The sequence below is a fragment of the Aurantiacibacter hainanensis genome, from assembly GCF_036321025.1.
Taxonomy (GTDB): Bacteria; Pseudomonadota; Alphaproteobacteria; order Sphingomonadales; family Sphingomonadaceae; genus Alteraurantiacibacter; species Alteraurantiacibacter hainanensis.
This window is the reverse complement of the sequence record NZ_JAZAPB010000002.1, coordinates 1172318-1229988: the sequence shown is the minus strand read 5'-3', so window position 1 is coordinate 1229988 and position 57671 is coordinate 1172318. Positions and strand designations below refer to the sequence as shown.

At 62.7% G+C, this 57671-nt stretch carries 49 protein-coding genes and 1 tRNA gene (2 of these 50 running past the window's edge); 26 read left to right on the top strand and 24 right to left on the bottom strand.

Translation table 11 applies throughout. The features are described 5' to 3' along the window. The 4 genes from trpB to AAA989_RS13285 form a co-directional block, all read left to right on the top strand. On the top strand, positions 1 to 318 hold the 3' portion of the coding sequence (gene trpB / locus AAA989_RS13300) for a tryptophan synthase subunit beta (protein WP_338244341.1). Its footprint begins 900 nt before the window's first position; only the last 318 of its 1218 coding nucleotides appear in the window; its start codon lies beyond the left edge, outside the window; it ends in the stop codon at positions 316 to 318. Positions 319 to 499: 181 nt separating this feature from the next. Beyond that, on the top strand, positions 500 to 1279 hold the full coding sequence (gene trpA, locus AAA989_RS13295; RefSeq protein WP_338244339.1) for a tryptophan synthase subunit alpha: 780 nt from the start codon (positions 500 to 502) through the stop codon (positions 1277 to 1279). Between the two features lie 9 nt (positions 1280 to 1288). Beyond that, on the top strand, positions 1289 to 2140 hold the full coding sequence (gene accD, locus AAA989_RS13290; RefSeq protein WP_338244337.1) for an acetyl-CoA carboxylase, carboxyltransferase subunit beta: 852 nt from the start codon (positions 1289 to 1291) through the stop codon (positions 2138 to 2140). A 19-nt stretch (positions 2141 to 2159) separates the two neighbouring features. Next, complete coding sequence (locus AAA989_RS13285; protein ID WP_338244335.1) at positions 2160 to 3497, top strand: bifunctional folylpolyglutamate synthase/dihydrofolate synthase; 1338 nt, start codon at positions 2160 to 2162, stop codon at positions 3495 to 3497. Positions 3498 to 3507: 10 nt separating this feature from the next. Here the strand turns inward: AAA989_RS13285 and AAA989_RS13280 are convergent, their stop codons facing one another. Further along, positions 3508 to 5253, bottom strand: a complete 1746-nt coding sequence (locus AAA989_RS13280) for an AmpG family muropeptide MFS transporter (RefSeq protein WP_338244333.1) — start codon at positions 5251 to 5253, stop codon at positions 3508 to 3510. 99 nt (positions 5254 to 5352) lie between these two features. Between AAA989_RS13280 and AAA989_RS13275 the strand changes: the two genes are divergently transcribed. Together AAA989_RS13275 and rsmD are read left to right on the top strand one after the other, a co-directional pair. Continuing rightward, positions 5353 to 6102 carry a pseudouridine synthase gene (locus AAA989_RS13275; RefSeq protein WP_338244331.1) on the top strand — a complete coding sequence of 250 codons (750 nt, stop codon included), beginning with the start codon at positions 5353 to 5355 and terminating at the stop codon, positions 6100 to 6102. Further along, a complete protein-coding gene (rsmD, locus tag AAA989_RS13270) occupies positions 6099 to 6650 on the top strand; it encodes a 16S rRNA (guanine(966)-N(2))-methyltransferase RsmD (RefSeq protein WP_338244329.1) in 552 nt (183 codons plus the stop codon). Before AAA989_RS13275 ends, rsmD begins: the two co-directional genes overlap by 4 nt. 27 nt (positions 6651 to 6677) lie before the next feature. On the opposite strand, the gene AAA989_RS13265 is transcribed toward rsmD, so the two are convergent. Beyond that, the gene (locus AAA989_RS13265; protein ID WP_338244327.1) at positions 6678 to 6950 is read right to left on the bottom strand and encodes a hypothetical protein; all 273 of its coding nucleotides are present in this window, start codon (positions 6948 to 6950) and stop codon (positions 6678 to 6680) included. Positions 6951 to 7084: 134 nt separating this feature from the next. Continuing rightward, a complete protein-coding gene (locus AAA989_RS13260; protein WP_338244324.1) occupies positions 7085 to 7678 on the bottom strand; it encodes a hypothetical protein in 594 nt (197 codons plus the stop codon). A 197-nt stretch (positions 7679 to 7875) separates the two neighbouring features. Here AAA989_RS13260 and AAA989_RS13255 point away from each other — a divergent pair, with 197 nt between their 5' ends. Together AAA989_RS13255 and AAA989_RS13250 are read left to right on the top strand one after the other, a co-directional pair. After that, complete coding sequence (locus AAA989_RS13255; protein ID WP_338245539.1) at positions 7876 to 10125, top strand: ATP-dependent helicase; 2250 nt, start codon at positions 7876 to 7878, stop codon at positions 10123 to 10125. A gap of 122 nt (positions 10126 to 10247) precedes the next feature. Further along, the gene (locus AAA989_RS13250) at positions 10248 to 11000 is read left to right on the top strand and encodes a Crp/Fnr family transcriptional regulator (protein WP_338244322.1); all 753 of its coding nucleotides are present in this window, start codon (positions 10248 to 10250) and stop codon (positions 10998 to 11000) included. 24 nt (positions 11001 to 11024) lie between these two features. On the opposite strand, the gene AAA989_RS13245 is transcribed toward AAA989_RS13250, so the two are convergent. The 3 genes from AAA989_RS13245 to AAA989_RS13235 all read right to left on the bottom strand — a co-directional run bounded on the left by AAA989_RS13245 (position 11025) and on the right by AAA989_RS13235 (position 13541). Beyond that, positions 11025 to 11336 (bottom strand): hypothetical protein, encoded by a 312-nt coding sequence (locus AAA989_RS13245; RefSeq protein WP_338244320.1) that lies wholly within the window; start codon positions 11334 to 11336, stop codon positions 11025 to 11027. A gap of 82 nt (positions 11337 to 11418) precedes the next feature. Further along, entirely contained in the window at positions 11419 to 12858 is a 1440-nt protein-coding gene (locus tag AAA989_RS13240; protein WP_338244318.1) for a DEAD/DEAH box helicase, read from the bottom strand. 104 nt (positions 12859 to 12962) lie between these two features. Continuing rightward, complete coding sequence (locus tag AAA989_RS13235) at positions 12963 to 13541, bottom strand: hypothetical protein (protein WP_338244316.1); 579 nt, start codon at positions 13539 to 13541, stop codon at positions 12963 to 12965. A gap of 133 nt (positions 13542 to 13674) precedes the next feature. On the opposite strand from AAA989_RS13235, the gene AAA989_RS13230 reads away from it, so the two are divergent. Beyond that, entirely contained in the window at positions 13675 to 15123 is a 1449-nt protein-coding gene (locus tag AAA989_RS13230) for an FAD-binding oxidoreductase (RefSeq protein WP_338244314.1), read from the top strand. Between the two features lie 86 nt (positions 15124 to 15209). Next, entirely contained in the window at positions 15210 to 16025 is an 816-nt protein-coding gene (locus AAA989_RS13225) for a SapC family protein (protein ID WP_338244313.1), read from the top strand. Between the two features lie 236 nt (positions 16026 to 16261). Here the strand turns inward: AAA989_RS13225 and AAA989_RS13220 are convergent, their stop codons facing one another. Beyond that, positions 16262 to 17218 carry an N-formylglutamate amidohydrolase gene (locus AAA989_RS13220; RefSeq protein WP_338244311.1) on the bottom strand — a complete coding sequence of 319 codons (957 nt, stop codon included), beginning with the start codon at positions 17216 to 17218 and terminating at the stop codon, positions 16262 to 16264. Between the two features lie 132 nt (positions 17219 to 17350). Between AAA989_RS13220 and cpdR the strand changes: the two genes are divergently transcribed. Beyond that, on the top strand, positions 17351 to 17725 hold the full coding sequence (cpdR, locus tag AAA989_RS13215; protein WP_338244309.1) for a cell cycle two-component system response regulator CpdR: 375 nt from the start codon (positions 17351 to 17353) through the stop codon (positions 17723 to 17725). A 103-nt stretch (positions 17726 to 17828) separates the two neighbouring features. Then, positions 17829 to 17903: transfer RNA gene (locus tag AAA989_RS13210), tRNA-Val, on the top strand. 35 nt (positions 17904 to 17938) lie between these two features. Here AAA989_RS13210 and AAA989_RS13205 read toward each other — a convergent pair. Both AAA989_RS13205 and AAA989_RS13200 read right to left on the bottom strand, forming a co-directional pair. After that, on the bottom strand, positions 17939 to 18343 hold the full coding sequence (locus AAA989_RS13205; protein ID WP_434781456.1) for a MerR family transcriptional regulator: 405 nt from the start codon (positions 18341 to 18343) through the stop codon (positions 17939 to 17941). 29 nt (positions 18344 to 18372) lie between these two features. Continuing rightward, positions 18373 to 20097: a long-chain-fatty-acid--CoA ligase gene (locus tag AAA989_RS13200; RefSeq protein ID WP_338244307.1), complete on the bottom strand. Its 1725-nt coding sequence runs from the start codon at positions 20095 to 20097 to the stop codon at positions 18373 to 18375. Between the two features lie 154 nt (positions 20098 to 20251). Between AAA989_RS13200 and AAA989_RS13195 the strand changes: the two genes are divergently transcribed. The 10 genes from AAA989_RS13195 (at position 20252) to AAA989_RS13150 (ending at position 33618) form a co-directional block, all read left to right on the top strand. Continuing rightward, positions 20252 to 21388: a thiolase family protein gene (locus AAA989_RS13195; RefSeq protein WP_338244305.1), complete on the top strand. Its 1137-nt coding sequence runs from the start codon at positions 20252 to 20254 to the stop codon at positions 21386 to 21388. Then, the gene (locus AAA989_RS13190) at positions 21388 to 23715 is read left to right on the top strand and encodes a 3-hydroxyacyl-CoA dehydrogenase/enoyl-CoA hydratase family protein (protein WP_338244303.1); all 2328 of its coding nucleotides are present in this window, start codon (positions 21388 to 21390) and stop codon (positions 23713 to 23715) included. Before AAA989_RS13195 ends, AAA989_RS13190 begins: the two co-directional genes overlap by 1 nt. A gap of 20 nt (positions 23716 to 23735) precedes the next feature. Beyond that, a complete protein-coding gene (locus AAA989_RS13185; protein ID WP_338244301.1) occupies positions 23736 to 25526 on the top strand; it encodes an acyl-CoA dehydrogenase C-terminal domain-containing protein in 1791 nt (596 codons plus the stop codon). Further along, the gene (locus tag AAA989_RS13180; RefSeq protein ID WP_434781446.1) at positions 25523 to 26434 is read left to right on the top strand and encodes an NAD(P)H-dependent flavin oxidoreductase; all 912 of its coding nucleotides are present in this window, start codon (positions 25523 to 25525) and stop codon (positions 26432 to 26434) included. Before AAA989_RS13185 ends, AAA989_RS13180 begins: the two co-directional genes overlap by 4 nt. A gap of 37 nt (positions 26435 to 26471) precedes the next feature. Next, positions 26472 to 27542 carry a type III polyketide synthase gene (locus AAA989_RS13175; RefSeq protein WP_338244299.1) on the top strand — a complete coding sequence of 357 codons (1071 nt, stop codon included), beginning with the start codon at positions 26472 to 26474 and terminating at the stop codon, positions 27540 to 27542. After that, on the top strand, positions 27532 to 28218 hold the full coding sequence (locus tag AAA989_RS13170; RefSeq protein ID WP_338244297.1) for a methyltransferase domain-containing protein: 687 nt from the start codon (positions 27532 to 27534) through the stop codon (positions 28216 to 28218). Before AAA989_RS13175 ends, AAA989_RS13170 begins: the two co-directional genes overlap by 11 nt. Then, the gene (locus AAA989_RS13165; protein ID WP_338244295.1) at positions 28206 to 29336 is read left to right on the top strand and encodes an NAD(P)/FAD-dependent oxidoreductase; all 1131 of its coding nucleotides are present in this window, start codon (positions 28206 to 28208) and stop codon (positions 29334 to 29336) included. The genes AAA989_RS13170 and AAA989_RS13165 overlap by 13 nt, the downstream gene beginning before the upstream one ends. A 48-nt stretch (positions 29337 to 29384) precedes the next feature. Continuing rightward, positions 29385 to 30614 carry an NADP-dependent isocitrate dehydrogenase gene (locus AAA989_RS13160; RefSeq protein ID WP_338244294.1) on the top strand — a complete coding sequence of 410 codons (1230 nt, stop codon included), beginning with the start codon at positions 29385 to 29387 and terminating at the stop codon, positions 30612 to 30614. A gap of 18 nt (positions 30615 to 30632) precedes the next feature. Continuing rightward, positions 30633 to 32237 (top strand): GNAT family N-acetyltransferase, encoded by a 1605-nt coding sequence (locus AAA989_RS13155; protein WP_338244291.1) that lies wholly within the window; start codon positions 30633 to 30635, stop codon positions 32235 to 32237. 454 nt (positions 32238 to 32691) lie between these two features. Further along, positions 32692 to 33618 carry a DUF8021 domain-containing protein gene (locus AAA989_RS13150; protein ID WP_338244289.1) on the top strand — a complete coding sequence of 309 codons (927 nt, stop codon included), beginning with the start codon at positions 32692 to 32694 and terminating at the stop codon, positions 33616 to 33618. Between the two features lie 272 nt (positions 33619 to 33890). Here AAA989_RS13150 and AAA989_RS13145 read toward each other — a convergent pair whose 3' ends face one another. The 5 genes from AAA989_RS13145 to AAA989_RS13125 all read right to left on the bottom strand — a co-directional run bounded on the left by AAA989_RS13145 (position 33891) and on the right by AAA989_RS13125 (position 39880). After that, complete coding sequence (locus AAA989_RS13145) at positions 33891 to 34748, bottom strand: cupin domain-containing protein (RefSeq protein ID WP_338244287.1); 858 nt, start codon at positions 34746 to 34748, stop codon at positions 33891 to 33893. Position 34749: 1 nt separating this feature from the next. After that, positions 34750 to 36141, bottom strand: a complete 1392-nt coding sequence (locus AAA989_RS13140; protein WP_338244286.1) for an FAD-dependent oxidoreductase — start codon at positions 36139 to 36141, stop codon at positions 34750 to 34752. Beyond that, entirely contained in the window at positions 36141 to 37652 is a 1512-nt protein-coding gene (locus AAA989_RS13135) for an aldehyde dehydrogenase family protein (RefSeq protein WP_338244284.1), read from the bottom strand. The genes AAA989_RS13140 and AAA989_RS13135 overlap by 1 nt, the downstream gene beginning before the upstream one ends. Positions 37653 to 37835: 183 nt before the next feature. After that, positions 37836 to 38852 (bottom strand): methyltransferase, encoded by a 1017-nt coding sequence (locus AAA989_RS13130; protein ID WP_338244283.1) that lies wholly within the window; start codon positions 38850 to 38852, stop codon positions 37836 to 37838. Positions 38853 to 38890: 38 nt separating this feature from the next. After that, positions 38891 to 39880, bottom strand: a complete 990-nt coding sequence (locus AAA989_RS13125; RefSeq protein WP_338244281.1) for an MBL fold metallo-hydrolase — start codon at positions 39878 to 39880, stop codon at positions 38891 to 38893. Positions 39881 to 40205: 325 nt separating this feature from the next. Here AAA989_RS13125 and AAA989_RS13120 point away from each other — a divergent pair, with 325 nt between their 5' ends. Beyond that, complete coding sequence (locus AAA989_RS13120) at positions 40206 to 41240, top strand: methyltransferase (protein WP_338244279.1); 1035 nt, start codon at positions 40206 to 40208, stop codon at positions 41238 to 41240. A 114-nt stretch (positions 41241 to 41354) separates the two neighbouring features. Here the strand turns inward: AAA989_RS13120 and AAA989_RS13115 are convergent, their stop codons facing one another. From AAA989_RS13115 to AAA989_RS13095, 5 genes are all read right to left on the bottom strand, one after another. Beyond that, on the bottom strand, positions 41355 to 41564 hold the full coding sequence (locus tag AAA989_RS13115) for a Flp family type IVb pilin (protein WP_338244277.1): 210 nt from the start codon (positions 41562 to 41564) through the stop codon (positions 41355 to 41357). 214 nt (positions 41565 to 41778) lie between these two features. After that, a complete protein-coding gene (locus AAA989_RS13110; RefSeq protein WP_338244275.1) occupies positions 41779 to 42138 on the bottom strand; it encodes a UrcA family protein in 360 nt (119 codons plus the stop codon). 75 nt (positions 42139 to 42213) lie between these two features. Further along, the gene (locus AAA989_RS13105; protein WP_338244273.1) at positions 42214 to 43932 is read right to left on the bottom strand and encodes a winged helix-turn-helix domain-containing protein; all 1719 of its coding nucleotides are present in this window, start codon (positions 43930 to 43932) and stop codon (positions 42214 to 42216) included. Positions 43933 to 44169: 237 nt separating this feature from the next. Continuing rightward, positions 44170 to 46482 carry a TonB-dependent receptor gene (locus tag AAA989_RS13100; RefSeq protein ID WP_338244271.1) on the bottom strand — a complete coding sequence of 771 codons (2313 nt, stop codon included), beginning with the start codon at positions 46480 to 46482 and terminating at the stop codon, positions 44170 to 44172. A gap of 653 nt (positions 46483 to 47135) precedes the next feature. Further along, positions 47136 to 47819 carry a carbonic anhydrase gene (locus AAA989_RS13095; protein ID WP_338244269.1) on the bottom strand — a complete coding sequence of 228 codons (684 nt, stop codon included), beginning with the start codon at positions 47817 to 47819 and terminating at the stop codon, positions 47136 to 47138. A gap of 368 nt (positions 47820 to 48187) precedes the next feature. On the opposite strand from AAA989_RS13095, the gene AAA989_RS13090 reads away from it, so the two are divergent. After that, positions 48188 to 48925 (top strand): SpoIIAA family protein, encoded by a 738-nt coding sequence (locus AAA989_RS13090; RefSeq protein WP_338244267.1) that lies wholly within the window; start codon positions 48188 to 48190, stop codon positions 48923 to 48925. A 60-nt stretch (positions 48926 to 48985) separates the two neighbouring features. Here the strand turns inward: AAA989_RS13090 and putP are convergent, their stop codons facing one another. Further along, positions 48986 to 50461 (bottom strand): sodium/proline symporter PutP, encoded by a 1476-nt coding sequence (putP, locus tag AAA989_RS13085; protein ID WP_338244265.1) that lies wholly within the window; start codon positions 50459 to 50461, stop codon positions 48986 to 48988. Between the two features lie 133 nt (positions 50462 to 50594). Here putP and AAA989_RS13080 point away from each other — a divergent pair, with 133 nt between their 5' ends. Beyond that, positions 50595 to 52361, top strand: coding sequence for a cation:proton antiporter domain-containing protein (locus tag AAA989_RS13080; protein WP_338244262.1), 1767 nt, complete (start codon positions 50595 to 50597; stop codon positions 52359 to 52361). 56 nt (positions 52362 to 52417) lie between these two features. Next, positions 52418 to 52585: a hypothetical protein gene (locus AAA989_RS13075; protein ID WP_338244261.1), complete on the top strand. Its 168-nt coding sequence runs from the start codon at positions 52418 to 52420 to the stop codon at positions 52583 to 52585. 3 nt (positions 52586 to 52588) lie between these two features. Here AAA989_RS13075 and alaS read toward each other — a convergent pair whose 3' ends face one another. From alaS to AAA989_RS13055, 4 genes are all read right to left on the bottom strand, one after another. Continuing rightward, positions 52589 to 55255: an alanine--tRNA ligase gene (gene alaS / locus AAA989_RS13070; protein WP_338244259.1), complete on the bottom strand. Its 2667-nt coding sequence runs from the start codon at positions 55253 to 55255 to the stop codon at positions 52589 to 52591. 50 nt (positions 55256 to 55305) lie between these two features. Continuing rightward, a complete protein-coding gene (locus tag AAA989_RS13065) occupies positions 55306 to 56133 on the bottom strand; it encodes a class I SAM-dependent methyltransferase (RefSeq protein ID WP_338244257.1) in 828 nt (275 codons plus the stop codon). A gap of 208 nt (positions 56134 to 56341) precedes the next feature. Then, entirely contained in the window at positions 56342 to 57409 is a 1068-nt protein-coding gene (gene recA / locus AAA989_RS13060; RefSeq protein ID WP_338244255.1) for a recombinase RecA, read from the bottom strand. Between the two features lie 155 nt (positions 57410 to 57564). Further along, a protein-coding gene (locus AAA989_RS13055) for a DUF4139 domain-containing protein (protein ID WP_338244253.1) crosses the window boundary here: on the bottom strand, positions 57565 to 57671 show its 3' portion. 1558 nt of this gene lie beyond the right edge of the window; the window shows 107 of its 1665 coding nt (coding positions 1559-1665); its start codon lies off the right edge, out of view — the gene reads right to left on this strand; the stop codon is at positions 57565 to 57567.

The window sequence follows — 57671 nt, the reverse complement described above, 5'->3', positions numbered from 1 at the left end:
GAGGACGGCCAGATCACCGAGGGCCACTCGATCAGTGCGGGGCTCGACTACCCCGGCATCGGCCCCGAGCATGCATGGCTCAAGGAATCGGGCCGCGTCGAATACACCTACGCCACCGATGACGAGGCGCTGGACGCCTTCCAGCTGCTCTGCCGCACCGAAGGCATTATCCCCGCGCTGGAGCCTTCGCACGCCATTGCCGCCATCGTGAAACGCGCGCGTGAAATGCCGAAGGATGCCATCGTGCTCGCCAATCTGTGCGGCCGCGGCGACAAGGACATCTTCACCGTCGCCGAGGCGCTGGGAGTGGAGATGTGACAAAGGCGTACTTTCTGAAATGCTTCGCAGTGTTACTCTTAATTCCCTTTGTCGCCGCAACGCTTCCCAGCGTAATTCTCAGCAATGAACTTGCATTCGAATGGAAGGCTTTTGGGGCAATTCTCGCGGTCATGGCGATCGGATGGACGATAATCCTACTGTCCTATTACAGAGAAATAGAATGACCCGCCTCGCCACCACGTTCGCCAAGCCCCACCCCGCTCTCGTCTGCTTTATCACCGCAGGCGACGGCGACACGGCGGCCAATCTCGACGCGCTGGTAGAAGGCGGCGCGGACGTGATCGAACTGGGCATGCCCTTTACCGATCCGATGGCCGATGGCCCTGCGATCCAGGCGGCCAACATCCGCTCGCTCAGCAAGGGAACGAAGACTGCCGATGTTCTCAAGATCGCGACCGACTTCCGCGCCCGTCATCCCGAGGTGCCGCTCGTATTGATGGGCTATGCCAATCCGATGGTGCGACGCGGACCGGAATGGTTCGCGGACGCCGCAGAGAAGGCGGGCGTCGACGGGGTGATCTGCGTCGACCTCGCGCCGGAAGAGGACGAGGACCTTGGCCCTGCCCTGCGCCAAAAGGGCATCGCGCCCATCCGTCTTGCCACCCCCACCACCGACGCGAAGCGCCTGCCGACGGTGCTCGATAAGTCGGCAGGGTTTCTCTACTACGTCTCGGTCGCCGGGATTACCGGCAAGCAGCAGGCTGCCATCGATTCGATCGAGGCCAACGTCTCTCGCATTAAGCAGCATACCGACTTGCCGGTGGCGGTCGGCTTCGGGGTGCGCGCTCCCGAACAGGCGCAGGCCATCGCCCGGGTTGCGGACGGGGTCGTCGTCGGCTCCGCCCTCGTCGAACTCGTTGCCGAGCACGGCAATGCCGCCCCGGAACACTTGCGCAACCTGACGCGAAGCCTTGCCGAAGCCGTGCATAATGCGCGATAGGGGCCCGCTATGAGTTGGCTAACCCGTGTCCGCGAGCGCCTGCCCTTCGGCAACAAGCGCGAATCGCCCGATAACCTGTGGATCAAGTGTCCCCGGTGTCAGGAAATGGTGTTCCGCACCGAATACGAGCAGAACCTGAGCGTCTGCCCGCAGTGCGATCATCATGGCCGCATCGGTGCCCAGACCCGGCTTGAACAGCTGATGGACGAAGGCAGTTTCGAACTTCTGCCTCCGCCCAAGGTCGTCGAGGATCCGCTGCGCTTCAAGGACAGCAAGCGCTATACCGACAGGCTGAAGGCCGCCCGCGGGGGCAATCCCCAGGCCGATGCCTTCACCGCCGCTTTCGGCATGATCGATGGTCAGCGCGCCGTGGTTGGCGTGCAGGATTTCACCTTCATGGGTGGTTCGATGGGCATGGCGGTGGGCGATGCCTTCTGCAACGCGGCCCAGCGCGCGCTGGACGAGCGCTGCGGCTTCGTCTGCGTGACGGCCGCTGGCGGCGCGCGCATGCAGGAAGGCATTCTCAGCCTGATGCAGATGCCGCGCGCCACGGTGATGACGCGTCGCCTGAAGGAAGCGGGCCTGCCCTACATCGTGGTTCTGGCGGACCCCACCACGGGCGGCGTAACGGCCAGCTACGCCATGCTGGGCGACGTGCACATCGCCGAACCTGGCGCCCTGATCGGGTTCGCCGGGCAGCGCGTGATCCAGGAAACCATTCGCGAGCAGTTGCCAGAGGGCTTCCAGCGCGCTGAATACCTGCACAAGCACGGCATGGTGGACATGGTGGTGCACCGCAAGGAATTGCGCGCCACGGTTGCGCAGCTGCTGGACTATCTCAGCCCGGCCAAGGCTGCCTGACCGGCCACTCGCCTTCCCCATGAAAGATTTCGCGATCTCGGAAGACCCGGCGGTCCAGAAGCAGCTCGATCGCCTGGGCGCCCTGTCCTTGCCGCAGGGACGCATCGGGCTGGATGTGATCCTTGAACTGCTGGCGCGCCTCGGCAATCCCGAAAAGCGCCTGCCGCCCGTCTTCCATGTCGCCGGGACCAACGGCAAGGGTTCGACCTGCGCCTTCCTGCGCGCCATGCTGGAGGCGGAAGGGCTCAGCGTCCATGTCGCCACCAAGCCGCACCTCGTGCGCTATAATGAACGCATCCGCGTTGGCGGAGAGCTGATTTCCGACAGGATGCTGGCAAGTCTGCTGGAAGAGGTTCTCGATACCGCTGAAGACCTCTCCCCCAGCTTCTTCGAGGTAACGACGGCCGCGACATTCCTCGCCTTCGCGCGTGAACCTGCTGACGCCTGCGTGATCGAGGTGGGCCTTGGCGGGCGATTCGATGCCACCAACGTCATGGAACGGCCTGCCGCCTGCGGTATTGCCAGCCTCGGTATCGATCACGATCAGTTCCTGCTGAACGAGGACCCCGAGGCTCCCTCCCCCACGGACAACCCGATGGTGCGGATCGCTTTCGAGAAGTCTGGCATCGCCCGCCCCGGCTCTCCGCTGGTGACACAGGGCTACTCGCCGGATGTCGAGGCCGAAGTGGAGCGCCGCGCCGGGCTGGCTGGCGCGCCCCTGCACATGCGTGGCCACGACTGGTGGGCCGAGGCGGGGAGCGACGCCATCGCCTATCGCGACCGGCACGGGCAGCTCGACCTGCCCTTGCCGACAATGCCAGGCGCGCATCAGGCCGATAACGCCGCGCTAGCCGTGGCCATGCTGCGTCACCAGGATGTTGTGACGGTGTCGGACGCGGCAATGGCCAAGGGTATCCGCGAGACACGCTGGCCCGCGCGCCTGCAACGGCTCAGCGCCGGGCCGCTGACCGAACTGTTGCCGGAGCGGGCGTTCCTGCTGGATGGCGGACACAATCCCGACGCCGCGCAGGCGCTGGCGCGCTACCTGGAGACCTGGGCAGAGAAGCCGGTGGACGCGGTGATCGGCATGATGGCGGCGAAGGATGCACGCCGATTTCTAGCCATCGTCGCACCGCACCTGAACTCGATCACGGCAGTGCCCATTCCGGGTAATGATTGCCTTGCTCCGGAAACGCTCGCCGAACTCGCGCGCGAGGCCGGCGCGCACCATGTCGCAACCGCAGAAGACGTGCCATCGGCCGTCACGGCGCTTGGCCCTGCCGGGACGGTGCTGATCTGCGGCTCGCTTTACCTTGCGGGCAAGGTTCTAAGCGCGAACCGGGAATTCCCGGTCTAGCTTTTCGGCCCTATTCCGCCGGCTCCGGCGCGACATCGTGGGTGTCCGGCGTCACCACGCCCGATTTCGCCCCCGAACGGCTGACGCGGATCCATTCGAAGATACACAGCACCACGGCGATGAACCCGATCAGCGTGGTGAGGATGAAGACGTCGTAGTAGCCCCGATCCTCGATCATCTCGCCCAGCGCCCCGCGTCCCAGCGTGCCCACCAGCAGCGTAAGAGAAGACAGCAGCGCATACTGCACGGCCGAGTACTTCTTCGAGACGATGGAGCTGAGCCAAGCCACGTATGCCGCGCCCGCGATACCGATCGCCAGGTTCTCCCAAAGGATGGTGAAGGTGAGCCGCGGCAGGGCGTCCGAGCCGAACGGTGCCATGAAATTGATGAGGGCCGAAAAGCCGATCGCATCGCTCGCCGCCTGCATGTAGGCGCCGCCTGCCGCCATGTCGGCGTAGAGCAGGTTTGTCAGCGCGGCGATCAGCGCGCCCAGCGTGAGCGTTGCCATGCGGCCGATCACGGTGAGCAGGTATCCGCCGAAAGCGAGCCCGGCGATGATTGCGCCCACGCCAAAGAACTTCGAGGCAAAGGCGACCTCGTCGTTCGTGTAGTTCAGTTCACCCAGGTAGAACGGATAGGCGAAGGTCCCCCAGATCGCGTCGCAGATGCGATAGGTCAGCACCAGCGACAGGATCAGCACCAGCGACCACCCCATCCGGCCGACGAATTCCACCAGCGGCATGACCAGCGCGCGATAGAGGTGGTCCACGACGTAGGAATTGCCCTCCCTGGCGGGCAGGTCCTCGGTCATGACATTCTCGCCCTTGGCCTTTTGCGAGGCCAGCCAGCCTGCGATCAAGGCGGGGATCACGACGGTCGCGACGATGATCCAGGGGCCGTAGTTCAGCGTGAAGTCGGTGGGATTCGGGCGATCCTCGGGCGCATAGGCCAGCGACATGTACATGAAGGTGAGGACCACGCCGATGGCAAGTGCCCAGAGCAGCCCCACGGCGCCAAGCGCCTTCGCCCGCAGATCGGGTCGCAGCTCGCCCTTCTTGCGAAGGCTGAGCAGCAGTTCGTCGTCCACCGTGCCGTCGACGTTCTCGCCCGCCTTGCTGTCCGGCGCGAAAAGGCCGGCGATGCCGATGGCGAGCAGGATGCCGCCCATCATCAGGTAGGTCTGAGGCCAGCCGATCCGCGCCGCGATGATCAGGCCCAGCGCGCCGCCAACCAGAGCCGCGAGCCGGTATCCCATCTGGTAGACGGTCGAGAGGATATCGAGCGTCGCCTCCTCGTCCGCCACGTCGATACGCCAGGCGTTGATGGCGATATCCTGCGTGGCGCTGGCGAGCGCGCCGATACCGGCGAGCAGGCTGAACCAGCCGATCGCCTCGTTCGTGGGATTGGAAAGGCTGAGCGCGATCAGGATGATGCCGAGCAGTATCTGCGACGGCACGATCCACTGCTTTCGCCGCCCCAGCTTGCGGAAACCGGGTATCGAAACCTTGTCGATCAGCGGCGACCACAGGAACTGGAACGCATAGGCGAGGCCGATGAGCGAGAAGACGCCCATCGTCTCCAGCTCGACCTCGGCCTCCGACAGCCAGGCGTAGAGCGTGCCCAGGAACAGCGCGAACGGCAGGCCGCTGGCGAAGCCGAACAACGCCATGAAGCCGCTTTTCGGGTTCTTCAGGGAGCGGGCCAGCGTGCGCCAGCCGGGCTTGGATTTCTTCGATTCTGCGGCCGCTTCGGCCATAGGAGACGTCTCCGTTCTGGTGCCCAGATGCAGGTCTAGCTGTAATCCATCGCAATGGAAGGCTGGATGAACGGGTCTTCAACGCCTATGGCGCGCCAAATGTCCGACAATGATCGCCCGGCGGGAGACCGCATCGCCAAATTGCTAGCCCGCGCGGGCGTGGCCAGCCGCCGTGAGATCGAGCGGATGATCGAGGACCGGCGAATCAAGATCGGTGACGAGATCGTCACCACGCCCGCCACCTTCCTGACGTCGCTGAAAGGCGTGACGGTGGATGGCAAGCCCGTCGCCAAACCGGAACGCACGCGGCTGTTCGCCTTCCACAAGCCTACCGGCCTGCTGACGGCGGAGCGCGATTTCTCCGGTCGCCCGACGATCTACACCGCGCTTCGCAATGCCCTTCCCAAGGATACGCCGCGCCTGATGCCTGTCGGCCGACTGGACCTCAACACCGAAGGCCTGCTGCTGCTGACGAACGATGGCGAGTTCAAGCGGCTGCTGGAACTGCCCGCCACGGAAATTCCCCGCACCTATCGCGCCCGCACGTTCGGCGACGTGACGCAGGAGCAGCTGGAAGACCTGATGGACGGCATCGAGATCGAGGGGATGCGCTATGGCCCCATCGACGCCAATCTCGAGCGGCGGACCGGACGCAACCAGTGGATCGAGCTGACGCTGACGGAGGGCAAGAACCGCGAGGTTCGCCGGGTGCTGGAGCATCTCGGCCTGGAGGTCAGTCGCCTGATCCGCGTGGCCTACGGCCCGTTCGGACTGGCGGACCTGCCGCGCGGAGCGGCCCAGGAAATCCGCAAGGAAGACATCGAACGTTTCCGGAGCAGCCTGAAATGAGGATCATCGCCGGCGACTGGAAGAGACGGCAATTGCGCGCACCACCGGGCGACGCCACCCGTCCCACCGCAGACCGCACGCGTGAAACGCTGTTTTCGATGCTGGTGAGCCGCCTCGGATCGCTCGAAGGTCTCTCCGTTGCCGACCTGTTTGCCGGTTCTGGTGCACTGGGGTTGGAAGCCTTGTCGCGTGGCGCTGCGAATTGTCTCTTCGTCGAGCAGGATGCCGCCGCCATCCGCTGCCTGCGACAGAACATTTCATCGTTGCGCGCGCAGCAGCAGTGCGAGGTTGTGGCGGGGTCCGTAATGTCGCTGGGGGCGGCAAAGCAACCGCGTGACCTGGTCCTGCTCGATCCGCCCTACGGCACCAACGCCGGAGAAGTGGCGGTGGACAGGCTGACGAGGCTTGGCTGGATCGGGCCGGCTACCTGGGTAGCTCTGGAAGTGGGCGCCAAGGAAGACGTGAAGATCAAGGCTCTCGAGATCGAAAGCGAACGCCGCACCGGCCCGGCGAAACTGGTTCTGCTTCGCTGGCCCGATACGGCGTAAAAGTTTCGGAGGCGTGGAGCCTGCCGATCAGTTCATCTGGCTGGCCGGTTGACCGGGCCAGTATTCAAGAGGGCGATCGCCCCAGTTCAGTCCGGCGGCACGCGGATTGATGCAGTTGTCCTGCTCCTGGGTCATGCAGACATCGATGGTCTGACCGTCCTTGCGAACCTTGGTCGCCTGGCCTCGATCGTTTCGCTCGACGATTTCCCAACCGGTGCTGGTCATGTGATTGTCGGCAAATGCAGGGGCGGCTACACCCAGCATGAGACCCGCGGCGGCAATGGCGGCTAACGTTTTCATCTGGCAGTCCTTTCGACAACGAGCGGTGACAGAACAACGGGTTCCCTCTGCTGGGGTTCCGCGCACGGGAAAGGGCCGCCCATGACGGGCGGCCCTCTCTTCAGGACCGGTCGGTCCGGTCTTCTTGGCTGTCGTTAGGAACTGGCGGGTTCACCAGGCCAGTAACTGAGCGGGCGGTCTACTCCGGGCCCACGCTGGCCAGCGGCCCACGCGTTGATGCAGTTATCGTCCGCATCGCTCTCACAGACAGGATACTCTCCCTGGTGTGCGGGCGGAATGTCCTGCACGATACCGGTGTTCACAAACTGGATGTTGCCAGTGGTGTTGGCGGCAGTTCGCGTCGCGGTGGTCTGAGCGGTCGAGCTGCGCGTTTCGAGTTCATCGACCTGTGCGATTACCGAATTCCACGCTGCTTCGCGCTGTTCGGGCGCCTGGATCTGGAACAGCGTCACGCGCTGATCATCGTTCAGATACCACCATGCGTCCTGCTGGTTTTCGTCCAGCGACCAGTAATAGCCGCGCAGGGCGTCGTTCCAGCCGAAATACATCGTCTGCTGATCGGGGGTGTAGGTGTCGAATACGGCCTGCTGATCGGCAGACAGATCATCGTACATCACCTGCTGTTGGGGCGTCATGTCGCGCTTGTCGTCGACGTCGTGCACCTGCGCTGCGGCAGGGACGGCGGCCATGGAAAGCGCGGTGGCGGCGGCGAGAAATGCCTTCTTCATGGATCGGTCTCCTGTGTCGTTTCGCGTCGTTGCGTATGTCCCATAAACGGGCCTTTACCGGCGCCTGTTCCGAGAAAACCGGGTTCCCCGTTTCGTCGCGCGCCTTGCACGATGCGGCGGTGTTCCCTAGCTGTTCACTAGTGACCCAGCCCACTTCCAGCGCCGATTCCCTTCCCGCGAAAGCCGTCCCCGAATGGCTGTCGCACCTCAATGCGCCGCAGCGGGAGGCGGTCATCACGACCGAGGGGCCGGTGCTGATGTTGGCCGGGGCCGGAACGGGCAAGACTGCCGCCCTCACCCACCGCCTGGCGCACATCGTGCGGGAACGGCTGGCCTGGCCCAGCGAAATCCTCTGCGTCACCTTTACGAACAAGGCCGCGCGCGAGATGCGCGAACGCGTGAGCACGCTTACCGGGGGCGCGCTGGAAGGGATGCCCTGGCTCGGCACCTTCCACTCGATCTGCGCCAAGATGCTGCGCCGCCATGCCGAACTGGTGGGGCTGGAAAGCAATTTCACGATCATCGACACCGATGACCAGTTGCGACTGCTCAAGACGCTGATCCGCGACAACGACCTTGACGAAAAGCGCTGGCCGCCGCGCCAGCTGGCGGGACTGATCGACAGCTGGAAGAACCGCGGCCTCAACCCCGGCGACCTGACGGCCGTCGACAACGAAAGCTATGCCAACGGCAAGGGCGCGGAGATGTACCGCCTGTACCAGGAACGGCTCAAGAGCCTAAACGCCTGCGATTTCGGCGACCTGCTGCTGCACGTGCTGAACGTCTTTCGCCAGAATTCAGACGTGCTGAAGACCTATCAGCAACGGTACAAGTACATCCTCGTCGACGAATACCAGGATACCAATGCCGTGCAGTATCTCTGGCTGCGGCTGCTGGCGCAGGAGCGCAAGAACATCTGCGTCGTGGGCGACGACGACCAGTCCATCTATTCCTGGCGCGGCGCGGAAGTGGCGAACATCCTGCGCTTCGAGAAGGACTTCCCCGGCGCCAAGGTGGTGAAGCTCGAGCAGAACTATCGCTCCACCCCCCAGATCCTCGCCGCCGCCAGCGGCCTGATCGAGGCCAACAGCCAGCGCCTCGGCAAGACGCTGTGGACCCAGTTGCCCGAAGGCCCGAAAGTGCGCGTCGTCGGCGTGTGGGACGCGCCCGAGGAAGCGCGCCGCGTGGGCGAGGACATCGAGCGGCTGGAACGCGAGGGTGCTTCGCTGGAACAGGTCGCGATCCTTGTCCGCGCACAGTACCAGACCCGCGAGTTCGAGGACCGCTTCATCCAGATCGGCCTCTCCTATCGCATCATCGGCGGATTCCGTTTCTACGAGCGCGCGGAAATCCGCGATGCCCTCGCCTACCTGCGGGTGATCGCCCAGCCCGCCGACGACCTTGCCTTCGAACGCATCTACAACCAGCCCAAGCGAGGGCTTGGCGCGAAGACGCTTGAAAAGATGCATCAGCACGCCCGGCGTACCAAACAGCCGCTGGCCGCCGCCGCGCTGGAACTGGCGGACAGCGACGAACTGCCGGCCCGCGCCCGCAACACCATCGCCGCCATGATGGGCGATTTCCTGCGCTGGCGCGAAATGAGCGAGGCCGTGACCCCGGCAGACCTCATGCGCGCCGTGCTGGAGGAGTCCGGTTACGACGCCATGCTCAAGGCCGATCGCTCGGCCGAAAGCGCGGGCCGGGCCGAAAACCTCGTCGAACTCGCGCGCGCGATGGAAGAATACGAGACGCTTGGCGATTTCCTCGAACACGTCAGCCTCGTCATGGACAACGACGCGAACGACGAGGAAGAGAAGGTCACCATCATGACCATGCACGCCGCCAAGGGGCTGGAGTTCGACCACGTCTTCCTGCCGGGCTGGGAAGAAGGCGTGTTCCCGTCGCAGCGTTCACTGGACGAAGGCGGCCTCGCCAGCCTCGAGGAGGAACGCCGCCTCGCCTATGTCGCCATCACCCGGGCCCGGCGTCGTTGCACGATCCTGCACGCCGCGAACCGGCGCATCTACGGCCAGTGGACCAGTTCCATTCCCAGCCGTTTCATAGAGGAACTGCCCGACGACTATATCGAGAGCGAAACCACCATGACCGGTGGCAAGTCGCTGTGGCAGGCCAACTGGAGCGAGAGCGAGGATCCCTTCGCCCACGTCTCCAGCAGCCGCCCCGATCGCTCCAGTGCGCGCGGACCCGGATGGCAGCGCGCTCTCGCCACCGGTTACGAGACGAAGCAGGCGCGGCTGAAGGAGCCGGGCCGGAGCGCTGCAAGCTTTGCCGCCAAGCCACGCGACGACGTGGAGATCGGCGCGCGGGTGTTTCACGAGAAGTTCGGCTACGGCGAAGTCATCGGGCAGGAAGGCAACAAGCTGGAAATCGATTTCGAGAAGGCCGGGACCAAGCGGGTGATCGACAGCTTCGTTTCACTGGCCTGAGCGAACTATAGTTCGCCAGCCATCGATCTGCTGGCAATCCAGCGAATATCGCGCTAGCAATCGATTTGGCAATTCGATCAATTGTGTGCGGGGTCATCTTGGCAGAGCGGGACATGCAGAGCATGCGCGACGATCGTCGTGCAGACGAAGCCGTTGATATCGGCAAGTTCGTCGCGTCGATCAGGCGACGGTATGAATTTTCAGATGACGAGGTCCGCCTGCTTCAGGAGCGGATGGCCGAAACACACACCTTCGCGCCGGGAGAGTACCTGGTGCGGGAAGGCGAGCGTATCGGCTATTCGTCGCTCATCATCGATGGCTTCGCCTGCCGGTGCAAGGACAACCTGGACGGCCAGCGCCAGATCATGGAAGTCCAGATCGCCGGCGATTTCGTCGACCTGCATTCCTATCCGCTGGAAATGCTGGATCACGCCATCTGCACCCTTTCCCGTTGCACCATCGTGAAGTTCCATCACCCCGATATCTCGGAAATCATCGATATTTCACCGCGCATGGCGCGTATTCTCTGGTTCACGACGATGGTGGACGCATCGATTCACAGGCAATGGATCGTGAACATCGGCTCCCGGTCGGGAAAGAGCAGGATCGCTCATTTGCTGTGCGAACTTTATTGCCGGTCCGAGGTCGTGGGCCTGACCGATGGCTATACCTATCGCCTGCCTCTCAACCAGTCGCAGATCGGCGAGTGCCTTGGCTTCACGCAGATGCATGTGAACCGGCTGATGAGGGAACTGAGGGAAGACGGCCTGGCCACCCTCCAGTCACAGACGGTGCGAATCCAGGACTGGGAGGGATTGCAAAAACTGGCCGAGTTCGATCCCGCCTATCTCTACCTCAACGAACGGGTAAGCTGAGTATCCGAACCTCTGGCGACGGGGTCAGAGGCGGTAGGCAGGCTTGAGAAACCACGACCGATCCGCGTGGATCTGCAGGAGATAGGCGTGGATGTCGTCGCGGACGATCTCCAGCTCACCGACGCCAAATTCACGGACGGCGAATTCAATCGCCGCGGTGATATCGGGAAACTCGATTTCCACCGACTTGCTGAGAGCGCCGGCCACGCCCGCCCGCGTCAGTCGGAAGCGGGACAAAACCCGGTCGAAGACGCGTGGGTCCATCGGCATTGCGCCGCCTTCGATACCTTTGCTGTACATGGATGCCCTCGCGCTGAAGTTCGTGACTTCGTCCATGGCGCAGTTGGCCGCGAGAACACGACCAACTTTGTTTACTTGCTGATATTTCTCCGAGAGGCGACGGCCCCCGGATTGGCGATCAATCGAAGCCAACGCCGAGGAAATCGGGCTTCGGCCCGTTCCACTCGCCTGCCGGAACACGCTCGTCGTCATCACCCCGACGGTGCGACTGGCCGCCCTGCTTGCGAGCGGGCTTGTCGGCCGCCTTCCTGGGCGCTTCCTTGCGCTCGGGCTTGTTGCCCTCGTCCTTGCGCTCGGGCCTGTTGCTCTCGTCCTTGCGCTCGGGCTTGTTGCTCTCGTCCTTGCGCGAGCGAGAGCGCCTGGGCTTCTCTTCCCGCTCGTCCTGCGCATCTTCGTCCTCGTCCTGCTTCGGCTGCGCTTTGGGCAGCTCGACGCGAACGTCCTTCTTGCCGAAGACGGGGATCTTCGCGCCGGTCAGCTTCTCGACGTTGTCGATCGCCTCGTCGTCACCTTCGCCAACGAAAGTGAAGGCGCGGCCCTTCGCGCCCGCGCGGCCCGTGCGACCGATGCGGTGAACGTAATCGTCGGGATGCCAGGGCGTATCGTAATTGAAGATGTGGCTGACACCCTTGATGTCCAGCCCGCGCGCGGCAACGTCGCTGGCAACGAGGATGTTGATCTCCCCATCCTTGAAACGCTGCAGTTCGGCGTTGCGCTGCGCCTGGTCGATATCGCCGTGGATCTCGCCACTGGCAAATCCGCTGCGCTGCAGTGCCTTGTTGAGTTCGCGCACCGTGGTCTTGCGGTTGGAGAATACGATCGCCGTATCCACCAGGTCGTTGCGCAGCAGCCATTCCAGCGTCTCGCGCTTCTCGCGGTTCTTTACCGGAATCTTGAAAGCGGTGATGTTCTCGTTGGTGGAAGCTGCCCGGCTCACCTCGATGCGCTTCGGGTTATTGAGGAATTTCTTGGCCAGCTTCTCGATGGGAGCGGGCATGGTGGCCGAAAACAACAGCGTCTGACGCTGATCGGGCAGCTTGTCGCAGATGAACTCGATATCGGGGATGAATCCCATGTCGAGCATGCGGTCGGCCTCGTCGATCACCACCAGCTCACAGGCGTTGAGCATGATCTTGCCGCGCTCGAACAGGTCCATCAGGCGGCCGGGCGTGGCGATCAGCACGTCGACGCCTTCGTTCAGCGCCTTGACCTGATCGCCCATCTGCACGCCGCCGATCAGCAGTGCCATCTTGAGATCGTGGTTCTCGCCGTACTTCTCGAAATTCTCGGCGACCTGTGCGGCCAGTTCGCGCGTCGGTTCAAGGATCAGGGACCGCGGCATGAGCGCGCGGCGACGGCCACTTGCGAGCACGTCGATCATCGGCAGCACGAAACTGGCCGTCTTGCCGGTGCCGGTCTGCGCGATGCCAAGCACGTCCTTCATCATCAGCACGGCCGGAATGGCTTCTGCCTGGATGGGGGTCGGCTGCGTGTAGCCGGCCGTCTCCACGGCTTTGAGCAATTCAGGGGAAAGGCCGAGATCGGCGAAAGTGGTCAATGCGTTAGGTCCGGAAAATTGAGCGCTCGAAAATCGGCGCCTTCACTGTCGCGCGCCCTATGCAGCAGACGTGGGGAAAGTCAAGATTTTCGGGTGAATTCGCCCTATTCGCCCACGGCGACAAGCCGGCTGAACTCCGCAACCTCGCAACTGGCGCCCGCCCGCGACTGCAGCAAGTCGCGCGATACGCAAAGCTGCCCGTCGTCGCTGCGCTCCACATAGAACCCGGCATAGAAGGCGCGTGCCGTGCACGATCGTTCCAGCGTGGCCGCCAGCACCTGCCGCCCTTCGGTGAAGAACAGCAGGCGGTTGTCAGCAGCAGGCTGAACTCCGACGATGTCGTTCACATCGACGCATTCGCCGTGTTCCACTTCTTCGAAGCTGCGCGCGATCGGGCGCCTCGGCAGATCCGCCAGGATCTGAGTGCGCGCCCTTGCCGGTGCGGGAGAGATGCGCACGATAACCCTTTGACGGATACGAACCTGGTGTTGCTCGGGAGGCCGATGCGCCTGGTCCAGCAACGTGCCCGGCGAGACGGAAGAACGCCCGAACCCCAGTGGCGACATGGACTGCGGACCTGAACGAACCGGATCTTCCTGTGCCGCTGCACGCACGGGCAACTGAGCCGCGAACAGCGGCACTAGCAGGGCGACGAGCGCGAGAAGGGCAGCGATGCGTTTCATGCCGGTGTCTTTTGCAAACGGCCCGAAAAGCGGGATCCGCCGATGGTTCGCCTGACTAGCAAGGTGGATTGAATGACGGCTTAACCTGAAACGGCCCTTTGCAACAACGCCCCGATAGTGGCAACGCGTTTGCATGAGCGATAGCGACCAATTCCTTGCCCAGGCTGCCGACTTGCTGGGCGAACGTGGTTTCACCACCGATCCTGAACTTATCAGCCCGTGGCTGACCGACTGGCGTGGCCGTTTCACCGGGCGCGCGCTGGGCATGGCCTCCCCTGACAACACGCAAGAGGTTGCCGCGCTGGTCAAGCTTTGCGCCAGGCACGGGGTGCCGATCGTGCCCCAGGGCGGCAACAGCGGCATGTCGGGCGGTGCCACGCCCGACGAGAGCGGCAATGCCATCGTGCTGTCGCTGCGCCGGATGGACAAGGTCCGTAACTTCGATGTCGATGCACGGCAGATCACTTGCGAGGCGGGCCTGATCCTGCAGACCCTTCACGAGACGGTGGAGGCGAAGGACCTGCGCTTTCCCCTGACTCTCGGCGGCAAGGGTTCGGCCACGATCGGCGGACTCATCTCCACCAATGCAGGCGGCACGCAGGTGCTGCGCCACGGCTCGATGCGCGCGCAGGTGCTGGGGATCGAGGCGGTGATGGCCGATGGCGAGGTATTCGATTCCCTCCGCCCGCTGAAGAAGGACAATCGCGGCTTCGACATGAAGCAGTTGCTGATCGGCTCTGAAGGTACCCTGGGGATCGTCACCGCGGCCACGCTGCGCCTGTTGCCCGCGGTTGCCGATCGCGCCGTGCTGTGGGCCGGGCTGGAGGACATTCGCGATGCCCGAAAGCTGCTGCTGCATGCAGAGCGGGTGGCCGGTGAAGCGCTGGAAGGCTTCGAGGTCATGCCGCGCCATTCCCTGGAGGCCGTGCTGGCGCACAGCGCAAACGCCCGCGCGCCCTTGCAGGATCACCACGCATGGAACGCACTGATCGAACTGACAGCCGATTCCTCCGGCGCGGACGCCCTCCCCGATCTTGCGCAGGAGTTGCTCGAAAGCGCGTTCGAAAAGGGACTGGTCGTCGATGCGACGATCGCCCGAAACGAGGCACAGGCCGAGGATTTCTGGATGCTGCGCGACGAGATCGCCCCGGCCGAGCGGGCTCTGGGGCCGGCGATGCAGCATGACATTTCCGTTCCCGTGCCCGACATGGCGGATTTCGTCGCCGATGCCGTGCCCAAGGTCGAGAAGGCCTTTCCCGGCAGCCGGGCGGTTGCCTTCGGACACCTGGGAGACGGCAACGTCCATTTCCACGTCCTTGCACCCAGCGGCGCCACACCCGGCGAGTGGGAGGAAAGCGAAGGCAAGGCCATCAGCGCCTTCGTTCATGACGAAGTGACGGCGTGGAACGGGTCGATCAGTGCAGAGCACGGGATCGGCCAGCTGAAGCGCGACGAACTGGCGCGCCTTGGCGATGCGGCGCAACTGGCGATCCTGCGCCGGGTCAAGCAGGCGCTGGACCCCGACGGCTTGCTGAATCCGGGCAAGTTGGTGCCGCTTGAAACCGGTGGAGACTCCCTCTAAGGCCCGGCGCGAGTTTCACGAAATTCACAGCGGCGGATACCGACAGCGAAGTCGGATACCGTTATCCAGATCGATCGGAGAGTATGATGGCCAGCGCGCCGAAAGCCAGTTTGCCCGTCCTTTACAAGGAACTGATCCCCCTCAACAGCAACGACCATGCCGACTGGCATGCCCGTTCCGTCGACAAGGCACCCTGGGTCGCCGACCAGCACGCCATTCCTCTCACGGTCGAGGAATTTCCCTCGGCCCAGCGTAGCTACCCGATCGTCTTTTCTTCCGGCGAACGCTCCGTTCCGCTCGCCCTGATGGGCCTCAACGAAGGCGTGAACGTCTTCTTCAAGGAAGACGGTTCGCTTCGCGACGACACGGCCCCCTATATCCCCGCCTACGTCCGTCGCTACCCCTTCCTGCTGGCCAAGCTGGATCAGAACTCTGACAACCTGTCGCTGTGTTTCGATCCCACGAGCGATCTTGTCGGCAAGTTCGACGAAGGCCAGCCGCTGTTCACCGACAGCAAGGAGCCGAGCGAGCATTGCAAGGGCCTGCTGCAGTTTTGCGAAAAGTTCGAGGAAGCCGGCAACCGCACCCAGATGTTCATGCAGGAAATGCAAAGCCACGACCTGCTGATGGACGGTGAAATCGCCATCAACCGCGCCGACGCGCCCGACAAGCCCTACACCTATCGCGGGTTCCGCATGGTGAACCAGGAGAAGCTTCGCGAGCTTCGTGGCGACCAGCTCCGCAAGTGGAACGAGAACGGCCTGCTGCCGCTCATCTTCGCGCACCTCTTCTCGCTCGACCTGATGCGCAACATTTTCGCCCGCCAGGTCGAAATGGGCAAGGGCCCGGAAGGCATGCGCCAGGGCAACGGGGCAGCCAAGGAAGGCGCCACGAAGGCCTGATCCGGCGCTGGCGTCGGCAAGGCGCCCGCGGAATACGACGAAGGCGGCCCGGCGGGCCGCCTTCGGCACGTTAATTCTTGAATCGGTTGCGGCTGATCCTATTTTAGGAATGTCCGATCGGCGCTCCCCTCATGGCCCGGTCGGATAGGCGCACTTCGGTGTGCCTCCTCCCTGAACCTTGGCCGCTCCGTGCTTCATGCACGGGGCGGTTTTTTCATGGCGATGATTCTTGAGCGCTATTCGGCCGCCTGGGCGAAACCCTGCGCACCTTTCGTCACTTCCTCGGCCAACCTGCGCACCAGCCCGGCGAGAAGGTGCGAGACCGCCTCGAGCCCTTCGCCAGGTTCGCGCAGTTCCGCATCGAGATAGGTAGCCCGGCAGATTTCCAGCTGCATGGCGGAAATTCCCCTTGCCGGCGCTCCATGACGATCCAGCACGTATCCGCCCGCATAGGGCCGGTTATGCGCAGCCCTCGCTCCATGCTCGTCGAAATGGTCGAGCGCCGCGGAAACGAGATGCCCCTCGCACGAGGCGCCGAAGCGATCTCCGATCACGAAGTCCGCTGCCGCGTCCTTGCCCGTCTTGGGGCCGAGTGGCGGCATCGAATGGACGTCGAGCAGCAGGGCGGCACCCCAGCGGTCGCGCAGGGTTTCCAGCATCTGCGAGAGCGAGAGGTGATAGGGCGTGTGCACCTGCTCTATGCGCTGCGACAGATCGGCCGAGGTCGTGCGCTGGCGCCACAATTCGCCGAGTCCCGGCAGGCGGCGGGGCACGAGGCCCAGCCCGCTGCGCGAACGGCGGCCAGCGGCCAGGCGCGAGCGCACGTATCCGCTTCGCGGACCTGCGACCATTTCCCAATCGATATCTTCGGGAGACCGGTTAAGATCGATCATGGCGCGCGGTGCGCTTGCCATCAGGAGGACGGCACCTGTCGCCGTGGCCACATCGCGGGCCACGAGGTCGACATAGCGGTCTTCCAGCCGCGGAGTCGCTTCTGCGGGCTGGCGCATCCGGTTCAGTAATGCGTTGGGGTAATCCCTGCCGGCATGCGGCACGGCGATCACGATCGGAAGGGGCAACGCCTTCGGGCGGTGAAGCACGAATGCCGGGCGCCCTTCCCCACCAGGAAGCAGGCCGCCATCGCTCACATGCGAATCGAAAGGACCGGAACCGTGCGCATCCATCTGCGTCATTGCTGACGGTGAACTATCCCCTTGTCAAAGAATGCCTGTCCCATTGCTGGGCAGGTGCCGATCAAGGGCAGATTTTTAACACGGATGTGCTTAGAGACGATCCTCACACACATTCATGGGGAAGATGAAGGCATGATCCGTATCCTGCTGGCCGAAGACGACACTGCGATGCGCACCTACCTGACCAGGGCGCTCGAGCAGGCTGGTTTTTCGGTCATGGCAGTTTCCTGCGGCACCGAAGCGCTGCCGCTGCTGGAAACCGAGATCTACGATCTGCTGCTTTCCGATATCGTGATGCCCGAGATGGACGGGATCGAGCTGGCCCAGCGATGCAACGAGCTGAGCCCGTCGACGAAGGTGATGTTCATCACCGGATTCGCCGCAGTCGCCCTGAAGGCCAACCGCGAGGCTCCGCACGCGAAGATGCTCTCCAAGCCCTTCCACCTGAAGGACCTGGTGATGGAAGTTGAACGCGTGTTCGAGGACAGCGCGGCGGTTTCCGTCTGAACACTGCGCTATTGCCGCGAAACCCCTCTTGCGAAAGCCGAGCGGCGGCGCTAGATGGCCCGCCTGCCGTCCGCTTGGCGAGACGGCAAAACCCGAATGGTGTGGGCGTATAGCTCAGTGGTAGAGCACTATGTTGACATCGTAGGGGTCCCAAGTTCGAACCTTGGTACGCCCACCATTCGCGCTCTCTTTTCCTGAGAACCCGTTTTTGGGCTACTTGTCCCGCTGCGCGAGGTGGCGCCGCGACATGGCCTCGATGCTCTCGAGCTCGGCAATCGTCTGATCGATAGCTTCGCGTTGCTGGCGCAGTTCCGCCAGCCGTTCCTGCGTGGCTTCCAGCATGCGTTTTGCCTGCACCACCTGATCGGGGTCGTGATCGTAGAGGCTCAGGAACTCGCCGATTTCGCGGATGCTGAAGCCCAGCCGCTTTCCGCGCAGGATCAACTGCATGCGGCCCATTTCGCGCCGCGAATAGACTCGCATGGATCCCACTCGCCCGGGTTGGATCAGGCCCTTGTCTTCATAGAAGCGCAGCGTGCGCTGGGTAACGCCCAGCGCCTCGGATGCCTCCGCGATGCTTTTCAGATCGCCCTGCTTCATGTCCTCGAAGCCGGGCATCCCGCCAGCCGTTTCCTTTGCAGGCTCGCTCATGCACTTCCCCCCTTTGCCGCTTCAGCCCTTGCCGCCTCGGCCCGGGCCTTCTCCTCGGCCACGAGCTGCTTCTTCTCGAGCTTGCCCACCAGCGTCTTGGGCAGTTCGTCGCGGAATTCGTAGGCATCGGGCATCTCGATCGGGCTGAGCCGCATCTTCAGGAACTGGTGCAGCGTCGCAGCGTCCAGTTCCTCGCCTTCGTGCAGCGCGATGAACAGCTTGGGCGCTTCGCCGCGATAATCGTCGGGGATGCCGATGGCCACCGCCTCCTTCACCGCGGGATGTTCGTAGGCCGCATCCTCGATCGTGCGCGGATAGACGTTATACCCGCTGCACAGGATCAGGTCCTTGATGCGGTCGACGATGAAGAGATAACCGTCCTCGTCCAGGTAGCCGATGTCGCCGGTGCGCAGCGCGCCTTCGACGAAAACCTTCTCTGTCGCGTCGTCACGGTTCCAGTAGCCCTTCATCAGCTGCGGGCCGCGGGCGCATATCTCGCCGCGCTCGCCCTGTGGCACAAGCGCGCCGGTTTCCGGGTCGCGGATCTCCACCACGGTGTGCGGGAAGGCGGGCCCGGCCGAATTTTCCTTCACCGGCTGGCGCCCCAGCAACGGGTTGCTGGTAATGATGGGCGATGCCTCCGTCAGGCCATAGCCTTCCGAGACGGGAGAGCCCGTGCGTGCCTCGTACTGCTTGCGCACCTCCAGCGGCAGCGGCGCCCCACCGGAGATGCTGGTCCGCACGGATCGCAGATCGGGGATCTTGTCGTCGGGCAGCGAACCCAGCGCGTTGTAGATGGTGGGCACGCCGAACATCTGCGTCGGCGGCTTGCGCTTGATGGTGGCCAGAACCTCGTCCATCTCAAACCGCGGGAGAAGGACCAGCTCGGCGGCAATTTCGACACCGAAATTGAGGACGCAGGTCAGCGCGAAGACGTGGAACAGCGGCAGCACGCCCAGCGTGCGTTCCTGCTGATCGCGCTCCTCGCCGATGTGAAGCAGCATCTGAGCGGAATTGGCGGCAAGGCTTGCATGGGTGAGCATGGCACCCTTTGGCCGCCCGGTCGTTCCACCTGTATATTGCAGGACCGCGACATCGCCAGGATCCTGCTTGACCGGGCGGAGAGAGGCCTTGTGACCAGCAACATCGCGATAATGCGAATAGGTGACGCCCGCCTGCTTCTTCGCCAGCGCGGACCGTTTCAGCGTGCGCAGGCCAATGCTTTTCCAGAACGGCAGCACGTCGCCCATGGAACACAGGACGATCCGCTCCAGCGAACTGCCTTCCGCTCCCCAAGCGTGGGCAACCTTGGAATGCAGCAGCTCGAGATCGGGCACCGCCACCATCTTGGCGCCGGAATCGGTGATGAGGAATTCCACCTCGCTTTCGGAATAGAGCGGGTTAAGCTGCACCACGATGCCCCCGGCGCGCAGAACCGCGTAGTAGAGGATCACCGAATAGGGCGTGTTCGGCAGGCAGAGTCCGAAGCGGTCATCCTTTTCAAGGCCCAGCGCCTGCAATCCTGCCGCCACCCGGTCGACCTCCCGGCCCAGTTCGCCATAGGTCCACTCGCGTCCGAGAAAATCGATCGCCACCCGGTCGGGAAACTGCGTGACGGCCCGGTCGAAGCTTTCAGTCAGCAGCCGGGGCCGAATTTTGCCCTCTGCATCAAGGATCCGCGAAGGATCGAGCGGGTGAGACGTTGCCGCCGCCACGGTCATGGAACATCCTTTCCTAGTCGACGCAGGAAACGGGCGAACCGTTCAAACTGCGTCTTGATTTGTCGTTGCTTGACGTATACGTCAGGTGACAGACTTTATCGTAACCATTCGGCGCAAAAGGTCAACGCGCGAAAGAGAAAGGCACGAGAAAACAATGAGTGATGTCGTCATTGCCGGATATGTCCGCTCCCCGTTCCACCCCGCCCATCGTGGCGCGCTGGCAAAGGTCCGCCCGGACGATCTGGCGGCCAACACCATCAAGGGCCTGATCGAACGCACCGGCGTAAATGCCGATGATATCGAGGACGTGCTCATGGGCTGCGCCTTCCCCGAAGGCGAGCAGGGCTTCAACATCGCGCGCCTCGTCGTGCTGCTGGCCGACCTGCCGCTGAGCATCGGCGGCATGACCATGAACCGTTTCTGCGGTTCGTCCATGAGCGCGGTGCACTACGCCGCAGGCCAGATCGCGCTTGGTGCGGGCGAAGTATTCATCGCCGCGGGCGTCGAATCGATGAGCCGCGTGCCGATGACCGGGTTCAACCCCATGCCGAACCCCGAACTCGCCAAGCGCAGCGCCGCCTACATCGGCATGGGCGACACGGCGGAAAATGTTGCGAGGAAGTACGAGCTTTCGCGCGAGGCGCAGGAAGCCTTCGCGTTGAAGAGCCAGCAGAAGGCTGGCGAGGCGATTAAGAAGGGCTCCTTCAAGGAAGAGATCGTGCCGATCACCCTGCCCGACGGCACCGTCGTCGATGTGGACGGCACGCCGCGCCCCGATACCACCGCCGAAGGTCTGGCTGGTCTCAAGCTCTCGTTCGACGAGAATGGCACCGTGACCGCAGGCACCGCCTCTCCCCTGACCGACGGTTCTGCCGCCGTGCTGGTGTGCAGCGCCGACTATGCCGCGAAGAACAACCTGCCCGTGATCGCCAAGGTCAAGAGCATGGCCATTTCCGGCTGCGCGCCCGAGATCATGGGCATCGGTCCGGTCGAGGCATCGAAGAAGGCACTGTCCCGCGCAGGCCTCACCATGGACGACATCGACGTGGTTGAACTGAACGAGGCGTTCTCCAGCCAGTCCATCGCCTGCATTGGCGACCTCGGCATTCCGGAAGAGAAGATCAACCTGGATGGCGGTGCCATTGCCATCGGCCACCCGCTGGGCGCCACCGGCGCGCGCATCGTCGGCAAGGCCGCCAGCCTGCTGAAGCGCGAAGGCAAGAAATACGCCCTCGTCACCCAGTGCATCGGTGGCGGACAGGGCATCGCGACGATCCTGGAGACTGCATAATGAGCGACAAGGCCATCAAGAAAGTCTGCGTGATCGGCGCCGGCACGATGGGTGCCGGGATCGCCGCTCAGATCGCCAATGCCGGGGTACCCGTGCTGCTCCTGGATATCGTTCCGAAGGAAGGCGACAATCGCAATGCCATCGCCGAAGGCGCGGTGAAGAAAATGCTGAAGGCCGACCCTGCCCCCTTCATGGGCAAGCGTCCGGCCAGGCTGGTGGAAACCGGCAATATCGAGGACGACCTGGACAAGGTTGCCGAGTGCGACTGGGTGGTGGAAGCCATCATCGAACGGCTCGACATCAAGCAGGACCTCTATTCCAAGCTGGAAAAGGTGCGCAAGGAAGGCACGGCCGTGTCCTCCAACACCTCCACCATCCCGCTGGAGAAGCTGACCGAGGGCCGGTCCGACGCCTTCAAGCGCGATTTCCTGATCACTCACTTCTTCAATCCGCCCCGCTACATGCGGTTGATCGAACTCGTGGCCGGTCCGCAGACGGACAAGCGCACGCTGGAAATGGTCCGCGAATTCGTGGACCGGAAACTGGGCAAGACCCCCGTCGATGCCGAGGATTCGCCCGGCTTCATCGCCAACCGCATCGGCACCTTCTGGATCCAGCAGGCGGTGAATTCCGCATTCGACATGGGTATTTCGGTGGAGGAGGCCGACGAGATCGGCGGCCGTCCGATGGGCGTGCCCAAGACCGGCGTGTTCGGGCTGATCGACCTGATCGGCATCGACCTGATGCCGCACCTGATGGAAAGCCTCACCTCCACCCTGCCGGAGGACGACTGGTACCAGAAGATCGCCCGCAGCGAGAAGCTGATCGAGGGCATGATCGAGAGCGGCTACACCGGCCGCAAGGGCAAAGGCGGCTTCTATCGCATCAACCGCGAAGGCGGTGGCAAGGTGAAGGAAGCCAAGGACCTGAAGTCCGGCGAATACCGTGCGGCGGCTCGCCCCGGCATCGTTCGCGGCCCCGCGAAGAAGGACCTGAAGGCCCTTATCTCGCAGGAAGGCAAGGTGGGCGACTACGCCTGGGCCATTCTCGGCCCCACCCTCTCCTACGCAGCCAGCATTGTGCCCGAGGCGACGGCCACGGTTGTCGGCGTGGATGACGCGATGAAGCTGGGCTACAACTGGAAGTCCGGCCCGTTCGAGATGATCGACAAGATCGGCGTCTCGCACCTGGTCGAACGCCTCGAGGCCGACGACCTGCCGGTGCCGGAAATCCTGCGCATGGCCGATGGCCGCAGCTTCTACCGCGTGGAAGGCGGCAAGCGCCAGTACCTGGGCACCGACGGCGAATACCACGACGTCGAACGCCCCGAAGGCGTGCTGTTGCTGGAAGACATCAAGCTGACCGCAGAGCCGCTGATGGCCAATGGATCCGCCGCTCTGTGGGACGTCGGCGACGGCGTGGTCGCGCTGGAATTCACCGGCAAGATGAACGCGCTGGACGAGCAGGTGATGAAGCTCATCCAGAAGGCCGTCCCGCTGGTGAAGAAGGACTACAAGGCTCTCGTCGTTTACAACGAAGGCTCCAACTTCTCTGCCGGTGCCAATCTCGGCCTTGCCATGTTCGCGCTGAATATCGCCGCATGGAGCGAGGTGGAGAAGCTCGTGAAAGGCGGACAGGATGCCTACAAGGCGCTGAAGTATGCCCCCTTCCCCGTCGTATCGGCCCCGGCTGGAATGGCGCTGGGCGGCGGCTGCGAGATCTGTCTCAACTCCGATGCCATCCAGGCCCATGCCGAAACCTACATCGGCCTGGTCGAAACCGGCGTCGGCATCGTTCCGGGATGGGGTGGCTGCGGCGAGATGCTGTCTCGCTGGGAAAACAATCCGCGCCACCCCAACGGCCCGATGCCCGCGGTATCAAAGGCTTTCGAGATCATTTCCGTCGCCACGGTCGCCAAGTCGGCTGCCGAGGGCAAGGAATACGGTTTCCTGCGCCATGACGACGGCATCACCATGAACCGCGACCGCCTTCTGTACGACGCGAAGCAGCGCGCACTGGCGATGGTGGATGGATACGAGGCTCCGGAAAAGCCCGAATATCGCCTGCCCGGACCAAGCGGCAAGGCTGCGCTGGAACTGGCGGTCGAGAGCTTCCACCGTCAGGGCAAGGCAACCGACCACGACGTGACCGTCGCAGGCGAACTTGCCACCATCCTGACCGGCGGTGATACCGACGTTACCGAGATCGTGACCGAGGCCGACCTGCTGAAGCTGGAGCGCGATAGCTTCATGCGCCTTGTCCGCAACCCGAAGTCGCAGGCCCGTGTCGAGCACATGCTCGAAACCGGCAAGCCGCTGCGTAACTGACCCGAGAGAGGATTTGTCCAATGCAAGTCTATGAAGCCCCCATCCGCGACATGCGCTTCAACATCTACGAACTCCACGAGGACGACGGCTTCGGCGAACTCGAGGGGTTCGAGGATTTCGACGAGGACGTGACGAACGCCATTCTCGAGGAAGCGAACAAGCTGTGCCGTGACGTGCTGCTGCCGATCAACTGGCCCGGCGATCAGGAAGGCTGCCGCATCGAGAACGGCGTGGTCCGCACGCCGGAAGGGTTCCAGGACGCCTACAAGCAGTTCTGCGAGGGCGGCTGGGCCGGACTTGGCGTGGCCGAGAAATGGGGCGGCCAGGGCGCGCCGCATGCGATCGGCAAGATGGTGGAAGAGATGACCTGCTCGGCCAATCTCAGCTTCGGCCTCTACCCGGGCCTCACCAACGGCGCGATGGTGGCGCTGGAAGCCTATGGCAGCGACGACCTGAAGAACTTCTACATGCCGAAGATGGCCAACGGCGAATGGACCGGCACCATGTGCCTGACAGAATCGCACTGCGGCACGGACCTGGGCATGCTGCGCACCAAGGCGGAACCGCAGGACGACGGCAGCTACCTCGTCACCGGCAACAAGATCTTCATCAGCGCCGGCGACCACGACCTGACCGACAACATCGTCCACCTGGTGCTGGCGCGCCTGCCCGATGCCCCTCCCGGGGTGAAAGGCATCTCGCTGTTCCTGGTGCCGAAATACCTTCCCAAGGACGACGGATCGCTGGGCGATTTCAACAACGCCACGGCCACGGCCATCGAACACAAGATGGGCCTGAAGGCATCGGCCACGTGCCAGATGTCTTTCGAGGACGCCAAGGGCTGGCTCGTGGGCAAGCCGCATCGCGGACTGGAAGCCATGTTCGCCATGATGAACACCGAACGCGTGGCGGTCGGTATCCAGGGCCTGGGCGTGGGCGAGATCGCCTATCAGTCGGCCGTCTACTACGCGAAGGATCGCCTGCAGGGCCGCTCGCTGTCGGGCGTGAAGAATCCCGATGGCCCGGCCGATCCGATCATCGTCCATCCCGATGTGCGCCGCATGCTGATGACCATGCGCGCCTACAACGAGGGCAGCCGCGCGGTTTCCGCGTGGGTCAGCCGCGCTCTGGACGCCGAACATGCGGCGAAAGAGCCCGAAGCGCGCGAGCGGGCGAAGGATTTCGTCGCCCTGATGACGCCGGTCGTGAAGGCGCTGTTCACCGATCTTGGACACGAGAGTGCGCACATCGCGGTGCAGGTGCACGGCGGTCATGGCTACATCCAGGAAACCGGTGTCGAACAGTTCGCCCGCGATGCCCGCATCGCCCAGATTTATGAGGGCACGAACGGCATCCAGGCGCTGGACCTCGTCGGCCGCAAGCTGCCGGATCGCATGGGCAAGAACCTGCGCAGTTTCTTCCACCCGGTGTCGCAGTTCATCGAGGACCACGGCTCTGACGCCCACATCGGGAAGATGACCGCCAGTCTGCAGCAGGCCTTCGGCGCGTTGCAGATGTCCACCGGCCACATCGCGCAGAAGGGCCTGAAGGATCCCGAGGAAGCTGGCGCTGCCGCCACCGACTACCTGCGTCTGCTGGGCTTCGTCGCCATGGGCTACTGCTTTGCCAAGGCGGCCAAGATCGCCCACGCCAGGCTGGAGGAAGGCACCGACGAAAAGGCCTTCTACGAAGCCAAGATCGTCACCGCACGGTTCTTCTTCGATCGCCTGCTTCCGCCCGCGATGGCGCAGATGATGGCCATCACCAGCGGCAAGGGCAGCATGATGGACATGCCGGAGGACGCGTTTTGACGACGCCGCTGGAGAGCTTCGCTGGCGGGCTGAAAGTGCCCGCCATCGTCGCCCCCATGTTCCTCGTATCCGGCCCCGACCTCGTGGTGGAAAGCTGCAAGGCCGGGCTGTGCGGCACCTTCCCCGCGCTGAACCAGCGATCGACCGAAGGGTTCGACGAATGGCTCTGCGAGATCGAGGAGCGGCTGGGCGACGATGCGGCACCCTATGGGGTCAACCTGATCGTCCACGGGTCCAACCCGCGGGTGCAGGCCGATCTCGAAGTCTGCATCAAGCACAAGGTGCCGCTGATCATCACTTCGCTGGGCGCGGTTTCCGACCTGGTCGATGCCGTCCATTCCTATGGCGGCCTGGTCTTTCATGACGTGATCCAGCGCCGCCACGCCGAAAAGGCGGCAGAAGCCGGCGTTGACGGCATCATCGCCGTCGCTGCCGGAGCGGGCGGCCATGCCGGCACCTTCAGCCCCTTCGCCCTCACCAGCGAAATCCGCGAGTTCTGGGACGGCGCGCTGATCCTTTCGGGATCGATGAGCCACGGCGGCCACATCGCTGCCGCGCAGATGATGGGGTGCGACTTCGCCTATTTCGGCAGCCACTTCATCGCGGCCGAGGAAAGCATGGCTCCACAGGGCCAGAAGGACATGATGATCGGCGCCAGTGCGAAGGACATCACCTACACCAACAAGGTGACAGGCGTTGGCGCCAACTTCCTGACACCCAGCCTGGAGGCGGCACAGTTGCACGATGCACCGGGCGAAATGTCGCTGAACGAGGAAGCGAAGGCCTGGAAAACGATATGGTCCGCCGGACACGGCACCGGATCTGTTCGCGACGTTCGCCCCACCAGGGAAATCTGCGAGCAGCTGATCTCCGAATACGAGGCCGCACGCGCGAATTTCTGCGGATGAGCGGCACAGGCGGCCCCTTCGGTCGTTGAAGCCCTGCATGTCCAGAACCGAACACCGCAGCGCCCCGCGCATCAATGCGATCGCCACCGCGGTGCCCGATTCCGACGTGCATTCCCGATATACCGACTGGGCCGCAAGCCAGCTTGCCGACGAACGCAAGGCCGCGCTTTTCCGCCGCATGGAAGCGCGCGGGGGCATTTCGCACCGGTTCTCCGTGCTCTCGGGCAGCGATGCCGCGCTGGATTTCGGCAGCTTCTACATGAACGGCGAGGAACCCGGCACCGCCGCGCGCATGCAGCGCTATGCCGCCGCCGCGCCCGATCTGGCCATGCGGGCCGTCGAGGGCCTGCCCGATACCGATGGCGTAACCCACATCGTGATCGCCAGCTGCACCGGCTTCATGGCACCTGGCCTGGACCAGCTGATAGCACGGCGGCTCGGCCTCCCGGCGGAGGTGGAGCGCGTCTCCATCGGCTTCATGGGCTGCTATGCCGGGATCACCCTGCTGCGCACCGCCGCGCATATCGTCCGCTCCGATCCCTCGGCCAGGGTGCTGGCCATCGCCGTGGAGCTTTGCACCCTGCACCTGCAGGAAACCGACGATATCGAAAGCCTGCTGGCCATGGGCCAGTTTGCCGACGGTGCCGCCGCCGTGATCGTCAGTGCCGAGGGAAGCGGCGTGGCGCTGGGTGAAAGCCTTTCACTCGCCCTCGACGAAAGTGACGAGCTGATCACCTGGACGATCGGCGACAGGGGCTTCGCCATGCACCTTTCCGGCGAGGTTCCGGGCCGCCTGGCCGATGCCCTGGAGAATTCTCACACGCAGGCGAAAATCAGGGGCAACGATGCGCCCGACGTCTGGGCCGTTCATCCCGGCGGGCGATCCGTTCTGGATGCAGTCGAGCGCGGATTGTCGCTTCCCGCCGAAGCCCTTGCCGCGTCGCGAGGCGTTCTCGACGAGTTCGGAAACATGTCGTCCGCCACGGTGCTGTTCGTGCTGGAACGGCTGTCGCGCGAGCGCCCCCGCAACGGCGTGGCCCTCGCCTTCGGGCCGGGCCTTGCCATGGAAGGGCTGCGTTTCGACTGGGTGGACGGCTATGCTGGCTGAGCGGCTCGACCAGGAAGAGATGATGGACGATCCGGCCCTGCCGGAGCCGGTATATCGGGCCGTCCTTACAGACCTTGCCCGCGTAAACCGCCTCACCCTCGCCTATCGCCCCACCCTGGAGTTTCTCGGCCGAGCCCTCGCGGGGCGCGACCACTTCACCTTGCTCGATATCGGCTACGGTCAGGGCGACATGCTGCGCGAGATCGCGCTTTGGGCCGAACATCGAGGGATCAAGGCCCGCCTGGTTGGCGTGGACATGAATACACGCAGCCAGCTGGCGGCGCGCGAGGCCACGCCGCCCGAAATGCCGATCGTCTATCGCACCGGCGACTATGCCGACCTGATGGATTCGAAATGGGACTTCATCGTCTCCAGCCTGGTCGCCCATCACATGAGCCGCGAGGAATTGCTGCTGTTCCTGCAGGTGATGGATAGCGAGGCCCGCGTCGGCTGGTTCGTGAACGACCTGCATCGTCACGTGGTCAGTTACCTGGGTTATCCCATCCTCTCGCAGATCGCGGGCCTTCACCGCATTGTGCGGATGGACGGGCAGACATCCATCGCCCGTTCTTTCCGGCCCGAAGACTGGCAGGAGATGCTCGCAGAGGCAGGCGTTCAGGGGGCGAAGGTCGAACGCAAGTTTCCCTTCCGGTTGTGCGTGTCATGCGTGCGCTAGGCGATCATCCGCTGATCCTGGGCGCGGGGCCCGCAGGCTGCGCCGCAGCGGTCGAGCTCGCGCGAGCGGGGCACCGGCCTCTGCTCGTAGACCGAAACGAGGATGTAGGCGATCCGCTGTGTGGCGGCTTCATGAGCTGGCGCACGCTGGCGCAGCTCGATGCCCTGGGCATCGCGACGGACGACCTGGGTGGGCAGCAAGTCGATCACCTGCGCATTTTCGCCCATGGCCGCGAGGTGAGCGCACCCCTCCCCCAACCCGCGCTCGGACTCTCGCGCCGCGCGCTCGATACCCGCATGCGGCAGGCCGCGCTGGCCAAGGGTGCGCGACTCGAAATCGACTGCGTGAACGGGCTGTCGAAAGGCGTGGCGCACGGTCAGCGGCAGGATTGGTCCGCCTCAACGATGTTCCTTGCGACCGGCAAGCACGATATTCGCGGCGAAAGCCGACCGCGCCGGGACAGCGACCCGGCCCTCGGGCTGCGATTGCGACTGCCCGCGAGCCGACAGCGCACTTCCCTGATCGGTTCCGCCATAGAGCTGCATCTGTTCCGCGGCGGTTATGCCGGCATCGTGCTGCAGGAGGGTGGCTCTGCCAATATCTGCCTTGCCCTGCGCAAGTCGGCGCTGGCCGAATGCGGCGGCACCCCCGCCGCCCTCCTTGAAAGGCTGGCAGAGGGAAGCAGCGCTCTGGCCGCGCGTCTCGGCACCGACTGGCAGGCCCATCGTATCGAGAGCATCGGCGCAGTGCCCTATGGCTGGATCGCGCGCGAAACCGCGCCGGGCGTCTACAGGTTGGGAGACCAGGCTGCGGTGATCCCGTCTCTTGCCGGAGAGGGCATGTCCATAGCGATTGCCAGCGGTTCCATGGCGGCGCGGCACTGGATTGCCGGCGGTGCCGCCGCGGCGCCAGCGTTCCAGCGCGCCTTTGCAGCGCAGGCGCATCCCCCGGTCCAACTGGCCCGCGCAGCCCGAAAACTTGCAGAAAGCCCCATCGGGGCGGCCGCCGCCCTGGCCCTTGCGCGATTGTTGCCCGGCGTGGTGATCGACCTGGCAGAGCGATGTCGCATCCAGCCCGGCATTTTCCGCGCGACTTGCGCCCATGTGCGTCCCTGCTAAGAGGCAGCCCAAATCCCACACAGTTTGCACGACAAGACAGGATCCCCCATGGCAAAAATTCAGGTCAAGAACCCTATCGTAGAGATCGACGGCGACGAGATGACGAAGATCATCTGGCAGTGGATCCGCGAGCGCCTGATCCAGCCTTACCTGGATGTCGACCTGAAGTACTACGACCTGTCCGTCCAGAAGCGTGACGAGACCGACGACCAGATCACCGTCGATGCCGCCAACGCCATCAAGCAATACGGCGTCGGCGTGAAGTGCGCCACGATCACCCCGGACGAGGCGCGCGTCGAGGAATTCGACCTGAAGCAGATGTGGCGCTCGCCCAATGGCACGATCCGCAACATCCTGGGCGGCACGATCTTCCGCGAGCCCATCGTGATCGACAACGTGCCGCGTCTGGTGCCCGGCTGGACCGATCCGATCGTCGTTGGCCGTCACGCCTTCGGCGACCAGTATCGCGCCACCGACACCCTGATCCCCGGCGTGGGCAAGCTGCGCATGGTATTCGAGGGCGAGGACGGCCAGAACATCGATCTGGAAGTGCACCAGTTCGACCAGCCCGGCGTGGCGATGACGATGTACAACCACGACGAGTCCATTCGCGACTTCGCGCGTGCCAGCTTCAACTACGGCCTCGACCGTGGCTGGCCGGTATATCTGTCGACCAAGAATACCATCCTGAAGAAGTACGATGGCCGCTTCAAAGACCTGTTCCAGGAAGTGTTCGACACCGAAGGCTTCAAGGAGAAGTTCGAGGAAGCGAACATCACCTACGAACACCGCCTGATCGACGACATGGTCGCCGCCGCGCTCAAGTGGAACGGCAAGTTCGTTTGGGCCTGCAAGAACTACGATGGCGACGTGCAGTCCGACGTGGTGGCGCAGGGCTTCGGCTCGCTCGGCCTGATGACCAGCGTGCTGATGACCCCCGACGGAAAGACCGTGGAGGCCGAGGCCGCCCACGGCACCGTCACCCGCCACTATCGCCAGCACCAGCAGGGCAAGGCCACCAGCACCAACCCCATCGCCAGCATCTTCGCCTGGACGCGCGGACTGATGTACCGTGGCCGCTTCGACAACACGCCCGACGTGGTGGCCTTCGCCGAAACGCTGGAGAAGGTCTGCGTCAACTGCGTTGAAAGCGGCAAGATGACCAAGGACCTCGCCCTGCTGATCGGCCCGAGCCAGAGCTGGATGACCACGGAGCAGTTCTTCGAGGCCATCGTCGATGGTCTGGAAGCTGAAATGAAGAAGCAGGGCCTGGGCTGATCTGCTAGGCTTTCAGCCATGACCAAGGCCCGCCTCGAAGTCCGCCAGGCGAAGATCGGTGATGTGCGCGGCATCGCCGCTCTCGCCCGGCGCGTGTACGAAGACTTCGTCCCCTACACCCAGAGCGAGATCCGCGGGCAGATCAACAACTATCCCGAGGGCTGCTTCGTCGCGTTCCTCGATGACAAGCTGATCGGTTACTGCGCAACGATGCGCATCAGCGGCGACAAGGCGCTGCGCCCGCACGGCTGGGACGAGATCACCGGTAACGGCTACGGCAGTCGCCACGATCCCAAGGGTGACTGGCTCTACGGATACGAGCTGTGCGTCGATCCCAAGACCCGCGGCACCCGCATCGGTCGCCGCCTCTACGAGGAACGCCGCGCGCTGGCCGAGCAGGAAGAGCTGAAAGGCATCGTCTTCGGCGGCCGGATGCCCAACCTCTCGAAGAGCTGGCGGCGAGTGGATGGACCCGACGACTACCTGGAGAAGGTCATCGCCGGCAAGATTCACGACCCGGTCGTGCGTTTCCAGCTTGCCAACGGCTTCGAGCCCATCGGCATCCTGTCGAACTACCTTCCCGAGGACCGGCGAAGCCGCGCCTTCGCCACCCACATGGTCTGGCGCAATCCCTTCGTCGACCAGGAAGCCAGTCCGAAAGCCCGCGTGCCGCGCGGGGTGGAGAACGTGCGCGTCGCCACCTGCCAGATGCAGGCGCGCGCCGTGAAGGATTTCGACGAATTCATGCGCCAGGTGCGCTATTTCGTCGATGTTGCAGCGGATTACGAAGCGGACTTCATCCTGTTTCCCGAGATGTTCACCCTGATGCTGCTGAGCGCCGAGGAGAAGGAGCTCTCCCCGCTGGAAAGCATCGAGCGGCTTTCCGAATATACGCCGCGCATTCGCGCGGCGCTGTCGGACATGGCGCTGAAGTTCAACATCAACATCATCGGCGGCTCGCACCCCACGCGCATGGACGATGGCGACATCCACAACGTCGCCATGGTGTGCCTGCGCGATGGTTCGATCCACGAGCAGGAGAAGATCCACCCCACCCCCAACGAGGCCTACTGGTGGAATATCCACGGTGGCGAAAGCGTGGACGTGATCCAGACCGACTGCGGCCCGGTGGGCGTACTGATCTGTTACGACAGCGAATTCCCCGAACTCGCCCGCCGCCTGGCCGACGAGGGCGCGCGGATCATCTTCGTGCCGTTCTGCACGGACTCGCGCCAGGGCTACATGCGGGTGCGCTATTGCGCCGCGGCCCGTGCGATCGAGAACCAGTGCTACGTCGTCCTCAGCGGCAATGTCGGCAACCTGCCCAATGTCGCGAACATGGACATCCAGTACGCGCAAAGCTGCATCCTTACGCCCTGCGACTTCCCCTTCGCCCGCGACGGCATCGCGGCCGAGGCCACCGAGAACGTCGAGACGCTGACGATCAGCGACGTCAATCTGGCGGACCTGGCCTGGGCCCGCGCCGAAGGCACTGTGCGCAATCTCGCGGACCGCCGCTTCGACCTCTACCGGATCGAGTGGGAGCAGAAGGGCTCGGGCGGCGACGCAGCGGACCTGACGGGACCACCGCCGACGCACCGGCACGGCCCGGGTGGAGGCTAGACGGCGGCTTCTGGCACCTGGTTCGGCAGAGCGTAATGACTGCTAGTGGCTAGTTAGCTGTTATTCTACTTCTGCTACTTTGACCGCGTAATCGAAGGCCCAGTCGGTGCAGATAATCTCTTTGTTGGTTTCGCATCCGACATGTTCGATGATTCCTCTCAAGCACGCGGATCGCTGACTTTTCGACTTCTGGAGGATGAGCGGGGCAGTTTCCTCTGTAGCCCAGATGTCAAACCATCGAGGTTCGTCGTCTGAGGAACAAATGTTTGAAGTTCTGCTCAGTCGGCCACATACGTAGACCTCTTGCCCTTCAAAGCGTGCAGGCTCTTGGAATACCGCAGCCTGCTCTTCTGCGGGGGGGGCGTAGCTGCCTGGCCATGGGAGTTTGGGCGATCTACGGCCAACGTGCGAGGTCGGACAAAAAGGCTGCACCTTGAGAGCAATGGAGACCGGAATGAAACGCATTCTTGCCCTGATCCTTATTCTCTTTTCCACGCCGATCGCGGCGCAACCAGCCGATTCGTCGATCCGCGCGGAAGCGGCTTGCGATCGCGAATGCCTGCGCGGCACGATAACCGAGGTGTTGTGGGCACTCGCGGAGAACAACATGGAATCCCTTCAGGTGGCTGCCACGCTGCGGGTGACCGAGGACGGGGTGGAAAAGCCACTCTCCGAGACCGGCCTTGCGCGCTCGGTCACCGAGTTGAGCGGCTATCGCCAGGACATAATCGATGAACAAGCGGGAGAGGCTGTAGCGGGCGTCATGGTGGAGGAATCGGGCGCGCCTGCGATTCTCGTCGTACGGGTAAAGGTCGATGACGAGCAGAAGCTGAGCGAGCTGGAGCTGGTGACGACGCGCAGCCGCGCGGACGGGATGCTCTTCGCCATCGACGCTTACGACGGTGCCCCGGCAAGGGAAATGAACTACGTACCCCGGCGGGAACAGCTTGAATCACGAGAAGACGCCATCGAGATCGCGATGCTCTATCCGCGCGGGCTCACCAACGCCGAGACCTTCAACGCGGTGGGCACGCCCTTCTCGCGTGACGCCTATCGACTGGAGAACGGCAGGCTGATGGCGGGGCCGGAATGCACATTCATCCCCGGGTGCGATGATATAGGCAATCAGTCCCTGGCAGTGTTCAACATGCTGGGAGCGGTAACGGTCCGGGATGTGGTGGTGGACGAGCGCATGGGCATCGTGATCATGCGTCTTTCGTGGAACCTAAGCGGCGGCGAGGATCCCGACAAGCTCACGGCGTGGGAGATGTTCAAGATCTATGACGGCCAGATCCACATGGTGCACGCATACATGCGTGTGTTTCCACCGGAACTGGAACTTGGCGGATGGCCGATCGACGCGGGTCTTAGCCAGCCATAAGACCACGAAACCTGGCGAGACATCTTTCGGGCCACTTGTCGATATGCGCGCCATTGGATTGCGCGGGCCTGTCCGCTCTTTGGGGGCAGTGTCTATCCGCCAGGGGTGGTTGGGATTGGATGGCAGGCTCAGACCTTCGCACCAATGCTGTGCAAGTTGAGTTCAGAAGATCTGGCAAATGCGAGCAAGCGGGGCACAAATGACTCTCGCGACCAACATCGCCGGAAGGACCCGCCAACGGCCGATTGTGAGGGTAGAAAGCAGGCAGTGGCTTAGTGAGCCAATTCCACCTTCCCTACAGCTAGCTCGAGCACTTCCAGAGTCTCGTCCGCTCGAACGATTGCTTCCTCACCTGGCTGGATACGCACCGCACTCCAGATTCCGAGCTCCTTGCCCTCGATCTCGCCGGAACCTTTTTCGACAAAGAGGAAGCGGCGCAGCCTCTCGCTGGTTTCGAAGGTGAACTCACCGCCCTGTTCGATCCGAATGGCTGTAATGGCCAGCTTGCGATGTGGGAAATTCCCGATCTGCTTGGTAGTGGTTTTGGGCTTATCTGTCGGCTGCCATTCGAGCGCTTTGGGCCGCATGACAATCGGCGTCTTGTAGACAGGCTCGACATAGACAGGCGAGACACCCTTCACGTGCTTCCAGACGGCTTCATAGGCGTCTCGATTGGTGCGCTTGCCATCTTCGCTGCAACAATAGACTCCGCGTTCAAAACTGCCGCTCTTTTCCATTTCCAGCCGGGCCTGTTTCAGCGCATCGGGACCGATGAAACCCTGCCCGCTCGCCCCGCCGAATTGCAGCAGAAGGACGATGCGGTCGTCCCCACCTTCCTGCGGGCCGTAGTGCGCGCTTTCCGGAAAATAGGCGATCTCGCCCGGCTCGACGAACAGGCCCTTGGCGATGGGAATCTTGCCTTCGAGGCAGAAGCGGATCTGGTCCCAAGGGTGACGATGGCGGGGCGAGAAATAGGTGTTGGGCTCGCGCGACATCACCAGCATGTAATTGTCCGGGCTCTCCTCCTCGCCTTCAAACAAACGCTTGTGCGCCATGCCCGCCGTCGCGCCGCGTTGGGCCACAAGGCTCTCTCCCCATGGCATTTCAGCGCAGTGGATGATCTCTGGCATGTCAGGCCCCCGTTACTGCTTCTGTCGCCGCTTCACGTGCGGCGATGCGTCCGAATGTCAGCGCGCGCAGCACTGAAGTACCCGCCGGGTATTCCTTGTAATACAGTCCAGTGACCTCGCCAGCCGCGTATAGCCCCGCAATCGCCGAACCGTCTTCCTTCAGCACTCTTGCGCGTTTGTCTGATCGGATGCCGCCGAAGGTAAAAGTGATTGCCGTCGTCATCGGATAGCCAATGAATGGCCCTTCTGCGATCGGCGTTGCCCAATTGGACTTTGGCGGCGTGATGCCTTTGGTGCATTTGCCATCGCGCACTGCACGGTTCGTTTCGCCCGGCTGGATGGCCGCGTTATACGCATCCACCGTTGCCGCAAGGGCGGTCGGATCGAGACCCAGGGCAGTTGCCAGTCCTTCGAGCGTCTCGGCTTCGATCGGCGGCTTATCGGTCAGCATGATGTCGGCAACGCCCGGCCAGTCCAGAATGGCCTTCTCACCGATGAACCAGGCCTGCTGGTCCTGATTGGCCCATATCTCGTAGCCGAGTTTTTCGAAGGTGGAATCGAAACTGTCCTGGCCCTCGTCGAAGAAGCGCTGGCAGTGGCGGTTGACGACGATGCCGAAGGGATAGCCGTAGATTACCGCGTCCGGCTTGTCGGTTCGCGTATCAACCGGTTCGCCGTGGAACATGTCGAACTGCCCAGCCAGATCGCCGCCCAGCGGGGCAGTCAGGCGAATACCGTCGCCCTGGTTGTTGACCAGCGTGGGCGCAATTACCGGCATTTCCGTTCCGCGTGGGCCGAGATGTTCGACCAGCATGTCAGGCGCGCCTTCGAACCCGCCACAGGCAATGACCACGGCTTTTGCCTGGAACAATCGCTCACCCTCAGGCGAGTGGACATGCACACCTGTTACTGCACCGCTTTCATCGGTTTCCAGCGCCGTTGCCTCCGTCTCGTAATGGATCGCCGCATTGGGCAAGCTGTCGACCTTGGCTGCCAGCGTATCCACAATCGCCACGCCACCGGGCACGGGCATGGCAAGCCCACCGCCCGTATTCCGATTGGCAAAGGCTTGTTCGAAATAGACCCACGGCACGCCATGTCGGTCGAGAAAATCGAAAGTCACCGGGACTTCGCTGGCATAGGTTTGGCAGTAGTCGAGGTCCGCCTTGCCTTCGCCAAGCTCCTCCATCATGCCGACAAAGGCCGGATCGAGCTGGCGGTCCTGGGTGATGCGGAACCACGAACTGGTCCAGCGGGTTGCCCCGCCGCGGCCCTCCCTCGGGGCGCGTTCAAGCACCGCGATCCGCGCATCCTCGCCCGCTTCATCGGCATAGGCGACTGCGGCGGAAAGCCCGCCGGCTCCGCAACCGATTACCACCAGATCATACTCCATCAGTGTTCTCCCCCGCCGGTTCTGAAGGCGATTTCGTTACCCGTGTCGATCCAGACGCTTTTGGTTTCGCAGTAAGCCTCAAGCGCATCGGCACCCATTTCGCGCCCGATCCCGCTTTGCCCGTAGCCGCCGAAGGGCATGGTGTGGCCGACGATACGATAATTGTTCACCCATACCGATCCTGCGCGCAGTTGGTGCAGCATCCGGTGCGCGCGACCGATGTCATCGGTCCAGATGCCCGCAGCAAGGCCATAGCGCGTGTCATTTGCCAGATGCACTGCCTGCTCCTCTCCCTCGAAGCGAAACAGGGAGACGACCGGACCGAAAATCTCCTCGCGCGCGAGCCGACTATCCGGCGGCACATCACGATAGACCGTTGGCGGGACGAAATAGCCGCTACGCTCCATCCGATTGCCACCCGTCATGCAGGCGAGGCCCTCGTGCTCAGCTATTGCAAAGTAGGAGAGCACCTTACTGAGCTGCTGCTTCGACGCCACCGGCCCGAGCTGTGTAGCCGGATCAAGCGGATCGCCGGCAATCATCTCCTCTCCGCGTGCCGCCAGCATTTCTGCAAACCGATCGAATACAGGGGCTTCGATCAGGACGCGTGAGCCTGCCATGCAGCTTTGGCCGGTAGCGGCGAAAATACCCGCCATCACGCCGTTGACCGCGCGGTCCAGGTCGGCATCGGTAAACACGACTTGTGGCGATTTGCCGCCCATCTCCAGCGTAACGCGGGCACTACGCAAGGCCGCCCGTGACGCAATGGCCTGGCCGGTAGCGGTGGAGCCGGTGAAGGCGATCTTGTCGATCTCGGGATGCTCGACCAGCGCTGCACCTGTTTCGCCGCCGCCGGTAACCACGTTGACGACGCCATCGGGGATTCCTGCTTCCTGGCACAGGGCGGCCAGCATCAGTGTCGATGTGGGCGTAATCTCGGAGGGCTTGATCACCACGGTGTTGCCTGCCGCAAGCGCAGGAAACAGCTTCCAGCCCAGCAGGCCAAGCGGAGTGTTCCACGGAGTGATGGCGGCGACAACGCCGATCGGCTCTTTGAGCGTGAAGGTTGTGAAGCCGGGGCGGGTGGGCGGCACGCTGGCGCCGTTATGGGCCTCGGCGAGGCCGGCGAAGAAACGGCAATCGTCCGCCAGCGCATGTGTACCCGGCGCCATTTCGGAGATCAGTTTACCATTCTCGAAAATCTGCTGGGTCGTGAGTTTCCGGGCGTCACGTTCGATCAGGTCGACAAGGCGCAGCATGATCCGAGAACGTTCGCTGGCCAGAAGCCCAGACCAGCGTTTGTCGGCAAAGGCACGCCGTGCAGCACTGGCAGCAGCTGCAACATCCTTGTCGCTCCCCTCGGGGACGGCGCCCCAGTCCTGCTCGAGAAAGGGATCATGCGCCTGACGAGTCCTGCCAGCGCAGGCTTCTACCCAGTTGCCATCGATCAGCAGGCGGAAGCCGTCTGCCTGCGCATCGGCCGAGAGCCCAAGTTGCGGTTTTGCACGCATGCCAGTCAATCCTGCTCCCTATTTTGGGCAGCGTATGGACATTGGTGCAGCGTTACAACTCGGGATCAAGGCTCGTTCGCTGTCGCGTCGTCAGTGGCTGCCCGCTCCTGGCCGTCTCAAGCTCTCCGAATCGGTCAAGGCATAGGGTGGAGCGGGCATCGGCCCACGACGAACCATTTTGGCTTATTGATCTGAGATCGGCACAGCTTCGATCACGCTATGGCCATTCTCGTTCGGCGTGATCCGGTCTAGCTTGAAGCCGCTCGCAGCAAATAGCGCCTCAAATTCGCTCTGCTTCCGCTCGCGCCCGCTGTCGTAAATCAGCATGGCGATATCGGTGTTCTGGCTTTCGGTCGGCTTCGGCAGGTCATCCAGCAGGTGATCGATCACCGCCAGCCTGCCGCTGATCGGAATTGCCGCGCGGATATTGCGCAGGATCGTCACGCACTCCTCGTCGTTCCAGTCATGCAATATCTGTTTTAGCAAGTAGAGGTCGGCAGCAGGCACACGCTCGAAGAAGCTTCCGCCGACCAGTTCCACCCTTTCGGCCAGCGGCGACGCCTCAAGCCGCGGGCGCGCAGCGGCGACAACTTCGGGCATGTCGAAAAGAATACCGTTTGTGCCGGGATAGTTCTCCAGTACGCCGAGCAGCAGATCGCCATTGCTGCCGCCGATGTCAGCTACTGTCTCGAAAGGTTCGAAACGGAGGTGGGCGAAGATGAATCGTTCGATCCGCCGGGTCATGAAACCCATGAAATCAGCGAAGTCGGCAGCGGCCTTGGGATTGGAGTTGAAATAGTCGAACACCGGCTTGCCGAAGCTGATTTCGAATGAGGTCTTCCCCGGCGTCCGTAATGCCTCCAGCAAACCCAAACCGGCAATCTTCGAGGTCGAGAGATGGCGGAAGTAGGCCGCCGCCTGCTCCATTCGGAAGGTTCGGTCGTTCGCTTGCAGGCGCCCATCCTGGCGGCTTTCGATAAGCTCGTGCGCCAGCAGGAAATTCATCATCCGCTCCAGCGGTTCGACGGGCAGGCTACATTTCGATGCCAATTCCTCGATGCTCGCCGGTCCTGCAAGTATCGCAGCGATCACGCCTCCTTCCAACATCGCATTGATCGCCGCAGTGCCGAAGATGACGTTGTTACCCCAGAGGAAAATGTCGTCGAGACTGTCGAAACTCTCTCCGATTGGCTGCCCCATTCACGCCTCTCTCGCCGAGCGTTGAATCCAAAGCATGGTTATCTACGCTGCTTCGCGGTCTGAAACCGGTCCAGATCCTGGGCGATGGTAACAGGGCCATCGTAGTGCAGGCCGATTTCCGCTTCATACCGGCGCCATTCCTGACGGCCCGCATTGCCTATGACCAGATGTGACACAACGACTTCGCCAGCGTCCATGGCGCCAGCCATTTCGCCGATCTGCTCGGGCGTGATGTGGTACGCGCGCAAGTGCTCGATCAGGATCGGCAGTGGCCCCCCAGCGCTGTCGCCACGGGCAGGGCCCATGGCGCTCAAAAGGCCATCCAAGTCGATCATCTCGGCGACGATCAGATCTACGCCTTCGCCAAGCGTGTCCACCGCCGTACTGGGCGCGGTATCTCCGGTGTAGAGGATTGACCGGTCGGCCAAGTCAAAGCGAAATGAGAGCGAGGCATACTTGCCGAATTGCGGGCTGTGGGGCGGGAAGCTGTAGTGCGTGTTCTCCACGTTGCGGACGGTCATGCTGCCCACTGTGGCAGTCTCCCCGCCGCGCCATTCCACCACTTCCATGCCAACGCTGGGATCATGGATTTCCTCTCCCGGAACGCCGTAGCCCGCTACCCCACCGGGACGCATCGACGCAATCAGCCCGTCCACCAGTTCGCGCGTTCCGGGCGGTCCGTAAACGGTCAGGACATTGGGCGCCTCGGTCTGAAAGCGAGGGCCGAGCACGGCACCCAACCCACCCGTGTGATCGAAATGCAGATGACTGATGAAGACACCATTCAGCCGCGCCAATGGAAGGCCGACGCGCGCCATCTGGTTTGCGGCGCCATCGCCCGCGTCGACAAGATAGACTTCGTCGCCCGTCAGCAGCAGGTTCGATGGCTCTGCACGATCTGGATGGGGAACCGGGCCGCCATGCGTGCCCAGCGTGATCCATTGGCTCGCAGTAGTGACCGGCTGCGTTGCTTCCTGCGCTGCCGCATGCGGCAAGGTAAAGCTCGCAAACGCCGCGGCTAATGCCATAACCCTCTGCATTCCACCCTGTCCCCATGAACGGCAGACCACGCTCGCGCTTTTCGGCGGTCAGCCTAGAGGCATTCGAGGCAATCAGGCAATGGCAAGGGTAATCTGGATATCAGAGAAACGTCCGCAATCGGGTCGTTAGCTGTCAGTCCGGTTTCTGTTCCAGCCGGGGCAAAGCTGCCAGTCGGCTTTCAGGCGGTAATCTGAGGCTACGCAATGTCCGCAAATGGGTGGGAAGCAGACATACTGCGAAACGATTTGTCTATCCCACGAGCGCACTCTTTTGTTAATGTCTCTGGGCCGAGGCGCTTTGGGGGAGAATTACATGGAACAGGTAAGCGCGGAGGAGCAGATCCTCGGCATTGTGACCAATCACTGGCAGGCCTGCTCGGTGGGCGCGGCGGCGGAGCTGGAACTGGCGGATCATCTTGCTGACGGACCGCTGCCAGTCGAAGACCTGGCCGCGCGCAGCGGCGCGCTGCCAGTCGAAGACCTGGCCGCGCGCAGCGGCACGCATGCGCCGTTCCTGTTCCGCCTGCTGCGCGCGCTGGAAAGCACGGGGATTTTCAAGCAAGTCTCGCCCGGCGTATTTGGCAATTCTCCGGCCAGCGAATATTTGAAGCGCAATGCCGAAAATTCGAGCTGGGCGTGGATTCGCATCTGCCTCGGCAGTGGAGGCAACGTATATCTCGGCTGGCAGGGGATCATGCACGCGCTTAAGACCGGCGAGCCAGGTTTCGAATTCATTGCGGGCCTTCCAGGGTGGGAATGGATGAAGCAAAACCCCGAAATGGGCTCGGCCTTTAACCGGGCAATGCGTGATCTGAGTAATTCGATCAGTCCTGCGGTCGCCGCCGCCTATGACTGGAGTCGCTTCCCGGTGATCGCCGATATAGGCGGCGGAGTCGGGGCGCAGCTCGTCGCCATCCTCGATGCGCATCCATCTTGCCGGGGTGTGGTGTTCGACCAGCCGCAGGTCATCGCCGAGGCGATACCGCACGATCGCTTGGAAGGCGTCGGCGGCGATTTCTTCAATGACATTCCCGTTAACGCCGACGCCTACATCATGCGCTGGATACTGCACGACTGGAACGACGAGGAATGCCTACACATCCTCGCCAACGTCAAACGCGCAGCCGGCCCCGGCGCCCGTGTCGTGGCAATCGATTCAGTTATTCCCGAGGGGTCCGGGCCCGACATGGGCAAATGGATGGACCTCAACATGATGGTCAATATTTCTGGTCGGGAAAGAACCGCAGCGGAATTCAAATCTCTGTTCGAACGGGCTGGCTTTGAAGTGGATGAGATCGTTCAGACCGCTTCGCCGCTTGGGCTCGTCGTGTCGAAACCGCTCTCTTAGTCGGCGAGTAACTTGCCCCTTCCAAGCATTTCTTGTGGCTGCAATCGGGTCGTTAGCGGCCGGTCCGGTTTCGGGCCACACGGATAGCCAGCAGCTATCGTGACGCTGGGGGCCTCAGGCGCCGGACAGCGTGTCCGTTATTGTGGTGAAGGTTTCGACTAGTGAAAGCCCAAGAGATTGGAGCGCGATTATTGCCGAGATGGAGACCAAGGCGGCAATAAGTCCATATTCGATGGCGGTAGCTCCATCGTCGTTCTCGAGAATGCGCTGCAACATCCATGAATCTCCGTTTTCGTCGCGCGTTTCGAGGAGATGGTGGGCCACGCAGGGTTAGAAAGCGCCTAGCTTATATCGTTAGGAAAAATGGCTAACGGAATTGCACCATCGCCGGGATCGGCAGATCCAATCCTCAACAGGACGCGCTCTCGGAGCGCTTTCTCTCCAAATCTAACCGTGTCCGCATGATGTCTATGAAACAGGCTGAAAGGGCGAAGAGGTTCTCTCCGCCCTTCTCATTCCTTGCCGATCGGCTTCGGATCTAGCGACGGCTGTTGCCGACATCGGTGCGGACGGCGACGACCATGCGGTCTGTCGAGTTGGAAGCCAATACCGTCATCGCTTCGTCGATGGCTGTATCGACGCACGTACGAAGATCATTTGCTTCCTGCATGGAAAGGCGGTGCGTGTTGTAGCCGCAGACGCGCTTGGCCGCCGTACGGACACGCTGCTCCATGGCGCGCTGCCCCTGGGCATTTGCGAGGTTGAGGTCCGCATAGCTTACTTCAACCGAATTTGAACCGTTCTCGCGGACGATCAGTTCCTGTGCGACTGCAGTGGTGGGTATGCCGAGAGCAACGACGAGCGTTGCGGCGATGATGCCTTTGTTAGCCTTATGCATTTAATTTCTCCCAAGGTGGTTGGCGGTTCGATCCGCGGAGCCCCTTGATCGGAGAACTGGCTTCGAAAATCCTGATTACAGGCGGATATTTTCCCGAGGAAAACCTGATGAAAACATGATGGCTTGCGAGTGCCGTCCCTGGCTTCGGGGGGCTACCGCCGCCCACGTTTCCTTGCACCTTTCCAGGATTTCCGCCGTGCCGATGCCGATGCGCCGTCGGTAGATTTCGGGAAACTTTATGAGCAGCATGTTCCAGTTCTGCAGCGAATACTGCGGACACACTTCCAGTGCACCTGCGAGCGCGGCGCGGGCCTCATCGAAGCGGTTCAGGAGAATGTATGCAGTCGCCAACAGTACGTAGGGCAGCTGATAGTTGGGGTTCCGATCGATGGCTTGCCAGTAGGCTTCCACTGCTTCCTCGACACGGTCCGCAGCGAGAAGACCGTTTCCGCGATACATGGCCCACACCGAGTAGCGCGGATGGTGCGGCGCGCGCTTTTCAGCTGTGCGGACCATTTCGATCCCCGCCTGGTGGTCTCCTGTGATGCCGACCTGGAACCCAAGGACAGCGAGTGTGTGCGGATTGTTTGGATTGCTAGCGAGCGAGCGCCGGAGGAACTGGAGCGCCCGCTCGTCCTCCCTCTTCATGAATGCTGAGATTCCAGCCGCTGCCTGAACGTCGGGGTCCAGCGGTGCGATCTTGAGGGCGTGCTTCGTGTGCAGCGCTGCCTTTTCGAGATCTTCGGCGGGCGCCGGGCTCCATCCACTCACGATGTTCTGGGTCAACTGCATGGCAAGCGATGCATGTGCGAATGCGTTGTCCGGTTCGCGCTCGATCAGGTGGTCGAGGTGATCGATGATCTCGCGGGCGCGCTGGGACGAATAGGCTGTTCGGAGCATCTCCGTCGAACAGACCGCTGCATAGGCGTCCACCTCGTCCGGGTCGCGAGTGTGCGCCAGGGATGCTTCCGATATCTGTATTTCGCTGACGATCGGGGTGGAGAGGTCGAGAATGAAGCTGTCGAGGTTGGCGAGGAAGCGCGCGGTCTGCTCTGCAAGCTTCCACGAAAGTATGTGCCGATTGGCAATGGTATCGATGAGTTCGATCCTCAGCGTCAGTTGGTCCCCGTCGGAAAGGATGGATCCGGATACGAGATAATGGACATTCAGCAGGCGCCCCAACTCACCCGCCCCCAGTTGGTCTAACTGATCTTTCGAACAGCCCGAATAGGCGGCCACCCGCAGGTGCGGCGTGCGCGAGAGCATCTGGACGAGGTCATGCCCGATATTCTCGGCAAGCGAGTGTTCCGCCGATCCGCCGGAGCATCGCAAGGGAACGACAGCGACCGAATAGCTGAGCGGTATTTCCTGCGCTGCCGTCTCCGCGCCGGCCATCTCGATCTGCGCCTTCCCCGCATGAGCCTTTGCATCCTGACTGCGAAGACCCTTCACGGGCTGCTTCAGCCGGTAGCCGCGCTTCGGGATGGTTTCGATGTATGGTTCTTTTGCCCCGGCGATCTTGAAGGTCTTGCGGAGATGGGAGATGGCTCGGGTCAGGCTTTCGTCGCCCCCGAACTGGTCGCCCCAGTGCTGATCTAGCAGTTCGCTGCGGGTGACAACCTCGCCCTCTCGCTCCGCCAGGGTGCACAGCACGTCCATTATTCTGGGTTCAACCCGGAAGCGATCGGAGCCGTCACTTATGAGATTGCGGGACGGCTCGATCTGAAACGTGCCGAGCCGGTAGGCCGAACATTCGCTGCCCCCGTTATGTGTCAACCTATCTCCCCTCAACACTCTCTCCGCAATAAATCGTTATTTTACTGCGATTACTTGCCGTTTTCAGCTCTTCCGAAGAGGATTGAAAACAGCCGGTAAGACGAAAAAGAATGGTTAACAATTTATGCCTGAAATGCGCCCGAAGGACAAGCTGCCTTGATTGATATATTGCTTCGCCGATGATCGCGGGTTGCGAACTCCCGACCACTTATTTTTGAGGTTTGGCTGGAAGGCGGCGCGTCACCGCGATGCTGATTAGAACCGCAAGGCAAATGCCAGTTCGACCGAGCGAGGGCGGTTGAGAGCCCCATTGGGAAGCCCGAAGAAGGCCGTGATCTGGGTGAAGGCGCGGCTATCGGTCAGGTTGCGTCCCAGCAGGGCGATTTCCCATCCATCCTCGGGGTCTTCCACGGCCAGTCGCAAGTCGATCTCGTGCCAGGCCTCTCCACGAAACGTGGTGCTTTGCTGATTTGTCTCGAGGAAATACACGCCCCCCTGGTATCTGGCTGCAAGCTGCGCGCTCGCCTGCAGGTCACCGACGGCCCATTGGTATTCACCGGCGGCATAGAATTGCAGGTGTGGTGCGCGTGTCAGATCGTTTCCGCTGACGTCGATCTGCGTTACCGGCGGCGCGGTGCCAAAAACAAAGCTGTCGTTCCTGAGCGCGCTCAGACGCCCCTCGCGGATCGAAGTGTCGAGCAGGCCAAGGCTGGCATCGAAGTTCAGCCCACGTAAGGGCACCGCACGCAAATCCATTTCCAGTCCCTGCGATCTGGCACGGGCGAGGGTTTCGATCCCCACTCCTCCCGTCGGCACCGGGGTACGCACCTGCATGTTGCGATAGGCGTACCGAAACGCCGTGAGATCGACCTGCAACCAGGGGACAACCTGGGTCTTTAGACCAATCTCGAAGGCATCGTTGCGTTCGGAAGCGAACTCGGGATCGATCCCGCGAAAGGCATTGAAACCGCCGGACTTGAAACCGCTGTTGTAACTCACGAAGCCGTGAAGCCCTTCGGCAGGCTCCCAGTCGAGAACGAGCCGGTGAGAGAGGTTTGTCTCGTCACGCGATCGATCGAGATCGGGCGCGCGCACCAGAAGCTGGCGGGCAGCGAAGAAAGTGTCTCCCGGGGGATCGAAGGCATTGATCTGCTCGACCGTGAGGCTGTTGAGGAAATGCTTCCGCTCGTTCGTGTACCTCAGGCCACCCGAAAGGCTGAGCGCATCGGTGAGCCTGAATGTCAGATCGAAAAAGCCGGCCAGGCTCCTGGTCTTCTGACTGGTGCGGAACGTGGCGACGGTCCCGCCGCCTCCCGGCCCGGCCAGCCTGTTGTTGATCGCCACCTCGGCGCGGTTGGTTTCCTGGAAATAGAAACCTCCCAGCATCCAGCTGAACCGACCTGACGGTCCTGAGGCCAGACGCAGTTCCTGGCTGAACTGGCTGTCGCGCAGCACCGCTGCATTGTCGCCGACATTTTCTATCTCGCCCTGGACGAACGCAGGCTCGGGCGGGTCGATTGCCGTTCCATCGGAATCCTGCGCCCCCGACAGTCGCCAGTTTCTGTAATTCGTTATCGAGACGAGAGTCTGGTCCCCCAGTTCCAACTCGCCGCGAGCGGTGAGGCTGTTTCCGCGAAGCTCGCTGTATGTCGGGCGGTTGAGAGCATAACGACTTGCTTCCACGACATCCTGCAAATCCTGCCTCGGTACGAACGGGTAGACCACGTTTCCGCCGAGCACCCCGGTATTCTCGTCGCTGACATCGGAGAGATCAGCAATCGCGATGGTCCCCGGTTCATTTCTTGACCGGCTGATTTCGCCGATCAGATCGAGCCGGATACCGGCGTCGGGCGCGAACCGCAGAAACATCCGGCCCCGAGCGTCCCGCCCCCCGTTCAGCCTGTCCCCGGCGACATTGGTGCCGAAGCCTTCGCGCAGCGATCCGCTGGCCGCCAGTCTGACAAGGATGCGCGCTTCATCGTCAAGCGGCCCCGATACCGCCCCCTGCAGGCGGAATGACTCGATGGAAGACGCAGACGCACGCACGAAGCCGGACAGGTTCTCCGTCGGCTCTGCGGTATGGATCATCACCGCGCCGGCCGTGGAGTTGCGACCGAACAGTACGCCCTGTGGTCCACGCAAGACCTCGATCCGGTCGATGTCGAAGAGGTCGACGGTCGACATACGAAGCCGGGCCACGAAGGCCCCGTCCTGGTAGACGGCGACCGGCTCGTCCGCGAAGATGTTTCCGCCGCCGTTCGCCCCGCCCACGCCGCGAATTGAAAGCGGCGCGAAGCCATAATTGACCGAATTCGTAACAACCAGACCCGGCGTGCGGGCAGCCAGGTCCTGCAGGCTGTACACTCCAGATTGCACAAGCTCGTCGCCATTCAAGACGCTCATCGCGATCGGCACGTCCTGCAAGCGTTCTTCGCGATGTTGTGCCGTGACGATGATCTCCCGGATGGGCTCGCTCTCATCGATCTGGGCAAAGGCGGGCGCGGCGCAAACCAGCGCGCTTCCGCAGATTGGCATGACGACACACAGCTCGCGCAGCCGCGATTTCATGCGCAACAGCACTTCAGTCGAATTGGAAGACCCTCGCAATCCCACGTGGCAAACCGTCGAACCCATATGGCAGCTTGGCCGCGATATCCTTAGTCCGGACAGGCTGTGACCGTGCATGTATTTGCCCCAAGGAAAACTCATCCCGACAATTTCAGCGACGAAACAGGCAAATTCTAAGTTATTGTTATAACTTGCGCATCAGACTTGAAATTTTTGCAACATTATGTTGATCCGCATTGTGCGTCAACCGCGTGACGATCTTTGCCAGAATGACATCGAAAAGTGTTCGCTTCGGGATGGAACTGACATTCCTGGTGCGCGAAGAAGAGAGCGTTAGACGCTGGTTCTCTCAGCGTCCGGAACCGGGTTGTTAGCTGACGAACTGCTTCCGGCTGGTAATGCAGCGAAACAAACCGTCAGCTCTCAGGATGGTAGTTGGGCGCGATAAGGGGCTGATCTTGGGTGGAAAGGGGACAACCTACGGGCGAATTAGCAGAGGACTCGCCAAGCGGTTCGATTGGCTAGAATGACTCTATTACTAACCGGCGGAGAGGCCCACCGCTTGAGGCTCTTAGAAAGAAGCCCGCTCTTGTGCTATCGGGTAGGAGACGGCCGAACGTCATCCCCTATACCCAGCCCCGAAAAAATGTGCCTCAATCCTCAGGCGAAACCAGCAGTCGATTGTTGAGCGGCTGAGTGGAACGCGCCGTCATACTGAGCGCAGCCTCGAAAGCTGCGATTTGTTCCGCGCTGGCTTCCACAGTGTCTTCCACCACATGCCAGTTCACGTTCTCGCTGCAAGGCGGCGTCGTGAGCGAACCCATGTAGCGCCAGACATTCAAGTCCTCGGGAACAAGCTCAGCCAAGTCGATCGAGATGTTCGAACCATCGCCTGAAGGCATTGCATCAATGATGGCCTGCAACCCCTCATTCTCGCCGCCCTCCTCGAACATCAGGCCAAGCACCCCGAGGCTGCCATCTCGTGTCGCATGAACGAAATGCGCGGTGAGCGGATAGCGCTCTCCATCGATCATGTGTTCGGATGGCGTGTGAAAATGGACCTGTATCAGATTAAATAGCCGGTCGCCGGAGATCATCCCCTGACCTATTGGAGCGTCGACCTGAACCTTGTATTCGCCAAGACGCAAGGTTCCGTCAGTCATGCCGTAATCCGCCGCCAACCTTATCTCACCAACAGCATTGGCTTCAGAAAGGTCGATGGGCGACTGCATCAACCCAGCATCGCAGGTGCCGTAATCAGTTCCGACCTGCGACCAGTTTTCCGGCCGCTCGGCATCTGTGTATTCCCATACCTGAGCGTTCGAAGCGGTCGGCATAAGGAATGCCGTGGCGATAGTTAGGCTTGCAGCAAGAGGCGACTTCTGCATTCGCATAATGTGTCTCCCAATTTGGCTGTCCAGATAGAGCAAGAGGTGGCGCAACGAAGCACTGGCATTGCGCGTCGCCCTACGACAACGCATTGTCGTATCATCCTATTTTCAATGCGAGTGAACGGCGATTGTTCCGCCGCGCAATCATGAGAATGCACCGCCAATAGGTCAAAGCGATATGATCTCCGAAGTCCGCAAACGGGTCGTGAGCGGCTAGTCCGCTCTTGGCAGTCGTGAGTTTGATCCAGCGCAATGACCGCACCGCCCTCGCGGCGCAACTTTGATATGGATTGGGGGCAGGAAAGGGGTCAAACATGATCGATATAGAAACTACGCATCCCGGGATCGTCGTCCTTCGACCTGAAGGCGGACTGTCGGAGCAGGATTTTGCAGACCTCGCCGAGGCGATCGACACACATATCAACGAGACTGACACAGTCCCCAATCTCGTGATCAGGGTCGACAAGCTGCCGCATTGGGAAAGTCTCAGCGCGGTGTCGCGCCATTTTCACTTCGTTAAAACCCACGGCAAAATCGTGCGCAAGGTCGCGGTAGTCGGCGACTCGCCCCTGTTGAAACTTGGTCCCGAAGTGGCCGGTCATTTCGTCAAGGCGAGCGTCCGGCACTTCCCGGCGAACAAATTCGAAGACGCGAAAGCCTGGGCGTTGGCCGAAGGCGACGATCCCGGTCGCTTCGAGGTGATGGAGGGGCTGCCGCGCGACGTCATCGCGGTGCGCGCCGTAGGTATCATCACCGCTGAAGACTATCGCGAGACGCTGCTCCCGCTGGTCGAAGAAAAGCTGAAGGAGCACGACACGCTCAAGCTACTTTTCGTGATGGGCGACGACTATGCGACATTCGCTGGCGACGCCGTTTGGGAAGACACCAAGTTCGACCTCAAGCATTTGCGTGACTTCTCCCGCATTGCGGTGGTGACCGATGTCGATTGGGTGACCAGAACGATGAAGATCTTCGCGCCGGTCTTGCCGTACACCCTCCAGGTCTTCCCAATGGCCGAGCTGGAGAAGGGGAAGAGCTGGATCAAGCGCTAGTCCGCAATCGGGGCGTTAGCCGACAGTCTGCATGAAAGCCGCCGACGAAAAATCGGCGCATCAAGCTCGCTGAAGGTCCCCTTGCACCGACTTGGCCGTGGCCTTGCTCACCAGCCAGATCGCCAGCCATGCGGCGACAAAGCCGGGGATGATCTCGTAGACGCCCGGTCCGCCCAGGAACTCGCCGTTCCAGCCCAGCGCGATCCACGCCATCACGACGCCCGCTCCCGTAATAAGGCCCGCAACCGCGCCGGCCCCGGTCATGCGCTTCCAGGTCAGCGAAAGGATGATCAGCGGGCCGAACGCCGCGCCGAAACCGGCCCAGGCATTGGCCACCAGCGCCAGCACGCCGCTATCGGGATCGCTGGCGATGGCGATTGCCGCGATGGACACGAGCAGCACGCATACGCGCCCCACGTTCACCATTTCCGTCTCGCTCGCCTGCTTGCGCAGGAACAGGCGGTAGAAATCCTCGGTGAGCGAGCTGGACGAGACCAGCAGCTGCGAGGAAATCGTGCTCATTATCGCGGCCAGCAGCGCCGCCAGCAGGAAGCCGGTAACGAAGGGGTGGAAAAGCGTGTTGGCGAGAAGGATGAAGATCGTTTCCGAGTTTTCCAGCGTCAGGCCGTTCATCTCCACGTGCGCGCGGCCTGCAAGGCCAACGCCCAGAGCGCCGATCAGCGCCACGAACATCCAGCTGAGACCGATGTTGCGCGCGGCGGGGATGCCACCTTCCTTCACCGCCATGAAGCGCACGATGATATGCGGCTGGCCGAAATAGCCCAGGCCCCACGCCACCGCCGACAGGAACCCGATCACGGTAAGCCCGCCGAACCAGCTGAGGAAATCGGGGTCTACCGCACACAGCGCTTCGCCCGTCGCACCCCAGCCATCGCCGAACAGCACCACCAGCGGCATCACTACCAGGGCCACCACCATGATACATCCCTGCACGAAGTCGGTCAGGCTGACGGCCAGGAAGCCGCCCACCATGGTGTATGCCAGCACGACCAGCGCGGTGAGCAGGACGCCCGCCATGTAGGGACTGAAGCCCATCACGGGGGTATCGATGAAGGTGCTCTCGAACAGCAGCCCGCCGCCGACCAGACCCGCTGCCGAATAGACGGCAAAGAAGATCACGATGATGACGGCCGATACCACGCGCAGGGCGATGGCCTTGTCCGGAAAGCGGTTGGCGAGGAATTGCGGGATCGTCAGCGCATTACCGTAATCCACGGTCTGTTGCCGCAGGCGCGGGGCGACGATGAACCAGTTGGCCACCGCACCCACGAACAGGCCGATGCCGATCCACGCCTCGACCAGGCCGGACAGGTACAGCGCGCCCGGCAAGCCGAGTAGCAACCAACCCGACATGTCGGAAGCGCCGGCGGACAGGGCGGCAACGGCCGGAGGCAGGTCGCGCCCGCCCAGCAGATAGCCTTCGCTGTCTTCGGTCGATTTCTTCCAAGCATAAAGGCCGATGCCGAGCATCAGGATGAAATAGAGGGCGAGTGCAATCAGTGTCGGTGTCTGCATGAACGCCATGCATACAGCCCGCGCCGCGTATGTCACCCGTTGCGGCGAAACTAGCCACACCGTTTCCCGCTGACGCGCTGCAGAGCAATATATCGTTTGAAGGTTGCGGGTCTTTTGTCGATAGTGTCGCGCAATGCATGGTGCCGAAGCTATTTCGCCAATAATGAAGGACGCGCTGGTTATCCTGGGCGCGGCCGGAATTGTCATACCCCTGTTCGCCCGGTTCCGGGTGACGCCGATCATCGGCTTCATTCTGGTCGGCCTGCTGGTCGGCCCCTACGGCCTTGGCCGGATGGTGATGGAGTACGATTGGCTCACCCACATCACCATTACCGATACGGAGCGGCTCGAACCGTTTGCCGAGTTCGGCATCATCCTGCTGCTGTTCGCGATCGGGCTGGAACTGAGCTTCAACAGGCTCTGGCAACTGCGAAAGCTGGTCTTCGGCCTTGGGGCGCTGGAACTGCTCGTCATCGGCACGATGCTGGCCTCGATCCTTTCCATGATGGGCCAGTACTGGACGGGGGCCATGGCGCTCGGCCTCGCCCTCGCCTTCTCTTCCACCGCTCTCGTGCTGCCCATTTCGGGCACGAACACGCCCGTGGGCCGGGCCGCGCTGTCGATGCTGCTGTTCGAGGACATCATGATCGTGCCGGTCATCTTCCTGCTCGGCGCGCTCGCGCCGTTCGCCCAGGAAGAAGGGATGACGGGGCTTATCGACACCCTGTGGCAAGGGCTGCTGGTGGTGTTCGTGATGATGGTTGCAGGTCGCCTGCTGCTGCCCCGCCTGTTTGCCCAGGCCGCGCGCACGAAGAGCCCCGAACTTTTCCTGGCCGCCAGCCTGCTGGTCGTGATCGGAGCAAGCCTCGCAACTGCCTTCGTCGGTCTCTCGCCGATCGTGGGCGCCCTGATCGCCGGATTGCTGATCGCGGAAACCGAATACCACACCGAAGTCGAGGGGATCATGGAGCCGTTCAAGGGCCTTGCCCTCGGCATCTTCCTGATCACGGTGGGCATGAGCATCGATCTGTCGACCATCTGGGAAAATCTCTGGCTGATCCTCGGGGCGGTGGTCGGCGTCCTGACGCTGAAGGCCGTCGTCACAGGCGTGCTGCTGCGCCTGATGGGCGCGCGCCGCAGCACGGCGACCGAAACCGGCATCCTGATGGCCAGCCCGTCGGAAACGACCCTCATCGTGCTGGCGGCGGCAACCAACGCGCTGCTTATCCAGCCCGGGACCGCCCAGTTCTGGCAGATCGTCACCGCCATCGGCCTTACCATCACGCCCCTGCTGGCGCTGCTGGGTCGCCTCGTGGCGCGCCGCGTGGAGCCTGCCCCGTCGCTCGACGAGGTCGACGGCGACGCCGAGACCCCGCGCGTCATCATCGTGGGCTTCGGTCGCGTCGGCCGGCTCGTGGCGCAGATGCTGGACAAGCACGACAAGGCCTATGTGGGGGTCGATTCCGATGCTGACCTGATCGAACAGGCCCGCAGGGATGGCTATTACGCCGTCTTCGGCAATGCGATGCGCTCCGATTCCCTGGATCATCTGGGAATCGAAAAGGCACCCGCCGTCATCCTGACCATGGACGAGCACGTCCTTGCCCAGCGACTGACGAAAAAGCTGCGCGCTTCCTATCCGGAGCTCCCCATCATCGCGCGTGCCCGCGACAGCTTCCACGCAGCCGAACTCTATCGCAGCGGAGCCTCCACGGCCGTGCCGGAGACGCTGGAGAGTTCGCTGCAGCTATCCGAAGCGGTCCTGGTGGACCTGGGCGTGGCCATGGGGCCGGTTATCGCCTCCATTCACGAAAAGCGGGACGAGTTCCGCGAACAGATTCGCGAGGAAGGCGCGCTCGAGAGCAAGCCCAAATTGCGCACCAGCACGGCGGAAGGTTGAATTTTCTCGGAAATTCAACCGGGTTGGCGCGTTGGTGGGGAAAGGAGAATTTTCCCATGAGCGAACAGAAAGATCCCACCAAGCCGGTTTCGAACGACGAGAAGTTCAAGCCCAAGAACGTGGCCGGCGACGACGCGCACGGTCGCCTCGAGCGGAACATGAAGGACGTACCGCGAGGTAGCGATGGCGACCGTCGCCGCGCTGCCCAGAACCGGACGGACTGACCGTCAGACTGCCTCGGTCGCCAGTGCCTCGCGCACGGCGGCCAGGGCGGCATCGGCCTTGTCGCCGTCGGGCCCACCGCCCTGCGCCATGTCCGAGCGACCGCCTCCGCCCTTGCCTCCCAGAGCTTCAACGCCGACACGCACTAGACTGACCGCGTCGATGCGGTCCGTCAGGTCGTCGGTAACGCCCACAGCAAATGCTGCCTTGCCATCATTGACCGCGCAGATCGCGGCAACGCCGGAACCCATGCGAGACTTCGCCTCGTCGAGCAGGCCGCGCAGCTCCTTGGGGTTCATGCCCTGCAGCACCTGGCCGGTAAACTTGACGCCGGCGATGTCCTCCGCCTCCTGAGGAGCGGATCCTCCACCTCCACCAAGCGCAATCTGCTTTCTTGCCTCGGCAAGCTCGCGTTCCAGTGCCTTGCGTTCGTCGACGAGGGCCGCGACGCGCGCTTCGACTTCGTCTGGGGCAGTCTTCAATGTCGCCGCGACCGACTTCAGGGTTTCTTCGCGGCTGACGACCCATCTGCGGGCAGCCTCCCCCGTCAGCGCTTCGATGCGACGCACGCCGGATGACACAGCGCTTTCCGAGATGATGCGGAACAATCCGATGTCGCCGGTGGCGCGCACGTGCGTGCCGCCGCACAGCTCGACGGAGTAGTTGCGGCCCGACCCGTTCCAGTCCGGGCGTCCGATGGAAAGGACTCGTACTTCCTCGCCGTATTTCTCGCCGAACAGCGCCATCGCGCCCGCGTCGATCGCCTCGTCCGGGCTCATCAGCTGGGTTCGGACCTCGTCGTTTGCGCGGATTTCCGCATTCACCTCGGCCTCGACCGCAGCGATTTCGCCTGCGGTCATGGGCTTGGGATGAGAGAAGTCGAACCGGAACCGGTCTTCCGACACCAGCGAGCCCTTCTGGGTCACGTGATCGCCAAGGTGATTGCGCAAGGCAGCGTGCACGAGGTGGGTGGCCGAGTGGTTGGCGCGGATCCTGTCACGCCGTTCGGCGTCGATCGCCAGATGCACGGTGTCGCCCACCGCAACCGTGCCGGCCTTGATGGTCCCGTGATGCGCGTGCAGGCGACCAAGCGGCTTCGAGGTATCCGAAACGGCGATTTCCAGGCGATGGTCGCCGGTAATCGTGCCCGCATCGCCGGTCTGCCCGCCGCTCTCGCCGTAGAACGGCGTCTGATTGGTCAGCACGATGACGTCCTGGCCGCTGTCGGCGCGCTTCACTTCCTTGTCGTCCACGATCAGCGCGACGACGCGTCCTTCGCCTTCGGTGGAGGAATAGCCGGTAAACTCCGTCGCACCCTCGCGCTCGGCGATGTCGAACCAATGTTCGCTGTCGGCTGCGGCGCCGGAGCCTTTCCACGCCGCGCGGGCCGCGGCCTTTTGCCGGGCCATGGCGGCGTCGAACCCTTCGCGGTCTACGCCGATGCCGCGGGAGCGCAGCGCATCTTCGGTAAGATCGTAGGGGAAACCGTAGGTATCGTAGAGCTTGAAGGCGGTCTCTCCAGGCAGGCGATCGCCCTCGCCCAGCGATCCGGTTTCCTCGTCGAGCAGGCGCAGGCCCTTTTCAAGGGTCTGACGGAAGCGGCTTTCCTCGCGCTCGAGCACTTCGGTGATCAGCGCCTGACCGCGGCCGAGGTCGGGATAGGCCTGTCCCATCTCGCCGATCAGCGTCGGCACCAGGCGATGCATCAGCGGCTTGTCCGCGCCAAGCAAGTGGGCATGGCGCATCGCGCGGCGCATGATGCGGCGCAGGACATAGCCGCGCCCTTCGTTCGACGGCAGAACGCCATCCGCGATCAGGAAGCTGGTCGAGCGCAGGTGATCGGCAATCACGCGGTGGCTGGCGAGCGCATCGCCCTCCGCCCGCGCGCCTGACAGTTCCTCGCTCGCGGCGATGATGGTCTTGAATGTGTCCGTATCGAAGACGTTGTGAACGCCCTGCAGCACGGTGGAAATGCGCTCCAGGCCCATGCCTGTATCGATGCTGGGGCGCGGCAAGTCGCCCGTGATCTCGTCAGCCTCCTGCAGGTGCTGCATGAAGACGAGGTTCCAGATCTCGACGAAGCGGTCTCCGTCCTCCTCGGGCGAACCGGGAGGGCCGCCGGGCACGTCCGGCCCGTGATCCCAGAAGATTTCCGAGCACGGCCCGCAGGGCCCGTCCGCGCCCATGGCCCAGAAGTTGTCTTTCGTGGCGATGCGAATGATGCGATCGTCGGGCAGGCCGGCGATCCGCTTCCACAGGTCATGAGCTTCGTCGTCGGTGTGATAGACGGTGACGGTCAGCCGGTCGGCGGCCAGCCCCAGTTCCTTGGTGACCATGGTCCACGCCAGCTCGATGGCGCGTTCCTTGAAATAGTCGCCGAAGCTGAAATTCCCGAGCATCTCGAAGAACGTCAGGTGCCGCGCGGTGTAGCCGACATTGTCGAGGTCATTGTGCTTGCCGCCGGCGCGAACGCACTTCTGACTGCTGGTAGCGCGAGGCGCCGGCGGCGTCTCCACACCAGTGAACATGTTCTTGAACGGAACCATGCCCGCGTTGACGAACATCAGCGAGGGATCGTTGTAGGGCACCAGCGGCGCAGAGGGCACGATCTTGTGATCGTGCTCGGCAAAGAAATCGAGGAAGGTGCGACGGATGTCGTTGGTCGAGGTCATGCTTGGCGAATTAGGGTGAGAACAGCGCCCCGGCAAGCCGCGAAAGGCGACTAATCGCGCCTCTTTGCCGAAACGATCCAGGCGGCAGCGGGCATCGACACGATCCCGTCCCGGCAGTTGCGTTCACAAAGCGAGCGAACCCGGGCGAAAAATCTTGTCCGCGCGTCGGGGTCCATCTCCGAGGCTGCACGCGCGGCAGGGCCGATCAGGGAGAAGTAGGTGACGGCGTCTTCCACCGGATCCTCTCCCGCCCCCGCGATCATGGGAAAGTCGTACTTTTCGAACCCGATGTCGGTCCATCCGCCCGCGCGCAGGATCGTTCGGACGTGTTCCGGGTCAGCGAGCGCGAATGGGCCGGGGGCACCCGGCTCCGCGGGCTGCGGGGCCGCGGGCAGGAGGCGCATGACCTCGGTAAAGAAGGGATTCTCCGAAACCTCCCGGAAGCAGGAGAACAATAGCGATGCACCGGAGCTCGCTTGGCTTGCGAGATTGGCGAAGGCGGCAGGGGGATCGGCGAAGAACATCACGCCATGGCGCGAGACGAGCATGTCGGGTGCCCTATGTTCCCGGCACTGCCACTCGGCGGCATCGGCCAGTTCGAACTCCACGTTGCCAAGGTTGGCGTTGCGCTCGCGCGCCGCAGCGATGAGGGGCGGCGAAACATCGACGCCGATGACCGCCACCTGCGGGCGACCGCGACCGATGGCGAGCGAGAGTTCGCCTGCGCCGCAGCCGATGTCGAGCACGCGGGAGAAGTCGAATTCGCGCGTTCGCTGAAGGAGGCGCTCGGTCAGGTGCGTGAAGCTTCGATCCGTGCGCTGCCACTGCGCGGCCCATGTTTCGCCGCTGCTGCCCTGCCATTCGCTCTTGTCGACCATCGTGACCCTTCCCCTGATGCAGCATCACTATCCAGCAGGAAGGCGCGAGACAAGCTGCCGGACGCGAAGAAGCCGGCGGTGATGGCTGAGGGCCATCTGGCGCCGGCTCCGGTTTCGCAAGGCTTTGGGGACCGATGGCGTTCCTGCTAATGTGGAACACCTGGAACACGGTCCTGCAGAGAAATTGCTCCGCGGCCTTCTTGAGGGATCAGTCTTCGGGTTCCGCGTCCGGGCCCGTCATCATCTCCTCGGCGACTTCGTCGGTTTTGCCGCGAATTGCAGCCTCCAACTTGTCGCAAACTTCGGGGTTTTCCTTGAGGAAGGTCTTGGCGTTCTCGCGCCCCTGGCCGATCCGCACGCTGTCGTAGCTGAACCAGGAACCGCTCTTCTCGACGATGCCGGCCTTCACGCCGAGATCGAGGATCTCGCCGATCTTGGAAATGCCCTCGCCATACATGATGTCGAACTCGACCTGCTTGAACGGCGGGGCGACCTTGTTCTTCACCACCTTCACGCGCGTGGTGTTGCCCACGACCTCGTCCCGGTCCTTGATCTGGCCGGTGCGACGGATGTCGAGACGAACCGAGGCGTAGAACTTGAGCGCGTTGCCGCCGGTCGTGGTCTCGGGGTTGCCGTACATCACGCCGATCTTCATGCGCAGCTGGTTGATGAAGATCACCATGCACTTGGAGCGGTTGATGGAGCCGGTCAGCTTGCGCAGCGACTGGCTCATCAGGCGGGCCTGAAGGCCGACGTGGCTGTCGCCCATCTCGCCCTCGATCTCGGCACGCGGCACCAGCGCGGCGACCGAGTCGACCACCAGAATATCGATGGCATTGGAGCGCACCAGCGTATCGGTGATTTCCAGCGCCTGCTCGCCCGTATCGGGCTGCGAGACGATCAGCTCGTCGATATCCACGCCCAGCTTCTTGGCATAGACCGGATCGAGTGCGTGTTCGGCATCGACGAAGGCTGCGGTGCCGCCCGCCTTCTGCGCCTCTGCAATGGCGTGGAGCGCAAGCGTGGTCTTGCCCGAGCTTTCCGGACCGTAGACCTCGATCACGCGGCCCTTGGGCAGGCCGCCCACGCCCAGCGCGATGTCGAGCCCGAGCGAGCCGGTGGAAATCGATTCCACCTGCATGGCTTCCTTCTGGCCCAGCTTCATCGCCGATCCCTTGCCGAAGGCACGATCGATCTGAGACAATGCGGCGTCGAGCGCCTTCTGACGGTCCACCTTGGATTCCTTTTCAACAAGCTTCAAATTCGCACCTGCCATGACATGGCCTCCGTCAGCTTTCTAGGGTCGTGTTCAACTCTTCAACAGCAGCAGGTGTACGCACTTTGTTCCGCAAGAACAAGAGTGGAACGAAATTTTTGTTGGAAATGTCTCCGCGCCTGCGAATTCGGGCGCTTGCGGCGGCCTCCCGATACTCAGGAAATGACCGGCGCGACGTCCCATTCCAGCCGCCGCACGCCATTTGGGGGCACGACCACCATCACGAACCTCTGCCCGTCGCGCACCTGTTCGCGCACGCCGC

Excerpts from the sequence above, each read along its gene's own strand:
- trpA (WP_338244339.1), top strand. The coding sequence starts at position 500 with ATGACCCGCCTCGCCACCACGTTCGCCAAGCCCCACCCCGCTCTCGTC.
- accD (WP_338244337.1), top strand. The coding sequence starts at position 1,289 with ATGAGTTGGCTAACCCGTGTCCGCGAGCGCCTGCCCTTCGGCAACAAG.
- AAA989_RS13285 (WP_338244335.1), top strand. The coding sequence starts at position 2,160 with ATGAAAGATTTCGCGATCTCGGAAGACCCGGCGGTCCAGAAGCAGCTC.
- AAA989_RS13280 (WP_338244333.1), bottom strand. The coding sequence starts at position 5,253 with ATGGCCGAAGCGGCCGCAGAATCGAAGAAATCCAAGCCCGGCTGGCGC.
- AAA989_RS13275 (WP_338244331.1), top strand. The coding sequence starts at position 5,353 with ATGTCCGACAATGATCGCCCGGCGGGAGACCGCATCGCCAAATTGCTA.
- rsmD (WP_338244329.1), top strand. The coding sequence starts at position 6,099 with ATGAGGATCATCGCCGGCGACTGGAAGAGACGGCAATTGCGCGCACCA.
- AAA989_RS13265 (WP_338244327.1), bottom strand. The coding sequence starts at position 6,950 with ATGAAAACGTTAGCCGCCATTGCCGCCGCGGGTCTCATGCTGGGTGTA.
- AAA989_RS13260 (WP_338244324.1), bottom strand. The coding sequence starts at position 7,678 with ATGAAGAAGGCATTTCTCGCCGCCGCCACCGCGCTTTCCATGGCCGCC.
- AAA989_RS13250 (WP_338244322.1), top strand. The coding sequence starts at position 10,248 with ATGCGCGACGATCGTCGTGCAGACGAAGCCGTTGATATCGGCAAGTTC.
- AAA989_RS13245 (WP_338244320.1), bottom strand. The coding sequence starts at position 11,336 with ATGGACGAAGTCACGAACTTCAGCGCGAGGGCATCCATGTACAGCAAA.
- AAA989_RS13235 (WP_338244316.1), bottom strand. The coding sequence starts at position 13,541 with ATGAAACGCATCGCTGCCCTTCTCGCGCTCGTCGCCCTGCTAGTGCCG.
- AAA989_RS13230 (WP_338244314.1), top strand. The coding sequence starts at position 13,675 with ATGAGCGATAGCGACCAATTCCTTGCCCAGGCTGCCGACTTGCTGGGC.
- AAA989_RS13225 (WP_338244313.1), top strand. The coding sequence starts at position 15,210 with ATGGCCAGCGCGCCGAAAGCCAGTTTGCCCGTCCTTTACAAGGAACTG.
- AAA989_RS13220 (WP_338244311.1), bottom strand. The coding sequence starts at position 17,218 with ATGACGCAGATGGATGCGCACGGTTCCGGTCCTTTCGATTCGCATGTG.
- cpdR (WP_338244309.1), top strand. The coding sequence starts at position 17,351 with ATGATCCGTATCCTGCTGGCCGAAGACGACACTGCGATGCGCACCTAC.
- AAA989_RS13205 (WP_434781456.1), bottom strand. The coding sequence starts at position 18,343 with ATGCCCGGCTTCGAGGACATGAAGCAGGGCGATCTGAAAAGCATCGCG.
- AAA989_RS13200 (WP_338244307.1), bottom strand. The coding sequence starts at position 20,097 with ATGACCGTGGCGGCGGCAACGTCTCACCCGCTCGATCCTTCGCGGATC.
- AAA989_RS13195 (WP_338244305.1), top strand. The coding sequence starts at position 20,252 with ATGAGTGATGTCGTCATTGCCGGATATGTCCGCTCCCCGTTCCACCCC.
- AAA989_RS13190 (WP_338244303.1), top strand. The coding sequence starts at position 21,388 with ATGAGCGACAAGGCCATCAAGAAAGTCTGCGTGATCGGCGCCGGCACG.
- AAA989_RS13185 (WP_338244301.1), top strand. The coding sequence starts at position 23,736 with ATGCAAGTCTATGAAGCCCCCATCCGCGACATGCGCTTCAACATCTAC.
- AAA989_RS13175 (WP_338244299.1), top strand. The coding sequence starts at position 26,472 with ATGTCCAGAACCGAACACCGCAGCGCCCCGCGCATCAATGCGATCGCC.
- AAA989_RS13170 (WP_338244297.1), top strand. The coding sequence starts at position 27,532 with ATGCTGGCTGAGCGGCTCGACCAGGAAGAGATGATGGACGATCCGGCC.
- AAA989_RS13165 (WP_338244295.1), top strand. The coding sequence starts at position 28,206 with ATGCGTGCGCTAGGCGATCATCCGCTGATCCTGGGCGCGGGGCCCGCA.
- AAA989_RS13160 (WP_338244294.1), top strand. The coding sequence starts at position 29,385 with ATGGCAAAAATTCAGGTCAAGAACCCTATCGTAGAGATCGACGGCGAC.
- AAA989_RS13155 (WP_338244291.1), top strand. The coding sequence starts at position 30,633 with ATGACCAAGGCCCGCCTCGAAGTCCGCCAGGCGAAGATCGGTGATGTG.
- AAA989_RS13150 (WP_338244289.1), top strand. The coding sequence starts at position 32,692 with ATGAAACGCATTCTTGCCCTGATCCTTATTCTCTTTTCCACGCCGATC.
- AAA989_RS13145 (WP_338244287.1), bottom strand. The coding sequence starts at position 34,748 with ATGCCAGAGATCATCCACTGCGCTGAAATGCCATGGGGAGAGAGCCTT.
- AAA989_RS13140 (WP_338244286.1), bottom strand. The coding sequence starts at position 36,141 with ATGGAGTATGATCTGGTGGTAATCGGTTGCGGAGCCGGCGGGCTTTCC.
- AAA989_RS13135 (WP_338244284.1), bottom strand. The coding sequence starts at position 37,652 with ATGCGTGCAAAACCGCAACTTGGGCTCTCGGCCGATGCGCAGGCAGAC.
- AAA989_RS13130 (WP_338244283.1), bottom strand. The coding sequence starts at position 38,852 with ATGGGGCAGCCAATCGGAGAGAGTTTCGACAGTCTCGACGACATTTTC.
- AAA989_RS13125 (WP_338244281.1), bottom strand. The coding sequence starts at position 39,880 with ATGGCATTAGCCGCGGCGTTTGCGAGCTTTACCTTGCCGCATGCGGCA.
- AAA989_RS13120 (WP_338244279.1), top strand. The coding sequence starts at position 40,206 with ATGGAACAGGTAAGCGCGGAGGAGCAGATCCTCGGCATTGTGACCAAT.
- AAA989_RS13110 (WP_338244275.1), bottom strand. The coding sequence starts at position 42,138 with ATGCATAAGGCTAACAAAGGCATCATCGCCGCAACGCTCGTCGTTGCT.
- AAA989_RS13100 (WP_338244271.1), bottom strand. The coding sequence starts at position 46,482 with ATGAAATCGCGGCTGCGCGAGCTGTGTGTCGTCATGCCAATCTGCGGA.
- AAA989_RS13095 (WP_338244269.1), bottom strand. The coding sequence starts at position 47,819 with ATGCCGACCGCTTCGAACGCTCAGGTATGGGAATACACAGATGCCGAG.
- AAA989_RS13090 (WP_338244267.1), top strand. The coding sequence starts at position 48,188 with ATGATCGATATAGAAACTACGCATCCCGGGATCGTCGTCCTTCGACCT.
- putP (WP_338244265.1), bottom strand. The coding sequence starts at position 50,461 with ATGCAGACACCGACACTGATTGCACTCGCCCTCTATTTCATCCTGATG.
- AAA989_RS13080 (WP_338244262.1), top strand. The coding sequence starts at position 50,595 with ATGCATGGTGCCGAAGCTATTTCGCCAATAATGAAGGACGCGCTGGTT.
- AAA989_RS13075 (WP_338244261.1), top strand. The coding sequence starts at position 52,418 with ATGAGCGAACAGAAAGATCCCACCAAGCCGGTTTCGAACGACGAGAAG.
- alaS (WP_338244259.1), bottom strand. The coding sequence starts at position 55,255 with ATGACCTCGACCAACGACATCCGTCGCACCTTCCTCGATTTCTTTGCC.
- AAA989_RS13065 (WP_338244257.1), bottom strand. The coding sequence starts at position 56,133 with ATGGTCGACAAGAGCGAATGGCAGGGCAGCAGCGGCGAAACATGGGCC.
- recA (WP_338244255.1), bottom strand. The coding sequence starts at position 57,409 with ATGGCAGGTGCGAATTTGAAGCTTGTTGAAAAGGAATCCAAGGTGGAC.